The sequence below is a fragment of the Roseateles paludis genome (assembly GCF_039872745.1).
GTDB lineage: Bacteria > Pseudomonadota > Gammaproteobacteria > Burkholderiales > Burkholderiaceae_C > Pelomonas > Pelomonas paludis.
Window position 1 is genome coordinate 1 of sequence record NZ_JBDPZD010000004.1, and the last position, 53793, is coordinate 53793.

Below are 53793 nucleotides of genomic sequence, written 5' to 3' on the forward strand. Positions count from 1 at the left end.
ACCGTTCGACTTGCATGTGTAAGGCATGCCGCCAGCGTTCAATCTGAGCCAGGATCAAACTCTACAGTTCGATCTTGATTACTCAACGGAATCGAACAAAGACTATTTACATAGCTTCATTCTGTTTCCGTGAGCGTTTAAAGTCCGAAGACTTGATACCAATCACTTGGCATCAACACTTCGCCTCAAACGCCCACGCTTATCGGCTGTGAATTCTTAAAGAACATCGCAAACTAGCTTTTGCTTTGCAGCTTTTTCGCTATCGGCTTTCGCCTTGTTTGCGCGCTGATCAGTGATCAGCAAAGAAGCGAGATTCTGTCAGAACTTCTAGCTTGTCGTCAAGTGATTTTGAAAAAATCTTCAAACCACCGAACTCGCTAGACACCACCTACTCAACCAACCAAAACCAAGCATCAGCTTGAGTTTGAGAGGCCTTCAGCAGCGTCGCCCAGCGCTTGCGCACCAGGACCAGCTCCAACGAAAGCGCACATCGTGCGCCTCTCGCTTGCCCCGCTACAAACCGGCTTGGCCGTCTGCAGCAGAGCCATAGACTGTAGCACAGGTTTTATGGGCTTGGGAAGTGTGGCCTCAAGGGGCGCTAACACTCGTGCCCAAATGCTCGCCTCGCACGCTGCCGTAGGGGTCGCAGCCACGCAGGCGGCCCGTCCGGGCGCGCGACAGCGGACTGCGTTGCCTCAGTGCGCGATCTGCATGTAGCCGCCGAGCAATCGGTCGGCGGCTTCCTTGGGATCTTCGCTCTTGAGAATCTCTTGAACGAGGGGTTCCAGTCGCTGCGTGTCGGCTCTCAGAAGTCGCTGTTTGACGGCGGGAATCTGGGTGGGGTGCATGGAGAAGCTTCTCAACCCCATGCCGACCAGCAAATCGGTAAACGCGGGATCACCCGCCATTTCGCCGCAGACGCTCACGTCCTTGCCGGCGCGGCGGGCGAGATCGATGGACTGGAACAGCAGTTGGAGGACGGCTGGATGCCAGGGGTCGTACAAGTGGGCAACGGCCTCATCGGCACGGTCGATCGCGAGTGTGTATTGAATGAGGTCGTTGGTGCCGATGGAGATGAAGTCCACGTGCTTGAGCAGCAGCGGCAGGACGACCACCGCAGCGGGGATCTCGACCATCACGCCGATCTGGACGTCGGTGTGACCGATACCCGCATCCAGCAGTTGCTGCTTGACGCGCCGCGTCATTTCCAGCGTTGCTCGGACCTCGTTCAGGTGCGCGACCATGGGGATCAGCAGTTTGACCTTGCCGAAGGCGCTGGCCCGATAGATGGCGCGCAACTGCTGACGGAACATGGTGGGCTCGGACAGGCACCAGCGGATGGCGCGCAGCCCCATCGCCGGGTTGAGCACGTGCTCATGCCGCAATTCGGCAGCGCTGAGCCGATCCAGCGGCTTGTCGGCGCCGACATCCACCGTTCGGATGGTCACCGGAAGACCTTTCATGCCCTCCACGGCGGCCTTGTACGCCTCGAACTGCTCGTCTTCGCTCGGTAGGTCACCCTGCCGATTCATGAAGAGGAACTCTGAGCGGAACAAGCCGACGCCGACCGCCCCCGCGTCGATGGCGGCGGCCGCATCGCTGGGCTGCTCGATGTTCGCGTGGAGCTCGACCTTTTGGCCATCCAGCGTAACGGCAGGCGTGAAGCGAAGCCGCGCCAGCCGGGCACGCTCCAACTCGCTCTGGCGCTGGCGGAAGCGGTACTCCTCCAACACGATGGGGGAAGGATTGACGATCACCGCACCGGCATCGCCGTCGACGATGACCCAGTCGTCCTGCAGGATCAGACGCGAAGCCTCGCGCGTACCGACGACGGCGGGGATGTCCATGCTGCGCGCCACGATGGCGGTATGCGAGGTCTTGCCACCGATGTCGGTGATGAAGCCGCAAAAGACACTGCGCTTGAACTGGATCAGGTCCGCCGGGGAGATATCCGCCGCAACCAGCAGCAGAGGATCTTCGCCTGCGAAATCACGCTGGGCCACCGCGTCGGCCGCACTGACCTCGCCGGCCAGCACGCTGAGCACGCGCCCCACCACCTGCTCGACGTCAGCCTTGCGTTCGCGCAGGTAGTCGTCCTCCATCTCGTCGAACTGGCGCGCCAACACTTCCAGCTGCGCCGACAGCGCCCACTCGGCGTTGTAGTGGCGCTCGCGGATCCACTGCGCCACGGCGGCGGAGAAGTCTTCGTCCTTGAGCAGCAGCAGGTGCACGTCCACCAGAGCACCCAGCTCATGGGGTGCGTCATCGGTGATGTCGTCCTTCAGGGACTCCAGTTGGCTGACCGCCGCATCCCGCGCATGCAGCATGCGCCGCACTTCCTGCTCGACCTGCGCTTGCGGCACGAAATAGTGCGCGACGTCGATGCGACTCGACGCCACCAACACAGCACGCCCGATGGCTACGCCCCGGGAAACCGGAATCCCGAAAACCTGAAAACTCATGTCAGCCCCCGCACCGGGCGAATGTAGCAGCGCGTGCCAGAGACAAGCGCCCTGTCACCGCTTCGCCATCACGGGGTCACGGGCCCGTCACGCTCTGCAGCAAGCATGAGCGGCATGAACTTGAACGACCTGCCTCAAGCCCTCTTGCAGCACCCTGCGCCCGTGCGCCCGGTCGCATCGCCACCGGACCTGCTGGTCGAGTGGGCCGCCTCGGACGCCGACGTGCGCGAGGCACAGTCGCTCAGGTACCAGGTCTTCGGGCTGGAGATGGGCGCGAGGCTGGGGCCACAGGCCGCCCAGGGCCTCGATGTGGACGTGTTCGACGCCTACTGCGAGCACCTGCTGGTGCGCAACGCCAAGGACCGCCAAGTCATCGGGACCTACCGCGTGCTCACGCCCGCCAGCGCCAAGCGCGCTGGCGGCTACTACACCGAGACCGAGTTCGACTTGACCCGCTTGCGCGCACTACGCCCGGGCTTGTTGGAGGTCGGGCGCTCCTGCGTCCATCCTGATCACCGTCAAGGCGGCGTCATCCTCGCCCTCTGGGGCGCTCTGGCCGAGTTCATGGGGGCCAATGGCTTTGAGTCCATGGTGGGCTGCGCCAGCGTCGGCATGCGTGATGGCGGCCACTACGCCGCCAGTCTATGGCTGCAGCTCGCAGCCGAGCATCAAGCCCCGATTGAGCATCGCGTGCGCGCGCGCCTGCCCCTGCCGATGCACGCCTTGCGCCAAGACTTGCGGGTCGAGCCACCAGCACTGCTGCGTGGCTATCTGCGCTGTGGCGCCAAGCTCTTGAGCGAACCCGCGTGGGACCCGGACTTCGGGGTGGCGGACTTTCCGCTGCTGCTGCGCGCGGCCGACATGCCAAGCCGCTTCCGTCGCCTGGCCCTTACTGGCCCTCACCAAACTTGTCGTTGACCAAGGCGGTGATCGCGTCCTGCGCCGCCTGTTCGTCCTCGCCGTCGATCTCCAGCTCCACCGCCGCGCCCAGGCCGGCGGCCAGCATCATCACGCCCATGATGCTCTTGGCATTCACACGGCGCCCATTGCGGCTGAGGTAGATCTCGGACTTGAAGCCGCCAGCGAGCTTGGTCAGCTTGGCCGATGCGCGGGCGTGCAGGCCGAGCTTGTTGCTGATCGTGAGGGTGGACTTAATCATGCGCGGTCGAAGTCGGAACAATGCCGGAGTTACCGCCCTGCAGGGCGCGGTCGGCCAGGGAATCCAGCGGCTGGCTGGCATAGCACAGGCTACGCCACAGCATGGGCACGTTCACACCCGACAGCACCCGTACGTGGTCGCCCGCCAGGCGCTGTGCGGCATTGCTGGGGGTGGCACCGAAAACATCGGTCAGCACCAGCCACTCCAGCGTTCCAACCATGCGCGTGCGCGCAGCGGCTTCGACGTCGTCAGCGGACATTTCGGGCGTCACATCCAGCGCGGCCAGATTTCGTTGGCAATCCGGAAAGGTGTGCTCCGCCACAGACCTCAGGGCAGAGGCCAACGGGGCGTGAGCAATCACCAGCAGTCCTGCCATGAACGCAAATTATCAGGGTGTGACTCGCAGGCCTTCGACGAAAGTGCGCCACACCTCCGTGTCGTCCTGCACACCTTGGAGTATCAGTTGGTAGACCCGCAGGCCCTTGGCAAACACCGCCAGGCGTGTGGCACCACCGCTCGGGCCCGGGGCGAAGCGATAGACGCCGGACTGCGGCATGGGCGTCGCACCTGGCACGGCCAGCGGCTCCAACGGTGCCAGCGCCTGCCCCAACTTGGCGGCCAGGGTCCGCGGCATCTCCGTCAGGGCGGGCGACAGCCGTTCGGGCCCATCCATGTCGGCCCAGGCGACAGAGAACCGATAGCCGGCAGCCTCACACACAGCCATCCCCATCGCGGGCCCGGTGGCGCTGGCCGGGCGCACCTGCTGGGCCGGCTTGCAGGGGATGCGCAGCACCAGACCTGAGCCGGACGGTGACATCTCGCGCCAGTCCAGCGCGGGCGAACAGGCACTGAGCCACGCCGACAAGGCGAGGGCGATCAACAAGGTGGCGAGGCGGCGCATGCCCCATTGTCCGGCGCCCCGACCCCGGCAAGCCCCGTACAGTCGTGCCTTGCACACTGCTGCTGGGCAGCCCGCCGTTCGGTGCTCCAGCTCTCAGAATCCGGCCTGACGCGCCCACGGCGCCCGGGCAGGTGCCTTGGGAGCCAGACCCGGAAGACCCCCCCAACCTAGGGTTGACCCCCGGGAGGGGGGATGGTCGCCACGGCCTGGACCCGGAGAGCATGGCGCCCCACTCGGGAGTGGCCTGAAAGCGCCGCCAATCGACCCGCGTGGCTACCTTTTCCGCATGTCCAATTCGCCCGTCACGCCGCCGCCGAACACTGCCCCTGGCGCCCCAAGCCGGGCGGCCAATGACCTTGGGTCGTCACCGACACCCACGCAGTGGGCCGACATCGTCGTGCAATTGGGCAATGAAGTGGCCGACCCGCTGGCCGTCGCGCTCAGCTACATCCAGAACCTGACCGACACCGGCAAGATCGACCGCCGTGGGCTGCTGCAATTGCGCCGCTGCATCGAAGGGGCGCGCAGTGCCGGCATGCTGGGCCAGCAGCTGGGCCAGCTCGCCGCCAAGCGCAGCGCCACCAGCAGTGGCCGCCAGAACCTCACGCAGATGCTGCGCCAGTTGCTCAACCAGCGCAGCCGCGACACGCAGGCCCGGGGCCTCCAGATTCGCCAGGTGCTGGAGCCGGTCGAGGTCTGGGCCGACGGCGTGCTGCTGTTCAGCCTGCTGACCTCGCTGATCGACTGGGCGCTGAGCAGCACGGACTCCAGCATCGAGCTGCGCCTGCACCTGACACGCTGGCCGCTCAAGGCCCGCCTGGCCTGCCGCTTCGTTCACGGCGACCTGCACAGCGTTGGCCGCGATCCTGCTGACCGCAGCTCGCACGCCGACTCCCTGGCTTGGCGCCTGGTTGAGCAGTCGGCCATGACGCTCGGCGTGTTGCCGCTGCGCGAGCGGGCGGACGACGTCACCGAATTGATCCTGGAGTTCCCCAACGTCGTGGCCGACGAGGGCCCGCGCGCGCCTGGGGCCACCGGCGCCCCGGGAGCCGAGTTGGACCCCGACCCGAACTACGCCGTGCCCTGGACCATGCCCGCCCCGCCGCCACCGCCCGCGCCGGCCCCGGCGCTGCACGTGGCTCCGAACCAGCGTGCCCAGGCCTTGGCGGGTTACCACGTGCTGCTGCTCACGTCCGACCGCGCGCTGCGCGACGAAGCCTTGCACGCCATGCTCTACCTGGGCGTGGTGGTCGATGTGGTCACCAGCGTCGGCGAGGCCGAGGAGTTCTGCCAGGACGGCCTGCCCCATGCCTTCATGTTCGACGCCAATGGTCGCAACCCGGCGCTTGGCGACCTGATCGCCGAGCTGCTGCGCCAGGCGCCGGCCATGGCCGTGGTGGAGCTGCTGGCGGGCGATGCCCCCACGCGCCTCTCGACGGCCACCCCCGATGGCCTGGCCCGCATCGGCCGCGACAACCTTGGCGACTCGCTGCCAGGGCTTTTGATGTTCGAGCTCTCGCGCCACCGATAATCCGGCGCATGCCTGCGTCCACCCTGCCCCGCCGCCTGCTGCTGGTTGCTGCTCTGTGCACCGGCCTCGCCGCGTGCGATGGCATCAGCCTTGAGCGCGCTCCTGCGGTGGACTACGTGTTGCTGGACGGCGCCCAAGCCGCCTCCAGCCAGTGGGCAGGCAAGGTCATGCTGGTCAACTTCTGGGCCACCAGCTGCGCCACCTGCGTCAAGGAGATGCCGCAGATCGTCGCCACGCACGAGAAGTTCAAGGCACGCGGCTTCGACACCCTGGCCGTTGCCATGAGCTACGACCCGCCAGCCTTTGTGGCTCGCTTTGCCGAGACCCGCAAGCTGCCCTTTGGCGTGGCCATCGACAACACCGGCGTGGTCGCTGACCGCTTCGGCAAGGTGGCGATGACGCCGACCACCTTCCTGATCAACAAGCGCGGCGAGATCGTCAAGCGCTATGTGGGCGAGCCGGACTTCCCGGCCCTGCACAAACTGATCGAACAGCTGATCGCCGAAGGCTGATCAGGCCGCCGTGCCTGCGCCAGCCTCGAAGGCGGCGTGTGCCTGCTGGTCGGCGTGGTAGCTGGAGCGCACCATCGCGCCCACGGCGGCGTGCGTGAAACCCAGCGCATAGGCCTCGGCCTCGAAGGCCTTGAAGGTGTCCGGGTGCACGTAGCGGCGCACCGGCAGGTGGTGGCCTGAGGGGGCCAGGTACTGGCCGATGGTGATCATGTCGATGCCGTGGGCACGCATGTCGCGCATCACCTGGCGGATCTCGTCATCGGTCTCGCCCAGGCCGACCATGATGCCGCTCTTGGTCGGCACGCCCGGCACGGCGTCCTTGAAGCGCTTGAGCAGGTTGAGGCTGAACTCGTAGTCGGAGCCCGGGCGCGCTTCCTTGTAGAGGCGCGGCGCGGTCTCGAGGTTGTGGTTCATCACATCGGGCGGCGCGGCCTTGAGGATGTCGAGCGCGCGGTCCATACGGCCACGGAAGTCGGGCGTCAGGATCTCGATCTGGGTCTGTGGCGACAACTCACGCGTCTTGCGGATGCACTCGACGAAGTGCGCCGCGCCGCCGTCCTTGAGGTCGTCGCGGTCCACGCTGGTGATGACCACGTACTTGAGCTTGAGCGCTGCGATAGTCTGGGCCAGCTTGACGGGCTCATCCGCATCAAGCGGATCCGGCCGACCGTGGCCGACGTCGCAGAACGGGCAGCGGCGCGTGCACTTGTCGCCCATGATCATGAAGGTGGCCGTGCCCTTGCCGAAGCACTCACCAATGTTGGGGCAGGAGGCCTCCTCGCACACGGTGTGGAGCTTTTGCTCGCGCAGGATCTGCTTGATCTCGTAGAAGCGAGTGGTCGGGCTGCCGGCCTTGACGCGGATCCACTCCGGCTTCTTCAGCACCTCGGCGGGCACCACCTTGATGGGGATGCGCGAGGTCTTGGCTTGCGCCTTTTGCTTTTCGGAGGGGTCGTAGGGGGTGCTGGACATGGGCGGCGGACTTCAGGAGGAGAGCTGGGCGACCAGGCGGTCCACCAGCACGTCGGCCACGGCAGCGGTCTCGACGCGAAGGCCCAGATTATCGAGGGAGGTGGTCTCCAGCCCCGCATACCCACACGGGTTGATGCGACGGTAGGGCTCAAGGTCCACGTTCACGTTCAGCGCGAGGCCGTGGAAGCTGCAGTGCCGGCTGACCTTGATGCCGAGCGCGGCCACCTTGGCCAGGCCCTTGAACGGCTGGCTCGGGTCCACGGGGCCGGTGTGGGCCGCGTGCGCGCCCGGCTCGTCGGGCCGCACATAGATGCCCGGCGCCCCGGCGACGCGAAAGCCCGTCACGCCAAAGCGCTCTAGGGTCTGGATCAATGCCGCCTCGAGCCGGAACACGTACTCCTTGACGAAGATGTTCAGGCGCCGCAGGTCGATGAGCGGGTAGGCCACGATCTGCCCCGGCCCATGGAAGGTGACCTGCCCGCCACGCTCGGTCTGCACCACGGGGATCGCGCCGGGGTTGAGCAGATGCTCGGTCTTGCCGGCGATGCCTTGGGTGAAGGTGGCCGGGTGCTCGCAGACCCAAAGCTCGTCGGGCGTGTCGGCGTCCCGCGCCGCCGTGAAGGTGCGCATGGCTTCAAGGGTGGGCAGGTAGTCGACCTCCCCAAGCCTTTTGACAATCACAGCACGACCTTGACCATCGGGTGCGTGGTCAAGGTGCGGTAGAGCTCGTCGAGCTGCTCGCGGCTGGTGGCTGTCACGGTGATGGTGATGCCCAGGTAGTTGCCGCCCTTGCTGGGGCGACGCTCGACGGTGCTGTGGTCAAACTCGGGGTCGAACTGCCGCGCCACCATGACGATGGCCTCGACGAAGCCGTCCACATGCGCACCCATCACCTTGATGGGGAACTTGGAGGGGTATTCGATCAGTGACTTTTCTTCAGCCATGGCGGCCTCGCTCATTTGATCCAGAGGCGCAGGGAGTCCCACGCGCGCCCCATCAGGCCCGATTGGGGCACGGCGTCCAGCACCACCAGGGGCACTTCGGCGACCGGCGCGCCAGCCGTGGTCATCACCTTGATCGTGCCGACGCGCTGGCCCTTGGTCAGTGGTGCGACCAGCGGGTCGGTGCGCTCGACTTGAGTCTGCAGCTTGCCGGCATCGCCCTTGGCCACGGTCACGTAGACGGCATCGCCAGCGCCGAGCTTGGCCTCGCGCTGCTCGCCCTTCCAGACGGGCACGGTCGAGATGACCTTGTCGGCATCAAACACCTTGACTGCATCGAAGGCCGTGTAGCCCCAGTTCAGCAGCTTCTGGCTCTCCGACGCACGCGCCTCCTTGGAGGCGGTGCCCATCACGACGGACAGCAAGCGGCGCTTGCCGTTCGGGAAGTCGCGCTGGCTGCTGGCGATCAGCCCGTAGCCGGCCGCTTCGCCGTAGCCGGTCTGCATGCCGTCCACCGTCGGGTCGCGGCGCAGCAGCAGGTTGCGGTTGTCCTGGCGGATCTTGTTGTAGGTGTAGTCGCGCTGCGAGTAGTAACCGTAGTACTCGGGGAAGTCGCGAATGATGCGCGTGGCGATGACGGACAAGTCCCGTGCGCTGCTCTTGTGGCCGGGCTCCGCGGTGCCGGTCACGTTCTTGAACTCGGTGTTCTTCAAGCCCCAGGCCAGGGCCTGGCGGTTCATCAGCTGCACGAAGTTCTCGACCGTGCCGGCCACGCCCTCGGCCAGGGCCACCGAGGCGTCATTGCCGCTCTGGATGATCATGCCGCGCAGCAACTCGTCCACCTTGGGTGTCATGGTGGTGTCGAGAAACATCAGCGAGGGCTCGCCCTTGCGCTCGTCCCAGGCGCGCTTGGAGACGGGCAGTGTCTGCTCCAGGTTCAGCTTCTTCTCGCGCAGCGCCGAAAAGACGACGTAGGCCGTCATCAGCTTGGTCAACGCGGCAGGGTCCTGGGCCGTGTCGGCATCGCGCTCGGCCAGCACCTGGCGGGCGGTCACGTCAATCAGCAGGTAGTTGCGCGCCGCGATTTCGGGCGGCTGCGGCGCTTGGGCCTGGGCCACCAGGGAGAGGGCGGCAGCGAGGAAGGCGACCAGGAGTCGATTCATCAGGTCAGGGAAGGATAGAAAGCGGAGACGACCAGGCGCTTGAGCAGCGGCAACTGGCCATGGAAGAAGTGGCCCACGCCGGGCACGACGACGACGGGCAGGCTTTGCGGCCGCGCCCAATCGAGCACGCTCGTGAGCGGCACGACGTCATCCTGCTCGCCATGGATGACGAGGGTGTCGGCCGGCACGGTGGTGGTGTCAAAACGGCTGGTGGCGGGCCCGACCAGCACCAGGCGCCTCGCCGGCTCGCTCAGGCGCTGAGCCGCGTGCGTGGCCACGTAGGCGCCGAAAGAGAAGCCAGCCAGCAGCAGGGGCTCACCCGCCGTGCGCTCGGCCGCAATCACGGCGAGTGCATCGTCGATCTCGCCCCGGCCCTCGTCCCAGCCACCTTCAGACTTGCCGATGCCACGGAAGTTGAAACGCACCGCCCGCCAGCCCAACTGCACGAAGGCGCGCGCCAGGGTCTGTACGACCTTGTTGTCGAGCGTGCCGCCTTGCGTGGGGTTGGGGTGGCAGATCACGGCCGTGCCTTGCATGGCCACGCCCTCGGGCGGCAGGTCGATGGCGCATTCCAGGGCGCCCGCCGGGCCGGCGATCAGCCGGCGTTGCGTTTGCGAGTTCATCGGCCGACGTTGTCGGGCAGCACCAGGCGCTCCACCACGCGGCCCTGTTGCAGGTGGCTGGTGATGATTTCGTCCAGGTCGGCTTGGTCCACAAAGGTGTACCAAACGGCCTCGGGGTAGACCACGGCCACCGGCCCGCCGGCGCAGCGGTCCAGGCAACCGGCCTTGTTGATGCGCACACCTCCCTTGCCAGCCAGGCCCAGGCGCTTGACCTCGGCCTTGCAGTGGTCGAAGCCTTGCTTTGCGTTGTGGTCGGCGCAGCAGGCCTCACCGTTGTCGCGCTGGTTGAGGCAGAAGAAAACGTGCCGCTGGTAGTAGCTCATAGCCCGGAATTGTAGAAGTCGCCCCTCGGGCGCGCCCTGCGCGCCAGGCGATTCAGCAGCCACAGCAGGGTCACGAAGGGCCAGGTCCAGGCCAGCCAGCGCGTGAGGCCATAGAGGTTGACGAAACGGCCCTGCTCCCAGGCCTGCACATTGAGCGCCAGATAGGGGTCGGACGGCGCCTGGCTGATGAGCGCGATCTGTGCACACAGCACCGGCAGTGCCAGCACCGCGCACCAGGCATTGGGCATCAGGCTGCTCAGCGCCGCCAGGAACATGGCCAGGCCCATGCCGGCCATCGACACATCGCTCACCCAGGCCCAGGCATGCTCGGGGCCGTGATAGAGGCCGGCCGACAGTGCGGTGGTCAGCCCGCCCACCAGCAAGCCCAGCGCCACCAGCGGCACGCGCCGCCATCCGCTTTGCGCCACCGACAGCGCCACCAGCTGCGGCGCCCACAGCCCCAGCGCAATGGCCAGCGCCTCCAGGCCAGGCGGCATCGCGGCCGCAAGGTCCAGCGCCTCGTCACCCCATTGCAGGGCCCAGGGCGTGCCGTCGAGAGCGTCCACCAGCACTTCGCGCAGCTTGGGCAGCCATTGGCCCAATCCAAAGGGCAAGGGCGTGGGGTAGAGCAGCGCCAGCGGCCACAGCGCCAGCAAAGCCAGCGCCTGCGAGCTGCGCCGCACGAACCAACGCTCACGCAACTCCTGCCAGCGCGATAGCAGCGCCAAGCCGTTCAAGGCCGCCGCCAGCAGCACCCCCAGCAAGGCCCCCAACGAATTCAGCCACAGGTCGGCCAGCGAAGGCACACGGCCCGGCAGGAAGAACTGCAGGCTCTCCATCGACCAGGAGAGCAGTGGCCAGGGCAGCAGGCCCAGCCACCAGGCCCGCGCCCGCCCCAGCCCCGATCGCAGGGCGGCTGCGTAGGCCAGAAAGCCAAGCGGCGCATAGCCGACGATGTTGATGACCACGTCGAAGCGCAACAGCCGCTTGGGCCAGGGCGGCAACCACGGCCACTCCAGCCCCGGTGGCCAGCGCCAGGGCCCGAACGGGTAGAGGCTGGCGTACAGCGCCAGCAGGGCGTAGGCCAGCAGCAGCCAGGACGCGAAGCTCTGGCGCCGCTTCACGGTCAGAACGGCTTGACCGTCACCAACACCACGATGGCCGCGAACAGCAGGACCGACACCTCGTTGAACACGCGGAACCACCGATGGCTGCGCCGGTTGGCCATGGCCTCGAAGTCGCGCAGCAGCTTGCGACAGACGTGCTGGTAGCCCACCGCCCCGACCACCAAGGCCAGCTTGGCGTGCAGCCAGTAGCTGCCACTGAAGCGATCCGCCCCCCAGCCCAGCCAGACCCAGAAGCCCAGCCCCAGCGCCACCAGCATCAGCCCGTTGGCAAAGCGGTAGAGCTTGCGCGCCATCAGCAGCAGTCGCTCGCGCTCGGCGTGGCTGTCAGCCGGCACCATGGCCAGGTTCACCAGGATGCGAGGCAGGTAGAAAAGGCCTGCGAACCAGCTGGCGACGAAGACGATGTGGAAGGCTTTGACCCAGAGCATGGGGTCAGTGTAGGACGGCACAACGAGGCGTTTGCCTTCTCGCCACAAGCCCGATCGTGTGTGAGCCCGCAGGGCTCCATCGGGCTTGGCGGTTCGATGCCGAAGGCATCCGGCGCGCAAGCGCCGAGCGGGTCGCGCAGCGAGACGCGAAACGCTTGACCGATAAAAAAGCCCCGGCCATGGGCCGGGGCGCTAAAGCCTTTCGCTGTCATCACGAGAAGGCTCCTGCTCAGGGAGGAAAAGCAGGGAACGACCGCCTTGCGGCTATCATTCACTGACCATTTTATCGCGCCCCACACGGCTCGTCACGAGGTCGTCCGAGAAAACGGTCACGGGGTTAGCACGGGTGCCGCGAAGCCCTTCTTGGCCACGCCGTTTTGTGAGCTGTCGTGACACGTTCAAGCACCCTCCCCGCCCCCTTTCCATCGAGCAGGCCGCGCCGTCTGCGCCGTGACGCCTTCTCGCGCAACCTGGTGCGCGAAAACCTGCTGACGCCGAGCGATCTGATCCTGCCGGTGTTCGTTCATGAGGGCACAGACCTTGTCACCCCGGTGACATCCATGCCCGGCGTTGCACGCCAATCGCTCGACCATTTGCTGCGCACCGCCGAGCAGTGCGTGGCGCTCGGCATCCCGGTGCTGGCGCTCTTCCCCGTCATCGACGCGAGCCTCAAAACACCCGATGGCCGCGAGGCCCTGAACCCCGACGGCCTGGTGCCGCGCGTGGTGCGGGCGCTCAAGGGCCGCTTCCCTGAACTCGGCGTGATGACAGACGTCGCGCTCGACCCCTTCACCAGCCATGGCCAAGATGGCGTGATCGACGAGACCGGCTACATCCTCAACGACCCCACCGTCGAGATCCTCTGCAAGCAGGCGCTGACGCAGGCCGACGCGGGCGTGGACATCGTGGCGCCGTCGGACATGATGGATGGCCGCATTGGCGCCATCCGCCAAGCGCTGGAGAGCGCCGGCCACATCCACACGCGCATCATGGCCTACAGCGCCAAGTACGCGAGCAGCTTCTACGGCCCCTTCCGCGACGCCGTCGGCTCGGCCGCCAACCTGGGCAAGGCCGACAAGAAGACCTACCAGATGGACCCCGGCAACTCCGATGAAGCGCTGCGCGAAGTGGCGCTCGACATCGCCGAGGGCGCCGACATGGTGATGGTCAAACCCGGCATGCCCTACCTCGACATCGTGCGCCGCGTGAAGGATGAGTTCCGCGTGCCGACCTTTGCCTACCAGGTGAGCGGCGAGTACGCGATGCTCAAGGCCGCTGCGGCCAATGGCTGGCTGGACCACGACGCGGTGATGATGGAGTCGCTGCTGGCCTTCAAGCGCGCGGGGGCCGACGGCATCCTGACCTACTTCGCGCTCGACGCGGCCCGGCTGCTGCAACGCTGATGCGGATCTTTCACCTCGAAGGCGAACGCTTCACCGAGCTCGACGCCCTGCCCGAGGCCTTGCCGGCCAACGGCTTCTTGTGGGTGGGCTTTGGCCGGCGCGAGTTCGAGGTCAGCGACCAGCAGACCCAGGCTGCGCTGCAACGCTGGGGCTGTGGCGGCATCGTCGACCTGCATGTCTCGGACCTGCTGAACAACCAGCTGCCCTCGCACTTCGACTACACGTCCTGGTACGACCTGCTGGTCTTCCGCCGCCTGGCTGCCGCACCGGGCAGCGCCGACCTGTTCGTGGACGACGAGCACGGGACCCTGGCCTCGGCACAGAAGGCCATGCGCGCGATCGACACCAGCCCGGTCGGCTTTGCGGTGTTCGACCGCGTGCTGCTGACCGTGCACCCGGCCGACTGCCTGGTGCGCGACTTCTTTGCCAACAAGCTGCTGCGCCAGACCGATGCGCGCGTCGATGCGCGCGGCGCCAACGCGCGCCTGCCGAGCAGCCCGGCTGACCTGATGCTGCGCATGGTCAACCACATGGTGGACAGCTACCTGGAGCTGCGCCGCCTGCTGACGCGCCAGCTCACCACGCTGCAACGTGCCTTGCTGGACCCCAAGAGCCAGTTCGATGACTGGCCGCTGCTGCTGGAGAGTCGGGACCTGCTGCACCGGCTGGAAGACGTCTGCGAAGACCAGCGCAGCGCGGTGCAGGAGTGGATCGACGCGCTGGGCGACTGGCCCGACGACGGCGACGCCAACGCGGCCCGCGAGCGCGAGCTGCTGCGCGTGCGCTCACGCGATGTGCTGGAGCACGTGGAGCGCGTGCTCACGCATGTGCGGCGGCTGGAGTCGTCGGCCGAGTCCGCAGTGCAGATGCACTTCTCGGCGCTGGGGCACCGCACCAACAGCATCATGCGCACGCTGACGGTGTTGACGGCCATCTTCATGCCGCTGAACCTGATCACCGGCTTCTTCGGCATGAACTTCGATGCCCTGCCGCTGATCCACTCGGCGCGTGGCTTTTGGATCGCGGCCGGGATCATGCTGGTCCTAGGCGGCGCCTTTGCCGCCTACTTCTGGCGCAAGCGCTACCTCAGCGGGCAGTAGCCGCGTACGGGTCGGGCAGACCCAGCGCCAGCATCACCTCGGTCTCACGCGCTTCCATCGCCTCGGCCTCGTCGTCCACTTCGTGGTCGTAGCCTTGGGCGTGCAGGGTGCCATGCACCAGCATGTGGGCGTAGTGGGCGGCGATGTCGATGCCGGCCTCGCGGGCCTCGCGCTCAACGACCTCGGCACAGATGACCAGGTCGGCCTGCACCACGGGCTCATCCGCATAGTCAAAGGTCAGCACATTGGTCGCGTAGTCCTTGCTCCGGAAGTCGCGGTTCAAGGCCTGGCCTTCCTCGGCGTCAACGATGCGCACCGTGATCTCGCCGGGCAGTTCCAGCGCCGCGCGGATCCAGCGCTGCACCTTGTGTCGCGGCAGCAGGGCGCGGTGGCGCGGGTCGGCAAACTGCAGGGAGAGGCTGAGCTCGGGCTTCATGAGGTTTTGGCCTGCTTGACCGCCTGTTTGGCCGTCTTCTTGGCCTGTGCCTCATAGGCCTCGACGATGCGCGCCACCAGCGGGTGGCGCACCACGTCGGCGCTGGTGAAGCGCGTCATGGCAATGCCTTTGACCCGGGCCAGCACCTGCTCGGCCTCCACCAGGCCCGAGGTCATGCCGCGCGGCAGGTCGATCTGGCTGGTGTCGCCGGTCACCACACAGCGGCTGCCAAAGCCGATGCGGGTCAGGAACATCTTCATCTGCTCGGGCGTGGTGTTCTGCGCTTCGTCGAGGATGACAAAGGCATGGTTGAGCGTGCGGCCGCGCATGAAGGCCAGCGGCGCGACTTCGAGCTGGCCCTTCTCGAAGGCCTTGGTCACGCGGTCAAAACCCATCAGGTCGTAGAGCGCGTCGTAGAGCGGGCGCAGATAGGGATCGACCTTTTGGGTCAGGTCACCGGGCAGAAAGCCGAGCCGCTCGCCGGCCTCGACCGCCGGGCGCGTGAGCACGATGCGCTGCACGGCCGAGCGCTCCAGCGCATCGACCGCACAAGCCACGGCCAAAAAGGTCTTGCCCGTGCCGGCAGGGCCGAGCCCGAAGGTGATGTCGTGCGACAGGATCTGCTGCAGGTACTGCAGTTGGCGCGGCGTGCGGGCCGAGAGGTCGGCGCGGCGGGTGCGGAGCACCAGCGGGCCGTCGCCGCTGTGCCCGCCGTCAGCCTGCCGGGCGCGGGCGCCTGCGGCATCGGCACCGGCCTCGACCAGGGCGAGCTCCAGGGTCTCGGGCGAGAGCGGGCGGCGGGCGCGCTCGTACAGGCTCTCCAGCAGGCCGCGCGTGCGCTCGGCCGCCGGCTTGGGGCCTTCGACGCGGAACTGCGCCTCGCGCCGGCTGAGCTTGACGCCCAGGCGCGCCTCGATGTCGCGCAGATGCGCATCCAGGCTGCCGCAGACGCGGGCCAGTCGGGTGTTGTCGGCGGGCTCTAGGCTGAAACGGAGGATCACGGGCGGGCAAGCGTTGAGTGGGCCCGCATTGTCGTCGGCGCTGTCAAGCGGTCAGCCCGGGCCGCGCAAAACCCGCGTAGCGGGCGACAAAGCGCGCCATGGCGGCGCCTTCAAAGTCCTGGGGCAGCCAGGGCTCGGACAGCAGGCGGGACGCCATCTCGGCGCGGAAGCGGTAGGTCCAGGCCAGTACCCGGCTGCCGTCGGCCAGCAGCACCGGCACTGGGACACGCTCGTACTCGTCGCCCTCAAAGGCATCGAGCAGCGGCCATGCCGAGTCCGGCAGGGGCCGGTAGAGCCGCCCCTCGACCTGGGCACCGGGCTGCGGGCGCAGGCCTGGATAGTCCTCACCCCGCACGCGCAGGCGCACGTGGTCCAGAAGCAGCGCGGCCTCGGCAGCCGGGAGGCTGTCGAGGCCGTGAGGGTCAGGCCCCTTACAGACCCGCGCCAGGATGGCGGGCCACATCAGGCTGCCGTAGGCGAAGAGCCCCGTGGGCTCTTCGTCCATGGTCAGTTGACCTTCTGAGCCAACTCGCCGCGAGCGTAGGCGCCAGCGATGTCCACCAGGGTGCGCGGCTTGATCTTCGCGGCCTGGCCTTCGCAGTTGAACTCCAGGTAGCGCTGCTTGGCGACGGCCTTGGCGGCTTCACGCGCGGGCTTGAGCCACTCGCGGGCGTCGAACTTGTCGGGGTACTCGGCCAGGAACTTGCGCACCGCGCCGGTCATCGCGAGGCGGATGTCGGTGTCGATGTTGATCTTGCGCACGCCGTGCTTGATGGCTTCCTGGATCTCTTCGACGGGCACGCCGAAGGTCTCTTTGATCTTGCCGCCGTACTGGTTGATGATGGCCAGCAGGTCTTGGGGCACCGACGAGGAGCCGTGCATGACCAGGTGGGTGTTGGGGATGCGCGCGTGGATTTCCTTGACGCGGCTGATGGCCAGGATGTCGCCCGTGGGCTTGCGGCTGAACTTGTAGGCGCCATGGCTGGTGCCGATGGCGATGGCCAGGGCGTCCAGTTGCGTGGCCTTGACGAAGACGGCGGCTTCTTCCGGGTCGGTCAGCATCTGGCTGTGGTCCAGCTTGCCTTCGGCGCCGATGCCGTCTTCCTCGCCGGCTTCGCCGGTTTCCAGGTTGCCCAGGCAGCCCAGCTCGCCTTCCACGGTCACGCCGACGGCGTGGGCCAGATCGACGACCTTGCGGGTGACTTCGACGTTGTAGTCGAACGACGCCGGGCTCTTGCCGTCTTCCAACAGCGAGCCGTCCATCATCACGGAGCCGAAGCCCAGGTCGATGGCGCCCTGGCAGATCTTGGGCGAGGTGCCATGGTCCTGGTGCATGACCAGGGGGATGTGCGGGTAGGCCTCGGTGGCAGCCTGGATGAGGTGCTTGATGAAGGGCTCACCGGCGTACTTGCGGGCACCGGCCGAGGCTTGCAGGATGACGGGCGCGCCCACTTCGTCAGCGGCGGCCATGATGGCCTGCACCTGTTCCAGGTTGTTGACGTTGAAAGCCGGGATGCCATAGCTGTTCTCAGCAGCATGGTCCAGGAGTTGGCGCATCGAAACGAGAGGCATGGGAATTCCCCAAAAAGTGAGTGAAGGACAACGAAACGGACAAACCCCGACACCCTAAGCTGTAACCCGGGGGTAACTGGTCGGGGATTCTATGGATCTCTCGGGGATGCCCCGCCCCCTGCCTTTGCGCTGGAAAGACACAATGCCTGCCATGACCCGCCTGGTGTTTGACCACCTCACGCTCTGGATCACCCCGGCTGCCAGCGAGCATTCGCACGATCTGGTGCCCTACATCGAAGAGCGCACTGGCGCCAGCCGCCGCGCCGTGCTGGCCGCCCTGCGCAAGCTGCAGGACGCCGGCTGGCTGACGCGCTCGGGCACCAAGGCCCGCCCGGTGTTTGCGCCCGGCAGCATCCGCCAGGTGGCGCGCAACTACACGCTGCACGGCCTGCAGGAAGACCTGCCCTGGCAGCGCGACTTTGCGCCGCACTTTGCGCTGCCCAAGCATGTGGAGCGCATGATCCAGCACGGTTTCACCGAACTGGTGAACAACGCGGCCGACCACAGCGGCGGCACCAGCGTCACCGTGTCGCTGCGCCAGACACCCACCCATGTGCAGTTGCTGGTCAGTGACGACGGCATCGGCGTGTTCGACCGCATCTGCTCGGCCTTCTCCCTTGAAGACTCCGGCCACGCGATGCTGGAGCTGAGCAAGGGCCGGTTGACCAGCAGCCCCGAGGCCCACACCGGCCGGGGCCTGTTCTTCTGCAGCCAGTTGGCCGATGTGTTCGACATCCACGCCAACAACACCGCCTACCAGCGCCGCGCCTGGGAAACCGCCGGCTGGCGCAAGGGCAAGCCGCTGCCTCGTCAGGGCAGTTCCATCTACATGGCCATCGCGCTCAACACCACGCGCACCCTGGACGGGGTGATGGCGGCCTGGAGCACGGCCGGTGACGGCATCGCCTTTGACCAGACCGTGGTGCAACTGCGGCTGCTGGTCAGTGAGGGCCAGGCCCTCGATTCGCGGGCGCAGGGGCGGCGCGTGGGTTCGCGGCTTGCGGCCTTCAAGCGGGCCGAGATCAGCTTCGAGGGCGTTACCGACGTCGGGCATGGCTTTGCCGACGAACTCTTCCGCGTGTTTGCCCGTGCCAACCCCCAGGTGAACCTGGTGCCCACCCACACCACGCCGCGCATCGACGCCTTGATCAAGGCGGCCCAGGCCAGCTGAAGGGCTCAGCCCCAATTAGAAACGGCGGCCTGCGGGCCGCCGTTTTGCTTCAAGGCCAGGTCGGCTTACTTGCGCATCGCCGCCAGCGCATCACGCGTCTCGTTCCAGAGCGGCATGCCCACGGTCACGCCGATGCTGGCGTTGATGTGGGTCAGCTTGTCGCGCATGCGGGCCACCTCGGCGGCGGGCAGCTCATTGACCTGCATGCCCTTGGCCTTGAGGTCGGCCACGGCCTTGGCGGCCTCGGCACGGGTGTCCTTGCGTTCGAAGTCGCGGCTGGCCTTGGCGGCGTCGATCAGCACCTTCTGCTCGGCCTTGGAGAGCGTGTCCCACCACTTCTTGCTGGCCATCATGACCCAGGGGCTGTAGACGTGGTTGGTGACGGACAGGTACTTCTGCACCTCGTAGAACTTGCTGGACAGGATGGTGTTGAAGGGGTTCTCCTGGCCGTCCACGGCCTTGGTTTCCAGCGCGCCGAAGAGCTCAGAGAACGGCATCGGCACGGCATTGGCGCCCAGCAGCTTGAAGCTGTCCAGATAGACGTTGTTCTGCATCACGCGCAGCTTGATGCCGTCCAGGTCTTCAAACTTGGTGACCGGGCGCTTGCTGTTGGTGAGGTTGCGAAAGCCGTTCTCCCAGTAGACGAGGCCGACGAGGCCCTTCTCCGGCAGCTTGTCCAGCACCTTCTGGCCGATGGGGCCGTCCAGCACTGCGTCGGCTTCCTTGCCGGTGTTGAAGAGGAAGGGCGTGTCCCACAGCGCCATCTCCTTGGTGGTACCCACCAGCGTGGCGCTGGAGCCGACCATCATTTCCTGCGCACCGCCGATCAGGGCCTGCTGCATCTGCACGTCAGGGCCGAGCGCCGAGTTGCCGATGGCGCGCACCTTCATCTTGCCGCCCGAGAGCTTCTCGACCTGCTCGGCAAAGTAGCGCGAGGCACGGCCCTGGTTGCTCTGTTCGTTGAGGCCATAGCCAAAGCGGATCAGGCGCGGCTTGATGTCCTGGGCGACGACGGCAGAGGCCATCAGGGCGGCAGAGACGGCAATGAGAGTACGGCGCAGCATGGAAAGCTCCTGTTCAACGCAGCCAGTGCAGCGGTTGCGTCACGAGTTGAGGGAAGAGAGTGAACAACACGAGAACGATCACATAGGTCACGAGGAAAGGATTCACGCCTCGGATGACCGCGTGCATCGACAAACGCCCGACCCCGGCCACCACGTTCAGCACCGTGCCGACAGGCGGTGTGATCAGGCCGATGGCGCCGTTGAGCACGAACATCAGGCCAAAGTAGACGGGGTCGATGCCCGCCTTGACGGCGATGGGCAGCATCACCGGGGCAAAGATGAGGATGGTGGGCGTGAGGTCGAGCGCAGTGCCAATGACGACGAGCACGATCATCATCACGGCCATCAGCAAGCGCGGGCTGTCGATCAAACCGCCCAGCCAGCCGGTGAGCACGCCGGGCAGGTCGGCCAGCGTGATCATGTAGCTGGCCACTTGGGCCCCGGCGCACAGGAACATCACGATCGCCGTCGTGCGGGCTGCGCGGACGAGCACGCCGCCGAGTTCGCCCAGGTTCATCTCGCGGTGGATGAAGATCGAAACCATCAGTGCGTAGAACGCAGCAACCACCGCGGCTTCGGTGGGGGTGAAGACGCCCGTCTTCATGCCACCGATGATGATGAAGGGCATGAAAAGCGCCCACCCGGCCCGGGCGCTGGCGCGCAGGCGGTGAGCCAGGGGCTGACGCGGCTCTCCTGGCAGGTCCAGATCACGCAGCACCCACAGCCATGCCAACAGCAGGCCCACGCCCATCACCAGCCCCGGCACGATGCCCGACACAAACAGCGCCGAGATCGAGGTGTTGGTCGTGACGCCGTAGATCACGAAGGGCATGGACGGCGGAATGATGGGGGCGATGATGCCGCCCGAGGCGATCAGGCCGGCCGAGGTCTCCATCGGGTAGCCGCGGTCGCGCATCATGGGTAGCAGGATGGTGGCCAGGGCCGCCGTGTCGGCCAGGGCCGAGCCACTCATGCTGGCCATCAGCACCGCGGCACCAATGGCCACAAAGCCCAGGCCACCCCGGATATGCCCGACCCAAGCCTGGGCCATGTCGATGATGCGGCGGCTGATGCCCCCGGCGTTCATCAACTCGCCCGCCAGCACAAAGAAGGGCACCGCCAGCAGCGGAAAGCTGTCCACGCCCGCCACCAGGTTCTGCGCCAGCAACTGCGTGTCCCAGAACCCCAGCACCCAGGCCATGGCGGCGCCGGTCAGCACCAGGGCCAGCGCCATGTTCATGCCCACGCCCATCAGCGCCAGCATGCCGATGCAGAAGATGGTGAATGCTTGACCTTCGGGACTCATTCGACCTCCACACCGTGGCCGAGGTCGAGCGGCTCGCCCCGGACCAGCTCCAGCACCGCCATCACCGCAATGCCCGCGCCGCAGAGGAGCGCAGGCAGTGGCAACAAGGCGGCCGGATAGCCCAGCACCACCGAGTGCGTGTCCCAGCTCACACTGACCTGCTGCCACGCCCCCCAGGCCAGCATCACCGCCGCAGTGAGCACCAGCAGGCGCACGAGCACGGTGACGGCGGCAAAGGCACGGGGCTTTGCGCGCAAGGGAATCAGCAGGCTGGTGAAGGCCATGTGCTCACCCGCTGGGTAGGCCGCCGTGGCGCCGATGAACACCATCCAGACGAAGAGCAGCCGGGAGACCTCCTCGCTGGCGGCGATGCCACTGCCAAAGCCGTAGCGAAGCACCACGTTGACGAAGACCGCCAGCGCCATCAGCGCCAGGCAGCTCGCCATCGCCATATTGGCCGCACGCCGGACAGCCAACTTCATGGGAAGCCCCTCAAGCAACGGGCAGGAAAAGCGGGCGGCACGGGGGCACAGGTGTGGGGCACAGGCGACTTTGCGGAACCAAAGATAGCGCTAGCCTAGAGAGCGCCGCCCCAGTCTCCCAGCGGTAGTTTCCCGTGCCTGGTGCAGGCGACGCACCGGCCTGGCGTGCGCTTTCGTAGCGCGTGATCCCAGGCTTTGCCAGCCACGCAGCGCCGGGGCGCCTGACGCGAAATTCACGGGAAAGCCCGAGCAACACCGGCCGCCGTACTCGCATAATCCCGCGTCCCTGTTATCCAGTTACGCCATGACCCGTGCTACCAAGATCGTCGCCACCCTGGGCCCCGCTTCCAACACCCCGGAGGTGCTGCAGCGCCTCATCCAGGCCGGTGTGGACGTTGTCCGCCTGAACTTTTCGCACGGTAAGGCGCAGGATCACATCGACCGCGCCCGCATGGTGCGTGAGGCCGCTGCCGCCGCCGGCAAGGAAGTGGCCATCATGGCCGACCTGCAGGGCCCCAAGATCCGCGTCGGCAAGTTCGAGGGCGGCAAGATCGAACTGGTGCCCGGCGCCAAGTTCATCCTCGACGCCGACCGCACCGAACTGGGCAACCAGGAGATCTGCGGCCTCGACTACAAGGAACTGCCGCGCGACGTGAAGCCCGGCGACCTGCTGCTGCTGAATGACGGCCTGCTCAAGCTCGTTGTCGACGAAGTGCGCGGCCAGCAGGTGCACACCACCGTCAAGCTCGGCGGTGAGCTGTCCAACAACAAAGGCATCAACAAGCAAGGTGGCGGCCTTACCGCCCCGGCGCTGACCGGCAAGGACATGGACGACATCAAGACCGCGATGTCCTTCCAGTGTGAATACCTGGCCGTCAGCTTCCCCAAGAACGCGACCGACATGGAAATGGCGCGCCAACTGGCCAATGTGGCCGGCGAGCCCTACCGCCACAAGCCCGCGATGATCGCCAAGATCGAGCGCTACGAGGCCATCCCCCACCTCGAGGAAATCCTCAAGGCCTCGGACGGCATCATGGTGGCCCGCGGCGACCTGGCCGTGGAAGTCGGCAACGCCGCCGTGCCGGCGCTGCAAAAGCGCATGATCAAGATGGCACGTGACCTGGACAAGGTCGCCATCACCGCCACGCAGATGATGGAGTCCATGATCGTCAACCCGGTGCCCACCCGCGCCGAGGTGTCCGACGTGGCCAATGCCGTGCTCGACGGCACCGATGCCGTCATGCTCTCGGCCGAGACCGCTGCTGGCAAGTTCCCCATCGAGACGGTCGAGCAGATGGCCGCCATCGCCCTCGAAGCCGAGCGCGCCGAGTTCATCACCCTGGACACCGACTTCGCCGGCCGCCAGTTCGGCCGCATCGACCAGTCCATCGCCATGGGCGCCCTGTTCACCGCCCACCACCTGGGCTGCAAGGCCATCCTGGCGCTGACCGAGTCGGGCTCCACCGCGCTGTGGATGAGCCGCCACCGCATCAATGTGCCCATCTTTGCGCTCACCACGCAGAAGCAAAGCCAGCGCCGCATGTGCCTCTACCGCAATGTGCGCCCGCTGATGATGCCGGTCTTCGAAGACCGCGACACCGCCCTGGCCGCCGCCGAGAAGCTGCTCGTCAGCGCCGGCGTGCTGATGCCCGGCGACACCTATGCCATCACCTGCGGCGAGCCCATGGGCTACCCCGGTGGCACCAATATGCTCAAGGTCTGCCGGGTGGCCTGACCGCCGCTGACGGACCACCCTGCCGCGTCAGTGCGGCATAACACCGCCGCCCCCGCGTTAGCTTGCTAGGAGCCGTCCAAGGACGGCTCCTGACCCCCCGCAAGCTAGGGCAGCAAGGACCCGAAGCCGTTTCGCGGGACTTGCGGTAGCGCTATCCGAGCCTCTATCGTGCGGGCCTCAATATCGAGGGGTTCTTCATGCTGAAGCTCGTACGCGCACTGTGTCTGACCGCCTGCTCCCTGGGCAGCCTCACGGCCTGGGCGGCGCCCGACGTTTGGGTCGGCGGCGTTGCGCCGACACCTGATCCCATCTTTGCTACCTCGTCTGGCGTCCTGGAGGCCTACTACACGGCCGCCATGCCGGGTGGACTCACGGTGCTGGTCGGCGTGAGCGTGAATGGCGTTGACCTCCCCACCCTGGGTTTAAACAACCACGCCTCCGCCTACGGCGACATGCTGCAGCTTGGCTCGGTCAATGCTGGCGACAAGCTGGAGTTCTTCATCCAGGTCGTAGATGGCGCGCGCTACTACACCAACCCGGCGCGCAACCCGGATTCGTTCAACCACGCTTGGGTCTCGACCTATGCGGGAGACATCAAGGTCCCTGCAGGCACCAATATCGCCTTTGAAGATTTGTCCGGCGGCGGTGATCTGAACTACCGCGACCACGGCATCACCTTCCGCATCGCTGGCGCCGTGCCGGAACCAGCATCGGCACTGATGATGCTGCTTGGCGTCGCCGGCATCGCTGGCCTGCGCCGCTCCAAGCGCCGCTGATCGGCTCGCTGCCAGACACGTTGGATCCACGCCCGGTTTGAGGCTTTCAGCCTCAGGCCGGGCGATTTTGTTTCCGGGCACTCCAGTCGCTGCCAGCAGAGCGGCACCTAGAATCTCGGCCCAATGCGGCTCACTCCCTTGCTCAGCGCCCAGCCCCGACGTCGTTTTGGCGCCTGGTTGCTGGTGCTGTTTGTCTGGAGCTTGCTGTCGCCGGGTCTCAGCGTCGCGCTAGCGGCCGCTCAGGGCGACTACGCGCTGTTCCAAGAGGTCTGCCGGAGCAGCTCCGCCGTCAAGCGTTCGGATGCCGAGCAAGCGCCTGGGGGCGATGCCCTGGCGATGCTGACCACCGGCCACTGCGCCAGTTGCCACAGTGTCGTGCCCGACCTGGCCCCCCCGCCAGCCGCCATCACGCTGCTGGCCCGCACCGAACTCAGCCAGGAAGCGCCCCGGCTCTTCTGGCAAGCGCCGCACACCCTGTTCGCGTGGCGACAGGCCCCGGCCCGCGCCCCTCCCGCCCAGCACTGAAGCCTTGAAACGCCCACCCGCAATCCGGGTGGACCTGGTGGCCTACGCGCCGCCGTTTCCGTGTTGAGTGTCCATGTTTCCTTCTCGTTTTGCCCACGGCGCCATCGTGCGCGCCTGCCTGCTGCTTGGCAGCGTCCCCTTGTTCAATCCCGCCGCCCTGGCTTGCGATGACTGCGACCCTGAGTTGCACGCCTCCGCAGCGTCAGACGCAAGCGCCAGCACGCCGCAACGCCTTGCGCCCGTGCAAGTCGATGGCCTTGCGCCAAGCTCCCTGCCGGCCACCCTGCCCACCACGCACGAGAGTCTGACCCGCGCCGAGATGGAGCGCAGCATCAATGCGACGGACTCGGAGGACGCGCTCAAGTACTTCCCTAGCCTGTTGGTGCGCAAGCGCTACATCGGCGACTACAACCACGCCATCCTCTCCAGCCGCGCCTCGGGCACCGGCAACAGCGCCCGCTCGGCCGTGTATGCCGACGGCATCCTGCTGTCCAACTACCTGGGCAATGGCGTGGGCGGGCTGTCCTTCCCGCCGCGCTGGGGCATGGTCACGCCCGAAGAGATCGAGCGCGTGGACGTCATCTACGGCCCCTTCTCGGCCGCCTACCCCGGCAACGCCGTGGGCGCGGTGGTGGACTATGTGACGCGCATGCCCACCAAGTTCGAAGCGCACGCCAAGCTCAGCCTCACCACCCAGCCCTTCGAGCTCTACAACACCCGCGCCACGTACCGCGCCTGGCAAGCCAGTGCCGCCGTCGGCAGCCGCGAGGGCGCCTTCAGCTGGTGGCTGGGCGTCAACCGCACGGACAGCGACGGCCAGCCACTGACCTTCGCCACGCGCCTGGTCTCGTCCGGCACTGCGGTGACCACGGGCACGCCCGTCACCGGCGCCGTGCTGGGCCTGAACAACGCCAACCAGCCCTGGTACCTGATCGGTGCGGCCACCCAGTACCGCACCCAGCAAGACCACATCAAGCTCAAGCTGGCCTACGACCTCAGCCCGCAGCTGCGCGCGACCTATCTCTTCGGCACCTGGCTCAATGCGGCGGACGGCAACTCGCAGTCCTACCTGACCGGCGCCAGCGGCCAAGCTGTGACCAGTGGCGCCATCGTCATCGACGGCAAGCAATACGCCGCCCTCACCGGCGCCGATTTCTCGCTGACCCGCGAGAAGCTGCGCCACGCCATGCATGGCCTCACCCTCAAGAGCCGCACTGGCGGCGAGTGGGACTGGGAGCTGGCGGCCAGCCTCTACGACTACGCTCGCGACGACAAGCGCCAGAACGCCGCCAACAACCCGCAGCCAGGTGCCTGGACGGGCGGTGCCGGCACCCTGGCCGACGGCAGTGGCACGGGCTGGAACACCCTGTCGGCGCGGACCATCTGGCGCCCTGCAGGCGCCCGCCATGTGGTGGACCTGGGCCTGCAGCAGGACAGCTACGCCCTGCGCTACCGGACCTCCAACATCACCGGCAACTACCTCGTCGATGACCCTGGCAGCCTGGCCAGCAACGTGCAAGGCCACACGCGCACGCAAGCCGCCTTTGTGCAGGACGCCTGGGGCCTCAGTGAAGACTGGAAGCTGGTGCTGGGCCTGCGCGCCGAGCACTGGCGTGCCTCCGAGGGCCGCACCGAGTTCTCGGCCAGCAGCCGGATCGACCACGCCGCCCGCACAGAGAACTACCTGTCGCCCAAGGCAGCGCTCTCCTGGCAGGCCAGCAACGAGACCCTGCTCAAAGCCTCGGTCGGCCGGGCCGTGCGCCTGCCCACCGTGGCCGAGCTCTATGGCGCCACGTCCACCACCAACTCCCAGTACATCAACGACCCCGGCCTCAAGCCCGAGAAGTCCTGGACCGCCGAGTGGAGCGCCGAGCAAGTTTGGGGCGACGCCAACAACCCGCTGCAAAGCCGCATCACCCTGTTCGCCGAAAGCACGCGCGACGCCATCTACTCGCAGACCCTGTTCGACGCTGCCGCCAACCGCAACATCAGCCGCGTGCAGAACGTGGATCGCATCGGCACCACCGGCATCGAGACCAGCGTGGGCGCCAATGACTTCGGCTTGAAAGGCCTCGACGTCTCGGCCAGCGTCACCTATGCCGACTCCAAGATCAAGCGCAATGCCGGCTTCGTCGCCGCCGCCGGCGACACCGTCGGCAAATGGCAGCCCAATGTCGCGCGCTGGCGCGGCACCCTGCAGGCCAGCTACCGCTTCAATGCCGCCTGGACGGCCAGCCTCGCCGCGCGCTACAGCGGCCGCCAGTTCCGCACGCTCAACAATGCCGACGTGAATGGCTATGCCTACCAGGGTGTGAGCGCCTTCAAGACGCTCGATGCGCGCATGCTCTGGCGCATCGACCCGCGCTGGACGGCCGCCCTCGGCGTCGACAACCTCAACAACAACCGCTACTGGAACTTCCACCCCTACCCCCAGCGCAGCGTCAGCGCCGAGCTCAAGGTCGACCTTTGAAAGCCCCCACGATGAAACTCCTCGCCCTCCCCCTGCTGCTGGCAGCCCTTGGCGCCCAGGCCCACGTCGTGCTCGACGCCCCCGAGGCCGAGGCCGGCAAGTCCTTCCGCGCCGCGCTGCGCGTGAGCCACGGCTGCGACGGCGCGCCCACCCGGCAAGTCATCGTCACCGTCCCCGAGGGCCTGCGCGGCGCCAAGCCCCAGCCCAAGCCGGGCTGGACCCTGCAGGTCACCAAGGCGCCGCTCAAAGCGCCCTACGAGTCCCACGGCAAGCCCGTCCTTGAAGATACCGTCGAAGTCCGCTGGACCGCCAACACCGAGGCCGACCAGCTGCAAGACGCCTGGTTCGACGAGTTCGTCCTGCGCGCCACGGCACCAGCTCAGGCTGGCGTCTACTGGTTCAAGGTCCGGCAGCTCTGCACACAGGGGGAGTGGAACTGGGCCGAGATCCCCAGCAGCGAATCCCCTGCGCCGCGCGCGCCGGCTGTCAAACTCACCATCAAACCCGGCGCCCCAGCGGCGCACGTGCACTGAGAGCGCCCATGAAGACCTTGCTTAGCTTCCTCACCTTGGCCGCATTGACCGGTCTTGCCGGCAACGCCGCCCTGGCCCAAACCACCGCCACCGACCCCTGGGTCCGCGCCGCCGTGCCCGGGCAGAAGGCCACCGGCATGTTTGTCCAGTTGCAGTCCAAGACGGCGACGCGCCTGGTCAGCGTCAGCACACCCATTGCCGGCGTGGCCGAGATCCACGAGATGAGCATGGACGGCGGTGTGATGCGCATGCGCGCCATGCCCGGCCTTGACCTGCCGGCGGGCCAGCCCGTGGCCCTGAAGCCCGGCGGCTTTCACCTGATGTTCATGGACCTCAAGCAGCCGCTCAAGGCCGGTGACACCGTGCCCGTGACCCTCACCCTGGAGAACGCCGCCAAGCAGCGCGAGACCTTGGAGCTGAAGGTGCCGGTGCGGCAACTGCAAGCACCGATGCAGCACTGAGGCGGCCGGCACCTTTCAGCGCGGCTGCACGCGGCGCCGCGACCAGGCCAGCAGACCGACAAGCCCGCCGCCCATCAAGGCCAGGCTCGCGGACTCAGGCACGGCGCCGGCCATCAGCGCGGTGTTGGCCGTCGTCTCATAGGCATAGTCCACCAAGGTGCCGGCGCCAGCGGCGGGCACGCTGACGCGAAACCAGCCGTAGTGCAGGGTGTCGTCGTCGCTGTCCCACATCAATGCACCTTCGTTGCGGAAGCGAAAGCCAACCAGCAGCTCGGTCTGGTCTGCAGGGATCAGCGTGTTCTGTGCCACGGTGAAGGTGCTGCCAGGCCCTACCCACACGCCGGGCAACTGGTTCAACGACCCTGCCGGATCGACCACAAAGCCCCGGGCCTCCTCGCGCACGATTTTCGGCTGCCCGCTCAAGCCGGACGACAAGGCGATCCAGCCCGGATCCTTGTAGACGTTGAAGTCGAAGCCGAAGGCAGGATCCCACGGTGCTGGAAAACCGTGCGGGCCGCTGTAGAGCTCGTCCCGAACCACGTTCACATAGAGCCCGATGGGCGTGTCCGGGATGGGCGCGTTGAGCACGCCGCTGTAGTGAACCTCGGCCTGCGCGGCCGGGCTGACGCAGGCCATGGCCGCCAACATGGCGCAGCCTGCCAGCAGGCGAGATGGGTGTGAGTGTGTGGGCATGCAGTCCTCCGGAGGGTGGTGACCAGGACCCCTTGGCCCAGCCATGCCCACACCAACGGAGAGAACAACCACACCCGGACATCACCCCCCCGAACCGTGGTGCGCACCAAGCGCCAAAAAGCCTCCCACCGCCCCGCCTCATCGGGCCAATGGCCCTGGCAGGGTCGCGGCAACATGCGTCTCGCTCCTTCCCACATCTCCACGCCACACGCTCAGGTTCATCACCTCCGCGACGGGTGTCCAGGTGGCTGGCGCCGGGTCTGCGTTGCGACGGCAACGCAGACCCTCTTTCCTTCAGGCCGCTAGCAGCTGCTCCAAGCGCTGCTCCCGCAGCCCATAAAAGCGCTTGATTTCGGCGATCTGGGCCAGCAACTCGTCGCGGCGCGCGGCCAGGGCGGCAGCGGCCGGGCCGTGGGCTTTGACGGCCAGGATCATCTTGTTCTTGCTGGTGTGCTCCAGCGCAATGAACTCGAACACCTGGGTGGTGTAGCCCTGGGCCTCCAGCAGCAGCGCACGCAGCGAGTCGGTCACCATCTCGGCCTCTTGCCCGAGGTGGATGCCGTGCTTGAGCATGGGCCTCAAGGCACTGGGCAGTTGCATCTGCGGGCGCAGCTCCTTGTGGCAGCAGGGTGAGCTGAGCAGGATCTGGGCGCCGGCCTGGATGCCAAGGTGCAGCGCATGGTCGGTCGCGATGTCGCAGGCGTGCAGGGCCACCATCACGTCGAGCTGGCTGGCCGCGACCGAGCGCAGGTCGCCCTCGTCAAAGCGCAGGCCCTGCAGGGCGTTGTCGGCCACCACGGCATTGCACAGCTCGACCATGTCGCGCCGCAGCTCCAGGCCCGTCACGCGCGGCTGCAAGCCTTGGCGTTGCAGCCAGTCGTGCAGGGCAAAGGTCAGGTAGCCCTTGCCGGAGCCAAAGTCGGCCACGCGCACCGGTTGGGTGGTGCCAGCGAGTGCCGAGTCGGCCACCGCTGCCGAGAAGATCTCGACGAAGCGGTTGATCTGCTTCCACTTGCGCGCCATGGCAGGCACCAGGGCGGGCTCGCCCTTGACGAGGTGAGTGAGCCCCAGGCCCGCCCACACGGGGTTCTTCAGGTCCAGTGGGCGCTGCTTGGCTTTGTCGTGGCTGGCGGCTTCGGGTTCGGCCACGGTGCGGCTGCTGCGCAAGCTCGCACGGCCTTTGCGGCTGAGGGCGAACTGCAGCTCCTCGGTGTCGGTGTGCAGGTGGGCATTGCGAAAGCCACTGCCCAGCAGCTCGGCCAGTTGCTGCAGGCTCTCTTCCAGCCCCAGGTTCTTGGTGACGTCACGCGTCTGGTAGCGCCACAGCCAGGAGAGCAGCGGCTGCCCTTTGAGCTCGATGCGCCGCACCGTCACGCGCTCCAGGCCCTCCTCATCACCGCAAGGGCTGGCCAGCAGTAGCTTGACGAAACGCCCAGCCGCAAGGGCCGTGCGCGTGCGCTGCACAAAGCGCTCGGCGGGTTCGGCCTCAACGGCAGGCGGCGGGGTCACGAGATGGGAAAACATGGGCCTGATTGTCGGGCTCCTAAAATCCCGGCTTTCGCACCGCTGCGGCTGCCTGCCGCGCGGATCCCCTCCACAGCCTCTGGACAAATACCATGACCCGCTGTGTCTTCACAGCCGCCGCTGCGGCTGTCGTCCTGGTGGCCGCCGCGCCCGCCCAAGCCCAAACCCACCGCCCATTCCCGGCCTACGCCCTGCGTGGCGAGCTTGTTGTGGTGCAGACGCCCGACGTGCTGCTCAACGACCAGCCCGCGCGCCTGGCGCCTGGCGCCCGCATCAAAGGGGATACCAACCTGCTGCTGCAGCCCGCCAGCCTCATCGGCCAGAAGCTCACCGTGCACTACACGGTGGAGCGCGGCGGTTTGATCATGGACGTCTGGGTGCTCAACCCCGCCGAGCTGGCCAACAAGGTCTGGCCGCGCACGCCGCAGGAGGCCGCCACCTGGCAGTTCTCGCCGGCTGACCAGCTTTGGTTCAAGCCATGAGCGAGTCGAGCATGAAGAAGGTCTACATCAAGACCTACGGCTGCCAGATGAACGAGTACGACTCGAACAAGATGGCCGACGTGCTGGGCGCCGCCCAGGGCTTCGAGAAGACCGACGACCCCGAGAGCGCCGACCTCATCCTCTTCAACACCTGCTCGGTGCGCGAGAAGGCGCAGGAGAAGGTGTTCAGCGACCTGGGCCGCGTCAAGCACCTCAAGGAGCGCGGCGTGATGATCGGCGTGGGTGGCTGTGTGGCCAGCCAGGAGGGCGCGGCCATCGTCGAGCGCGCGCCCTATGTGGACGTGGTCTTCGGCCCGCAGACCCTGCACCGCCTGCCGCAAATGCTGGCGGCGCGTCGTGACCAGCGCCGCCCGCAGGTGGACATCTCCTTCCCCGAGATCGAGAAGTTCGACCACCTGCCGCCCGCCAAGGTGGAAGGCGCCTCGGCCTTTGTCTCCATCATGGAAGGCTGCTCCAAGTACTGCAGCTACTGCGTCGTGCCCTACACACGCGGCGAAGAGGTCTCGCGCCCCTTCGACGACGTGCTGACCGAGATCGCCGGCCTGGCCGACCAGGGGGTGATGGAGATCAACCTGCTGGGCCAGAACGTCAATGCCTACCGAGGCAAGATGGGCGACACGAGTGAGATGGCCGACCTGGCCCTGCTGCTGGAGTACGCGGCCGAGATCCCCGGCATTCGCCGCCTGCGCTTCACCACCAGCCACCCCAACGAGTTCAGCCCTCGCCTCATCGAGGCCTACGGCAAGATCCCCCAGCTGGTGAACCACCTGCACCTGCCCGTGCAGCACGGCAGCGACCGCATCCTGATGGCCATGAAGCGCGGCTACACGGCGCTGGAGTTCAAGAGCATCGTGCGCAAGCTGCGGGCCATCCGCCCCGACCTGCGCCTGGCCAGCGACTTCATCGTCGGCTTCCCCGGCGAGACCGAGGAAGACCACGCCAAGCTCATGAAGCTGGTCGACGACATCGGCTTTGACCAGAGCTTCAGCTTCATCTTCAGCCCCCGCCCCGGCACGCCGGCTGCGGCGCTGGAAGACACCACGCCCTACGAGACCAAGGTCCGCCGTCTGCAGGAGCTGCAAGCCGCCGTCGAGGCGCACTCGGTGTCCATCAGCGAGAAGATGGTCGGCAGCGTGGAGCAAGTGCTCGTCACCGGCACCTCCAAGAAGGACCCGAACGAGCTGACAGGCCGCACCGAGTGCAACCGCATCGTCAACTTCAAGGGCCACCCCCGGCTCATCCACCAGATGGTGCCCATGGAGATCACCATCGCCTATGCGCACTCGCTGCGCGGCGAGGTGGTGACGACAGAAACGGTGGCCTGAGGCGCTACCGCCGGGTCAGCCACCACTGCGGCAGGCTGACCCCGGTGAGCAGCAGCGCATAGCCGGCCATCTTGCCGTCTCGGCCCAGCAGCACGAGGGCCAGGCCAATGGCCAGCATGCCGCCCAAGCCGCCCCAGACGACCATCTTGCGCAGGTCCATGCGCTGGCCGCGCCAGACCAGGCGCATCAGCAAGGCCAGCAGCACCGACACACCCCAAGCCGGCGCCAGCAAATTGGTCACATGCCAGAAGGCATCAAACGCGCTCATTGATCCAGGGCAAGGGTGTCCGAAGGGGCCCGAATCCTACAATCCATACTGACATGTCAGTCTTTGCCCTCGGCCTGAACCACCAGTCGGCCCCGCTTGATCTGCGGGGCCGGTTTGCGTTCACGCTGGAGCAACTGGCGCCCTCGCTAGCCGGCCTGCGCGACAAGCTGGCCGGCACGCCAGAGGCTGCCATCCTCTCCACCTGCAACCGCACCGAGGTCTATGTGGCTGCGCCACAAGCCCAGGTGCAGCCCGCGCTGGACTGGCTCGCCAGCCATGGCGGCATCGGCCGCGATGCGCTCAGCCCGCACGCCTACATCCTGCAGGGCAGCGCCGCCGCGCGGCACGCCTTCCGGGTGGCCAGCGGGCTTGATTCGATGGTGCTGGGCGAGCCGCAGATCCTCGGCCAGATGAAGCAGGCCGTGCGCGAGGCCGACGCGGCCGGCGCCCTGGGCACCACGCTGCACCAGCTCTTCCAACGCAGCTTTGCCGTGGCGAAGGAGGTGCGCACCTCGACCGAGATCGGCGCCCACTCCATCAGCATGGCCGCCGCCGCCGTGCGCCTGGCCAGCCAGCTGTTTGAAGACCTGGCGCAGACGCGCGTGCTCTTCGTCGGCGCGGGCGAGATGATCGAGCTCGTCGCCACCCACTTTGCAGCGCGCACGCCGCGCCACATGGCCGTGGCCAACCGCACGCTGGAGCGCGGCGAGAAGCTGGCCGCGCACTTCGGCGCCGAGGCCATGCGCCTGACCGACCTGACCGAGCGCCTGCACGAGTTCGACATCGTCGTCTCCTGCACCGCGTCCAGCCTGCCCTTGATCGGCAAGGGCGCCGTGGAGCGCGCGCTCAAGCGCCGCAAGCACCGCCCGGTCTTCATGGTCGACCTGGCCGTGCCGCGCGACATCGAGCCCGAGGTCGCCGCCCTGTCCGACGTCTACCTCTACACCGTGGACGAGCTCGCCACCCAGGTGCAGACCGCCGGCGAAAAGCGCCAGGCCGCCGTGGCCCAGGCCGAGGCCATCGTCGAGACCGGCGTGCAGAGCTTCATGCACTGGCTGGACCAGCGCCACACGGTGCCCCTGATCCAGGCCCTGCACGCCCAGGCCGACGACTGGCGCGCCCACGAACTCGCCCGCGCCCGCAAGCTGCTGGCCAAGGGCGCCGACGTGGAAGAAGTGATGGACGCCCTCTCCCGCGGCCTCACGCAAAAGCTGCTGCACGGCACCCTGGCCGAGCTCGGCAGCGCCGATGGCGAACAGCGCCTGCACCTGGCCCAAACCGTGTCGCGCCTCTTCCTGCGCGGCAAGCATTAGCTGCACTGTCAGACGCTCCCCGGCGCCCGCAACCCTGCGCCCGCGCCTCAGATCCTCCGACACCCGCACCGCCCCGATGGGCACACCCCGATGAAAGACTCCCTGCGTCAGCAGTTCGAGCGCCTGGCCATGCGGCTGGCCGAACTGGACACCCTCCTCGCCGACGGCAGCATTGCCTCCGACATGAAGCGCTACCGCGCGCTGACCAAGGAGCAGTCCGAAGCGAGCAGCCTGGTGGGCGACTACCGCCGCTACCTGCAGGTGGAGGCCGACGTGGCCGCCGCGCGCGAGATGCTCTCGGACCCTGACATGGCCGAGATGGCGCGCGAGGAAATCACCTCCGGCGAGGCCGAACTGGAGCGCCTGGCGCAATCGCTGCAACTCGCCCTCATCCCCAAGGACCCCGACGACGAGCGCAACGCCTTCCTGGAAATCCGCGCCGGCACCGGCGGCGATGAAAGCGCGCTCTTCGCGGCGGACCTCGCCCGCATGTACCTGCGCTATGCCGAACGCCAGGGCTGGAAGAGCGAGGTGCTGTCGAGCAATGAATCCGATCTCGGCGGCTACAAGGAGCTGGTGGTGCGCATTGAGGGTGATGGGGTCTACGGCCGGCTCAAGTTCGAGTCCGGCGGCCACCGCGTGCAACGCGTGCCCGCGACCGAGGCGCAAGGCCGCATCCACACCAGTGCCTGCACGGTGGCCGTGATGCCCGAGCCCGACGAGGCCGAGGCCATCACGCTCAACCCCGCCGACTTGCGCATCGACACCTTCCGCGCCAGCGGCGCCGGCGGCCAGCACATCAACAAGACCGACTCCGCCGTGCGCGTCGTCCACCTGCCCACTGGCATCGTGGCCGAGTGCCAGGACGGCCGCAGCCAGCACAGCAACAAGGCCAAGGCGCTGCAGGTGCTGCAGGCGCGCATCCAGGAAAAGGAGCGCAGTGAGCGCGCCGCCAAGGAGGCCGCCACCCGCAAGGGCCTGATCGGCAGCGGCGACCGCAGCGACCGCATCCGCACCTACAACTTCCCCCAGGGCCGGCTGACGGACCACCGCATCAACCTCACCCTCTACAAGCTCGGCCAGATCATGGACGGCGACCTCGACGACATCGCCGCCGGCCTGCAAGCCGCCCAGGCGGCCGAGCAGCTCGCCCAGCTCGAAGAAGGCCGTACGTGACGAGCCCCGTCGCCAGCATCGACGAGCTGCTGGCCCAAGCCCGGCGTCTGGGCGTCGAGCGCCAGGACGCCCTGGCCTGGCTGGCCCACGCCTGCGGCCGCGACCGGGCCTGGTTGTTTGCCCACGGCGACGAGCCCGCCCCGCCCCACGCGCACGCCGGCCTGGAGCGCCTGGCCGCCGGCGAGCCCCTGGCCCACCTGACCGGCTGGCAGCCCTTCCACGGCCTGGTGCTGGCCGTGACGCCCGACGTACTCATCCCCCGGCCCGATACCGAGGCACTGGTGGACTGGGCCCTGGAGCTGGCCCCAGCGGGCGGGCGCGTTGCTGACCTCGGCACCGGCTCCGGCGCCATCGCCCTGGCCTTGAAGGCCGCCCGGCCCGACCTGGCCGTGACGGCCACCGACCTCAGCCCCGCCGCCCTGGCCGTGGCCCGCGCCAACGGCGTGCGCCTGGGCCTCACCGTGGATTGGCGCCTGGGCTCCTGGCTCGCGCCCTTGGGCGGCGAGCGCTTCGACCTCATCGTCAGCAACCCGCCCTACATCGCCGGCCACGACCCCCACCTCGCCGCGCTGACGCACGAACCCCTGGGCGCCCTCACCCCCGGTGGCGACGGCCTGGCCGACCTGGCACACCTGGCCGCCACGTCCCCGATGCACCTACGCCCGGGTGGCTGGCTGCTGCTGGAACACGGCTGGGACCAGGCCCAAGCCGTGCAGCACCTGCTGACGCAAGCCGGCTTTGCCGACGTCAGCAGCCAGCCGGACCGCGCCGGCCGGCCCCGCTGCACCGGCGGGCGCTGGCAGGGTTGACGGCGCCGTCGGATCCGTACCACAGCCGCCGCCCTGCACGAACCGGGTAACCGGTTACCCGCAAATTGCTTGGCATGTACCAGCTGTTTCCCAAAGTTTCTGCCCCCCCTAGGAAGCGCTTGCAGACGTAGCATCAAGTCCCGGTGCACCGCTGCATCGGTAGGAGATGACCATGAACAGCCGCTACTGCGTCTCCGCTGCGCTCGCCGTCTCGACCCTTTGGATGGCCGCCGCGCACGCGGCCGACCGCGCTCCCGACACCCGCTGGCAGGCCCGCGTCCAGCTGTCCACGACCGAGCCGGGCCTGGCTCGCAGCTCCCAATTGCTCAGCGCCAATCTGCTGGGGGACTACTACTTCAACGGCACCCGCCTCGGAGGCCTGCGCGCCACCGGCGGCATGCTGCTGGGCCCCAACTCCCTGACCCTCACGTCGCAGGGCGCGAGCCTGGGCACGGCCAGCCGCATGACGATCGGCAACCGCCGGATCGGCCTGGGCGAAACCCAGTGGCTGGAGCCTGTCAGCACCCATACCTATCTGGGCCTGGGCTATTCGCGCCACTTCCCCAGCAGCGGCTTTTCCTTCAGCGCCGATCTGGGCCTGACCTACGGTCTGGGCACCACGATGCGGCTGGGCCAAAGCACGGCCCAGGCGCTGGAAGACGCCGCGCGCGACCTGCGCTTCAAGCCCCTGCTGCAGATCGGCCTGTCCTACAGCTACTGAGCTGCCGGCCGCAGGGGTCCGGGATAATCCCGCATCCCCTCTCTACACAGCAGCACCATGAGCGACGTTCAGCAACGCATCGACGACCTCGTCAAGTCCAACCGGGTCGTGCTCTTCATGAAGGGCACCGCCCAGTTCCCGATGTGCGGCTTCTCCGGCCGCGCCATCCAGATCCTCAAGGCCGCCGGCCTGAGCCCCGCCGACATCAAGACCTTCAACGTCCTCGAAGACGAGGCCGTGCGCCAGGGCATCAAGGACTACGCCAACTGGCCCACCATCCCCCAGCTCTACATCAACGGCGAATTCGTCGGCGGCTCGGACATCATGATGGAGATGTACGAGTCGGGTGAGTTGCAGCAAGCCCTGAACCCGGCGTGACCACACGCTTGGTCGTCGGGCTAACGGGCGCCACCGGCGCCTGCTACGCCCTGCGGCTGCTGCGCCGCGCGCGTGAGCTGGGCGTCGAGACCCACCTGATCGCCACGCCGGCCGGCATCCTCAACGCCCACCACGAGCTGGGCCTCGACCGCTCCGCGCTGGAAGCCGAGGCCAGCCACGCCTATGCCCCGGGCGACGTCGGCGCCTGTATCGCCAGCGGCAGCTTTGCCACCAGCGCGATGGTGGTGGCGCCCTGCTCGATGAAGTCGCTGGCGGCCATTGCCCACGGCCTCGGAGACAACCTCCTCACCCGTGCGGCCGACGTGACGCTCAAGGAGCGCCGCCGCCTCATCCTGATGGTGCGCGAGACGCCGCTCAACCTCGCCCACCTGCGCAATATGGTGGCCGTGACCGAGATGGGCGGCATCGTCTTCCCGCCGCTGCCGGCCTTCTATCACCACCCCAAAAACATCGACGAGCTGGTGGCCGAGACGGTGGAGCGCGTGCTGGAGCTGTCCGGCATCACGGCCGCCCAGCCCAAGATCTGGGCAGGCCTCTAAGCCACGATCAAGCAGCGGATTCCGCTTCCGCTGCGCGCTTTGGCGTTGGCCTGGCACCCGCAAGATGGCGGCTCAGTTCCGCACTGGGGATCGCCCGTGGTGAGCAGCGTCAACAGCAGCTTGATCAACTACCTGTCCGCAAAAGGCCTCGACGGCAACGTGGCAAACGCGCTCGCCTCGAAATCCTCGGGATCAACGGGCACGCTGCAAGCCCAACGGCAGCAGGCGCTGCAACGCGCCGCCGGCACCGCCAAGGGAGTGAATGCCGCTCAGGCGCTCGACACCGCGCAGAAAGCCCTGGCCAAGGACCTGCGCGCTGCGATGAGCCAGGCCGGCGTCAAGCTGACCGGGGCCATCGAGTTCACCGTGAAGTCCGACGGCAGTGTGGACATGAAGGGCAGTGACGCCGACAAGGCTGCAGTGAAAGCCTTCCTCAAGGCCGACACCAGCCAGCCCAGCTTTGCCACGCGGATTGCCACCCAGGCGCGGGACGCCATGAAGCAGTCAACAACCGTCCAGCAAAGCGCCGCCATGGCCCAGGCCGCCAAACTCTCCCGCACACCAGGCGGCGTGATGGCGCTCTACGCGTCCCTGATGCAGCAGACCAGCACCACCAGCGTGGTCTTCTCGTTCTCCGCCACCTCCAGCGCCCTTACCTACCCCGGCTCGCTCACGACGGCGGCTTGAGGCATCGGGCTCGCCAGCCCGTGGGTGTGGCAGCCTCCTAGGACTCCCCCGGCAGCAACCACTGCCGGCGCGCACCCATGACCATGCGCGGGTACTCGGGCTTGCCCCGGCTGCCGTTGTAGCGCCCTAGGGCGAGGAAGAGGTCGCCCTTCTCGATGTCGAGGTAGTGGCGCAGGATCACGCAGCCAAAGCGCAGATTGCTCTGCATGTGGAAGAGCCGGGAGGCATCGCCATCGCCGATGACGCGCGTCCAGAACGGCATCACCTGCATATAGCCACGCGCACCGACGGAGCTGATCGCGTATTTGCGAAAGCCGCTCTCGACCTGGATCAGCCCCAGCACCAGACTGGGCTCCAGCCCGGCACGCTTGGCCTCGTACCAGACGGTCTGCAGGAACTCGATGCGCAACTGCGCCTCGGACTTGCGGGACTTGAGCCGCTCGCTCATGGTCCCCAGCCACTTCAGGTAGGCCAGCCGGTCGTCGATCTTGTCGAACTGCGGCTTGGGCGGGGCGCTGGCCGCAATGGCAGCGCCCAAGGCCGAGCGCACGGCGTCGGCCAAGGGCTCCTCAAGCTGGGCGCCGGCCCGTGCCAGCAGCGGCACCGCCAGCAGGATGCAGGCAAAGGCGCGCTTCAAGCTTTGAGGCGCGCCTTGAGGTGGGCGACGACGTCGGCCAGCGCCAGCTTGGTGGCCGCTTCGTCGCGGCGGCCCTGGTACTCGACCTGGCCTTCCTTGAGCCCACGATCCGACAGCACGACGCGGTGCGGCACACCGATCAACTCCCAATCGGCAAACATCGCGCCGGGGCGCTCGCCGCGGTCGTCGAGCAGCACGTCCACGCCCAGGGCCTGAAGCTCGGCGTAGAGCGTCTCCGCCGCCGTCTTCACCTCGGCGCTGCGATCCATGCCAATCGGGCAAAGCACGACGGTGAAGGGCGCGATCGCGTCGGGCCAGATGATGCCGCGTGCGTCATGCCCCTGCTCGATGGCGGCGGCCACGGTACGCGTGACGCCAATGCCAAAGCAGCCCATCTCCATGAGCGCAGGCTTACCGTTCTCGTCGAGGAACGTGGCGTTCATCGCCTTGCTGTATTTGGTGCCAAGGTAGAACACATGCCCGACCTCGATGCCGCGCTGAATGGCGAGCACGCCCTTGCCGTCGGGGCTGAGGTCGCCGGCGACCACGTTGCGGATATCGGCCACCAGGTCAGGCTCGGGCAGGTCGCAGCCCCAGTTGACGCCGCTGAGGTGGAAGTCGGCCTCGTTGGCACCGCAGACGAAGTCGGCCATCTGGGCCACGGTGCGGTCGGCGACGATCTTGACGCCCTTCAATCCGATGGGGCCCAGGTAGCCAGGCTTGCAGCCGAAGTGCTCGACGATCTCACCAGCCGTGGCAAAGCGCCAGCCGTTCTTGAGGCCTTCGATCTTGCCGGCCTTGACCTCATTGAGGTCGTGGTCGCCGCGCACCAGCAACAGCCAGATCTGGGACTTGATGACAGCACCGCTGTCGTCGGTCTCGTCGGCGGCCAGCACCAGGGACTTGACGGTCTGCGTGAGCGGCAGACCGAGCAGGGCGGCCACGTCCTCGCAGGTACTCTTGCCGGGCGTAGGCACCTTGGCCATCGACTGCGTGGCAGACGGGCGCGCGCCTTGCGGCGCCAAGGCCTCGGCCAACTCGATATTGGCCGCGTAGTCGCTGGTGGGGCAGTAGATGATGGCGTCCTCGCCGGTGTCGGCGATGACCTGGAACTCGTGCGAGCGGTCGCCCCCGATGGCGCCGGTGTCAGCGGCCACGGCGCGGTACTGCAGGCCCATGCGGTCAAAGATGCGGCAATAGGCCTGGAACATGGCGTCGTAGCTGCGCCCTGCGCTCTCGGCGTCACGGTCGAAGGAGTAAGCGTCCTTCATCGTGAACTCGCGCCCGCGCATCACACCAAAGCGCGGCCGGCGTTCGTCGCGGAACTTGGTCTGGATGTGATAGAAATTTTTCGGCAGCTGGCGGTAGCTGCGCAGCTCCTGCCGGGCGATGTCGGTGACGACTTCTTCGCTGGTCGGCTGGATGATGAAGTCGCGGCCATGACGGTCCTTCACGCGCAGCAGCTCGGGGCCCATCTTCTCGAAACGGCCTGTCTCCTGCCACAGCTCAGCGGGCTGCACCACGGGCATCAGCAGCTCGACGGCGCCAGCGCGGTTCATCTCCTCGCGGATGATGTTCTCGACCTTGCGAATGACGCGCAGGCCCATCGGCATGTAGTTGTAGATGCCGGCGCCCAGGCGCTTGATGAAACCGGCCCGCATCATCAGCTTGTGGCTGACAACCTCGGCGTCGGCAGGGGCGTCCTTGAGCGTGGAGATGAAGAACTGGGTGGCTTTCATGGAACGGCAGAACAAACAAAAACGGCCGGGAATCGGCCGGCCAACGTGAAATCCTGGGGTCTTGCAGAGGCTGCGGAGGGCGCAACCCCAATGCAATAATCAATCCAACTAAAGATTCGAGGTTGATTATGCTCGACCGTGAAGGCTTTCGGCCCAACGTCGGCATCATCCTGCTGAACCAGCGCAATGAGGTTTTCTGGGGCAAGCGCATCCGGACCCATTCCTGGCAGTTCCCGCAAGGGGGCATCAAGCATGGTGAAACGCCCGAGCAGGCCATGTTCCGCGAGCTGCACGAAGAAGTGGGGCTGCACCCGGAGCACGTGAAGATCGTCGCGCGCACGCGCGACTGGTTGCGCTATGAGGTGCCCGAGCACTACATCCGGCGCGACGCACGCGGCCACTACAAGGGCCAAAAGCAGATCTGGTTTCTTCTGCAGCTGTTGGGCCGCGACTCAGACATGAACCTGCGCGCGACCGACCACCCTGAGTTCGACGCCTGGCGTTGGAACGAATATTGGGTGCCGCTGGAATCGGTGATCGAGTTCAAGCGCGGCGTCTATGAGATGGCACTGACGGAGCTGGCGCGCTTCCTGCCCCGCTCCAGTCACCACAACCGCTATCTGCGCGCCGGCATGCGCCCGGGGCCTCGCGGCCGCGCTGGGGGCCCGGAGCTCGCCCCGGACACGGAATCCCCGCCCGCCAGCTGAGTCAACCGTTCGCGTCAGGGCGACGCGGGCACCTGAACCTGGCTGACCAGGATCATGTTGTCGCGGTGGATCAACTCGGGCTCGGCCAGATAACCGAGCACCGCTTCAAAGGCCGACGAGGGCTTGCGCGCGATGAGGCGCGCCTCGGCGGCGGAGTAGTTGGTGAGCCCACGGGCCAGCTCGGTGCCATCGCTGGCGCACACTGCAATCACCTCGCCGCGATGGAAGTCGCCATGCACGGTGGTGACGCCGATGGGCAGCAGGCTCTTGCCCTCGTCGCGCAGCTTGGCCGCAGCGCCCTCATCGACACGTACCGACCCACGCAATTGGAGGTGATCGGCCATCCACTGCTTGCGGGCTGCCAGCTTCTGGGTGCGGGCTTTGAGGTGGGTGCCGATGGCCTCGCCGCGCGCCAGGCGCAGCAGCACATCGGGCTCGCGCCCCCAGGCAATCACGGTGCTGGCGCCGCTGCGGCAGGCGCGCTTGGCGGCCAGGATCTTGGTCAGCATGCCGCCACGGCCGATGCTCGATCCCGCCCCGCCGGCCATGGCCTCGAGTGACGGATCGCCGGCCTCTGCAAGCGAGATGAACTGGGCTTGTGGGTCCTTGCGTGGATCGGCCGAGTAGAGGCCGCGCTGGTCCGTCAAGATCACGAGCACGTCGGCTTCGACAAGGTTCGCCACCAGGGCGCCGAGCGTGTCGTTGTCACCGAACTTGATTTCGTCGGTCACGACCGTATCGTTCTCGTTGATGACGGGCAGCACGCGATGGGCCAGCAAAGTCAGCAGCGTGGAGCGCGCGTTGAGGTAACGCTCCCGATCGGCGAGGTCAGCGTGCGTCAGGAGCACCTGCGCACTGGCCAGCCCTTGGGCGCTGAGTTGCGTCTCGTACATCTGGGCCAGGCCCATCTGGCCCACGGCGGCTGCGGCCTGCAGCTCATGCAGCTCCTTGGGTCGGCTGCTCCAACCCAGCCGCTTCATGCCCTCGGCGATCGCGCCGCTGGACACCATCACGACCTCGTACCCATCCTGTGCCAGCGCGGCAAGCTGACGACACCAATTGCCGATGGCCTCGGCGTCCACCCCACGACCTTCGTTGGTCACCAGGCTGGAACCCACCTTGACGACGATGCGCCGGGCACCGTCAAGCACAGATGCTGTCGTCATTCGTTGGACGTGCTGTCAAACCGGACGTCGGGCTCATGCAACTGCCGCTGCTCGGCCGCCACGTGGTCGTAAATGGCATGCACCAACGGCTGGCAGCCCGAGCGCGTCAACGCCGAGATCTCGAACACAGGGCCCTTCCAGCGGAAGCGCTTGACGAAGTCCTTGACTCGCTCCGCACGCTCCTCATGCGGCACCATGTCCAGCTTGTTGAGCACCAGCCAGCGCGGCTTGGCGTGCAGGCCGGGGTCGTATTTCTTCAGCTCGGCCACGATGGCGCGAGCCTCCTTGACGGGATCGACGGCGGGGTCGAAGGGCGCCAAGTCGACCACGTGCAGCAACAGCCGCGTGCGCTGCAAGTGACGCAGGAACTGATGCCCCAGCCCCGCGCCCTCTGCAGCGCCCTCGATGAGGCCAGGGATGTCGGCAACGACAAAGCTCTTCTCGGGCGCCACGCGCACCACGCCGAGGTTCGGATGCAGCGTGGTGAACGGATAGTCCGCCACCTTGGGCCGGGCGTTGGAGATCGCGGTGATCAGCGTGGATTTGCCTGCGTTGGGCTGGCCAAGCAGACCGACATCGGCCAGCACGCGCAGCTCCAGCCGCAGCTTCTTGGCCTCGCCGGGCCAACCCGGCGTCTTCTGCCGAGGCGCACGGTTGGTGCTGGTCTTGAAGTGCAGATTGCCGAAGCCGCCATCGCCACCCTTTGCCAGCAGGATGCGGTCATCCGGCTCCAGCAGCTCGCCGATGACGGTCTCGGTTTCGAGGTCGGTGATGATGGTGCCCACAGGCATGCGCAGCAGGATGTCATCAGCGGCCGCGCCGAATTGATCCGAACCACGACCCGCTTCGCCGTTGCGGGCTTCGTGCCGTCGCGCGTAGCGGAAATCGATGAGCGTGTTCAGGTTCCGGTCGGCCACCGCCCAGACGCTGCCACCGCGCCCGCCGTCGCCGCCATCCGGACCGCCAAAGGGAATGAACTTCTCGCGCCGGAAGCTGGCGCAGCCTGCGCCGCCGTTGCCGGCGGCGACATCAATGGTGGCTTCGTCAACAAACTTCATGGCTGGTTTTGCATCCTAAGGCCTGAGGCCCCTGAGAAGCGCGAGGCGATCTGAAAAGCAAAAGCCCCGGCTCTGCCGGGGCTCGTCATGGGCGCAAGCCCGACCGGTCAGACCGGAGTCACAACCACCGTGGCGCGATTGGCTTCGCCCTTGGTGGTGAAGGACACCTGACCGTCCACGAGGGCGAACAGGGTGTGGTCCTTGCCCGTACCGACATTGGTGCCGGCGTGGAAGCGAGTGCCGCGTTGGCGGACGATGATGGAACCGGCGGACACGACTTGACCACCGTATGCCTTGACGCCCAGCATCTTGGGCTTGGAATCACGGCCGTTCCGCGTGGAACCGCCGCCTTTTTTCTGTGCCATGGATCAGCTCCTAAGGTAAGACGAGAGTGACGGCGATCAGCCGTTGACCGAGTTGATTTGCAGCTCGGTGAAATTCTGGCGATGGCCTTGGCTCTTCTTGTAGTGCTTGCGGCGGCGCATCTTGAAGATGCGAACCTTGTCATGCTTGCCATGCGACACGACGGTCGCCTTGACCGAAGCGCCAGCCACCAGCGGCGCTCCCACCTTCAGTTCAGCGCCGTTCCCGAGCGCCAGAACCTGATCCAGCACGACCTCGGCGCCCACATCGGCACTGAGAAGCTCAACCTTGATCGTTTCGCCGGCGGCAACCTTGTACTGTTTGCCACCGGTCTTGATGACCGCGTACATGTAAATCCTTTCCTACACCCTGCTCAAAGCTGCTCGTGCCGGCTGCGCCTTGCAGGGCTCACCGCCGCGACGCAACCATGCCGGGCCTTTTTGTGGTGTATTGAATCCCCCCGCAAACCATGAAGTGCAGTTTACGGGGAGCCCGTGAGTGTAGCCTGTTCGCCCCGATGCTGGCAAGCCAGCGGTGGCATCGCTCAAGATGGCACAGCAAGCTGCCAGCCAGCTTCGAGCAAGGCGGAGCGCTTTCTATAATGGGTAAGCCCCTCCAGGAAACCCATAGCGTGTCCGTTGCCTCCATCCTTCCCCGCGAGACGATAGCTGGGGTGTTGCAGCTCCTTGCAGGAGAAATGCAGGAGGTCGACAAGGTCATCGCCCGCAGCCTGAGCTCCGACGTAGCGCTGATCGACCAGATCGCCCACTACATCGTGCACGCCGGCGGCAAGCGGATGCGGCCCAAGCTGGTGCTGCTATTTGCCAACGCGCTGAGCGCCACGACGCCAGCACGATTCGAACTCGCGGCCGTGGTGGAGTTCATCCACACCGCGACGCTGCTGCACGACGATGTCGTTGACGAGTCGTCCTTGCGGCGGGGCAAGCCCACGGCCAATGCGCTGTTCGGCAATGCCGCCAGCGTGCTGGTGGGCGACTTCCTCTACTCGCGCGCCTTCCAGATGATGGTGTCCGTCGACCGGATGCGTGTGCTTGAGGTGCTGGCGGAGGCAACCAATGTCATCGCCGAGGGTGAAGTGCTGCAGTTGATGAACATGCACGACCCGGACGTGACCGTCGAAAGCTACTTGAAGGTCATCCGATTCAAGACCGCCAAGCTGTTCGAAGCCAGCGCGCGCCTCGGCGCCGTGTTGGCCGATGCAGACCGCGAGCTTGAAGAAGCCTGCGCTGGTTATGGCCGCGCACTCGGGACCGCGTTCCAGCTCATTGACGACGTGCTCGACTACGAGGGCGAGACGCAACAACTGGGCAAGAACGTGGGCGATGACCTGCGCGAAGGCAAGCCCACGCTGCCACTGCTGATCGCCATGGAGCGTGGCACCGAGGCGGAGCGGGCACTGATTCGCGAGGCGATCGAGAAGGGCGAAGTCAGCCGCTTGCAGGAGATTGTTGACGTCGTTCGCCGCACTGGAGCACTGGATGCCACGCGAGAGGCCGCGCGGGCCGAGGCGCGTCACGCCAGTGAGTGCTTGAGCCGCCTGCCTCGAAATCAGTGGACTGAATCTTTGCTAGAATTCTCGGTTCAGTCAGTGGAGCGGCACTCGTAGCGCTGCGATCGCTGACAAACATCGGGGTGTAGCTTAGCCTGGTAGAGCGCTACGTTCGGGACGTAGAGGCCGGAGGTTCGAATCCTCTCACCCCGACCAAACCATTGAAAAGCCCAAGCGGTTCGCGTCGCTTGGGCTTTTTGTTGTTCGGTTCAGCCCGGGCAGAGCCCCGAGGCAGTCGCTGTAGCGCCCTCGCCCGCGAGCCGATCTCGCGGCTGCCCAACCCAAATATTGCCGGACAGGGCCCCTAGGGTGCAGTTTGATAGGCCCCGCACTTGCCAAGAGAGCACAGGCGGGCTGGCACAATGATCTGATCTACTTTCCAGGCCCGCTCCAGGGCCACCAGGAGCCCGTGGACGCCACCCTTGCCGAGTCGCCCCAGTCCGCGTTGTCCGGTGTTGCCCGGATGCTTGTGCACGCCGGGAAACTCACGACCAAGGCGGCCGAAGACCTCGTCAAACAGGCGCGCGAGAAGAAGACTAGCTTCGTCAACGTCCTCATCGCCAGCGGCCAGGTGGCGCCCAAGGACCTCGCCCACACGCTCTCCAGCGCCCTGGCGCTGCCGCTGCTGGACCTGGAAGCGATGGACCCGCAGCGCCTGCCGACTGGTGTGATCGACGGCAAGCTGGCCCAGCAATACCAAGTGGTCGCACTGGCCAAGCGTGGCAGCCGGCTCTTCATTGGCGGCGCTGACCCGACCGATCTGGAGGTCATCGAGCGCATCAAGTTCGCGACCCAGCTGCAGCCAGAGTGGGTGATCGTTGAGCACGACAAGCTGGTCAAGATGCTGGCCAATGCCGGAGCCAACGCAACTGAGACCCTGGAGTCGATTGCCGGGGGCGATTTCGACTTCGACATTGCGGAAGAAGACGCGACACCGCAGGAAGACTCGGCCGATGCCTCCGACGTCGAGGACGCACCAGTCGTCCGCTTCCTGCAGAAGATGCTGGTGGACGCGATCAATCTGCGTGCCTCTGACCTGCACTTCGAGCCCTACGAATTCCACTATCGCGTTCGCTTCCGGGTCGACGGTGAACTGCGCGAAATCACCCAGCCACCTATCGCGATCAAGGACAAGCTGTCCTCTCGCATCAAGGTGATCTCGCGCCTCGACATTGCCGAGCGCCGCGTGCCGCAGGACGGCCGGATGAAGCTCAAGTTCGGCAGCAAGTCGATCGACTTCCGCATCAGCACCCTGCCCACGCTCTTCGGCGAGAAGATCGTGATCCGGATCCTCGACTCCTCGTCAGCCAAGCTCGGCATCGAGGCCCTGGGCTACGAAAAGATCGAGCGCGACCGGCTCATCCAGGCCATTCACCGGCCCTACGGCATGGTGCTGGTGACGGGGCCCACAGGCTCGGGCAAGACAGTGTCGCTCTACACCTGCCTGAACATCCTGAACCAGCCGGGCGTCAACATCTCGACCGTTGAAGACCCAGCGGAAATCAACTTGCCCGGCATCAACCAGGTCAACGTCAACGACAAGGCCGGCCTCAATTTCGCGGCTGCGCTCAAGTCCTTCCTGCGCCAGGATCCCGACATCATCATGGTCGGTGAAATCCGTGACCTGGAAACCGCCGACATCGCCATCAAGGCCGCGCAAACGGGCCACATGGTGATGTCCACCCTGCACACCAACGACGCGCCCAAGACGCTGACTCGCCTGATCAATATGGGCGTGGCGCCATTCAATATCGCGTCAAGCGTGCTCTTGATCACGGCGCAGCGCCTGGTGCGCCGCCTGTGCGAGCACTGCAAGACGGCTGCCGAATATCCTCGTGACGCCATGCTCAAGGCAGGCTACGTCGAGGAGGACTTCGACGGTAGCTGGAAGCCTTACCGCGCAGTGGGTTGCTCCAACTGCACGAATGGTTACCGTGGGCGCGTCGGCCTTTACCAAGTGATGCCCATCACCGAAGAGATTCAACGCATCATCCTGGCGGAAGGTACGGCCATGGACATCGCCGTGCAAGCTCAAAAAGATGGCGTGCGGGACCTGCGTCAGTCTGGCCTCGTCAAGGTCAAGGCCGGGGTGACGACGCTGGAAGAAGTACTCTCCGCCACCAACGAATAAACCAAAGCGCGAGGACGCTACATGGCCACTGCCGCCGCCGCGAAAGGCGCCAAGGACTTCATCTTCGAATGGGAAGGCAAAGACCGCAACGGCAAGCCGGTCAAGGGCGAGTTGCGTGCCGGCGGCGAGGCCATGGTCAGCGCCACGCTGCGGCGCCAAGGCATTCTCGTCAACAAGGTCAAGAAGCGCCGCTCCGGTGGCGGCACGGCGATCAAGCAGAAGGACATTGCCGTCTTCACCCGCCAGCTCGCCACCATGATGCGAGCTGGCGTGCCCCTGCTGCAGGCCTTCGACATCGTGGCTCGCGGCTCCACCAACCCGCGGCTGACTCGGCTGCTGAGCGAGATCCGGCAGGATGTCGAAACGGGTACAAGCCTGTCATCGGCCTTCCGCAAGCATCCGATGTACTTCGACGCGCTGTACTGCAACCTGGTTGAAGCCGGCGAAGCAGGCGGCATCTTGGAGGCCCTGCTGGACCGGCTGGCGATCTATCAGGAGAAGACGGTTGCCATCAAGAACAAGATCAAGTCCGCGCTCACCTACCCGGTCGCGGTGATGGTGGTGGCCTTCATCGTGGTTGCCGTCATCATGATCTGGGTGGTGCCGGCCTTCAAGGACGTGTTCTCCAGCTTTGGCGCTGACCTGCCCACACCCACACTCGTCGTCATCGCGATGTCGGAGTTCTTCGTCAAGTTCTGGTGGGCCATCTTTGGCGGGATCGGTGGCGGCCTCTACTTCTTCTTCCAGACCTGGAAGCGCTCGGTCACCATGCAAAGGCGCATGGACCGCATCCTGCTCAAAATCCCCGTCTTCGGCGACCTGCTGTTCAAGTCCGCCGTCGCGCGTTGGACACGCACCTTGTCCACCATGTTTGCGGCCGGCGTGCCGCTGGTCGAGTCGCTCGACTCGGTGGGCGGTGCCTCAGGCAATGCGGTGTTTGCCGAGGCCACGGAGGCCATCCAGCGGGATGTCTCGACCGGCTCCGCGTTGACCACCGCGATGACCACGACGGGCATCTTCCCGACCATGGTGTTGCAGATGGCTTCCATTGGTGAGGAGTCGGGCTCGCTAGACCACATGCTGGGCAAGGCAGCCGAGTTCTACGAGGACGAGGTGGACGAGGCCGTCAAGGCGCTTTCCAGCCTCATGGAGCCCTTCATCATCGTGATCCTCGGCGGCTTGATCGGTGGCATCGTGGTTTCGATGTACATGCCCATCTTCAAGCTCGGCCAGGTCGTCTGATGCTGGGCTTGAGCGAGGCCGAACTGGCCTTTTGGTTGTCTCCCTGGGTGCTCGGCCTCCTCGGCCTGTGCATCGGCAGCTTCCTCAACGTCGTGGCGTACCGCTTGCCCCAGATGATGGAGCGGCAGTGGCTGGCCGACTGCGCCGACCACCTCAGCGACCCCGAATCGGTGGCCAAGGTATCCGGGGCCGACAAGCCGGTGGCCGAAAAGCTCGCCGCAGCAGCCAAGCCGATCACCGAACTGCTTGAGAAGCTGCCCCCGCTGGGCATTGCAACGCCGCGCTCGCGTTGCCCGCATTGCGGCCACCAACTGCGCTGGCACGAGAACCTGCCCCTTGTCGGCTGGCTGCGCCTGGGTGGCAAGTGCGCCGCCTGCAAGGCACCCATCTCGCTGCGCTATCCGGTCGTCGAGGCCGCCACCGGCGCCGCCTTTGCGGCCCTGGCCTGGCAGATGGGACCGCAACCCACGGTCCTGCTCTGGTGCGGTTTCGTTGCCGCCCTGCTGGCGCTGTCCTTGATCGACTGGGACACCACGCTGCTGCCCGACGTCATCAACCAGCCGCTGCTCTGGGCCGGGCTGCTCAGCGCGCTGCTGGGCTGGACCATCCCGCTGCAGCAGTCCCTGATCGGCGCGCTAGCCGGCTACCTGTCCTTGTGGTCGGTGTACTGGGTCTTCAAACTCGTCACCGGCAAGGAAGGCATGGGCTTTGGTGACTTCAAGTTGCTGGCGGCCCTGGGGGCCTGGCTGGGTTGGCAGATGCTGCTGCCCATCGTGCTCGGGGCCTCGGCCATCGGCGCCCTGGTGGGCATCATCATGAAGCTCAATGCCAAGTTGCGCGAGGGGCGCTATGTGCCATTCGGGCCCTTCCTGGCGGGCGGCGGCCTGGTCGTCCTGTATGCGGGGGCGCCACGCGTCCTCGGCTGGATGGGCTGGGCCTGATGCGCATTGGCCTCACCGGAGGCATCGGCAGCGGCAAAAGCACCGTCGCCCGCATCCTGGTTGAAGCTGGTGCCCACCTGATCGACACCGATGCCATCGCCCACGCGCTCACGGCGCCGGGCGGGGCGGCCATCCCAGCCATTCGCGCGGCCTTTGGCGATGAATTCATCGACCCCGGTGGCGCGCTGGACCGCCGCCGCATGCGCGAACGCGTGTTTACCGAGCCTGCGGCCCGCGAGCGGCTCCAAGCCCTGCTGCACCCGCTGATCACCCAGATCGCGCTGGCCGACGCCGCCACCGCAGAGACTGCCTCACCGCCACCTCCATGTGTCGTGTTTGATGTGCCCTTGCTGGTCGAATCCGGCCATTGGCGCGAGCGGGTGGACAAGGTGTTGGTGGTGGACTGCGAGGAAACGACCCAGGTCGAACGCGTCAGCCAGCGCCCGGGCTGGTCGGCCGAGCGCGCACGCGCCGTCATCGCCGCGCAGGCCAGCCGTGCCGCACGCCACGCCGCCGCCGACGCGGTGATCTACAACGACGGCATCTCCGTGGCCGCGCTGCGCACCCAGGTGCTCGACTTGCTCAGATCCTGGGGCGCTCTATGAAACAATGCCGGCCAACCCGCTGGCGTCGCTGACCTTGATCCTCTACGAGTACCCGTTCAACGAGAGCATTCGCACCATGCTGCGGCTCGAACACCTGTTCGACCGCCTGGGCACGCTGATGGGCCGCGATGCGGCGCTGGACCATCACTTCGCGCTGGTGACGCTGTTCGAGATCATGGATGTCGCTTCGCGCGCCGATCTCAAGTCCGACCTGCTCAAGGAGCTTGAGCGCCACAAGGCCCAATTGCAAAGCTACCGGGGCCTGCCAGGCGTTGAAGACCAGCGCCTGGACCAGATCATTCAGCACATCGAAGGCGCCTTCCAGCGCCTCAACGCCCTGGCAGGCAAGGCCGGCGCCGCGCTGACGTCCAACGAGTGGCTGATGAGCATTCGCAGCCGCATCAGCATCCCCGGCGGCACCTGCGAGTTTGACCTGCCGGCCTACTTCAACTGGCAGCAGCACGCACCGGCGCAGCGCCGCAAGGACCTGATGAACTGGGCTCAAAGTCTGATGCCCTTGGCCGAAGCGCTGAAGGTGCTGCTCTCGCTCTTGCGCGACGCAGGTGCCCCGCACAAGGTGGCCGCCACCGCCGGCCAGTTCCAGCAGAGCCTGCCGGCCAACAAGGTCTACCACCTGCTGCGCGTGCGCTTGGACCCGGCGCTGGGCCTGATCCCCGAGATCTCCGGCCACCGGCTGATGGTGTCCATCCGCCTGATGCGGCAGGACGACGAAGGCCGGCTGCGCCAGATCAGTGAGGACTCGGCTTTCGAGCTCACGCTCTGCTCGTGATGAGTGAGGGCCCGAGCTTCGCGCGCAAGGTGCGCTGCCCCCACTGCGGTGGCGAGAGCCTGTACGCGCCTGAGAACCGCTATCGTCCGTTCTGCTCAGAGCGCTGCCGCGCCATCGACCTGGGCGCATGGTCGACCGAGCAGTTCCGTGTCGAGGCGCATCCCGAGCCCGACGACGACCTCGACGAGCCCAGCCTCAAGCACTGAGCAGGCCGCGCACCACCAGGGCCTCGCGTGCCGCACCCGCCTGGGTGAACTGCACCGCCTGCCAGCCGCGCGCTTCGGCTGCCCGCACATTGGCCGGCATGTCGTCCAGGAAGACCAGCTGATCGGGCGACACGCCAAAGCGTCGCTCGGCCACCTCGAAGATCTCAGCGTGCGGCTTGCGCCACTTCACGCGGCCCGAGAACACGCCCGACTCGAACCATTCGTGCAGCGGGTAGGTCCGCTCCAGGTGGTCGGCAAAGGGCGCCGGCATGTTGGACAGGTAATGCAGCTCATGGCCCGCCGCGCGCAGTTCGCGGATCAGCACCACCGTGGCAGGGATGGGTAGCAGCTCGGTAGGCACAGCCTCGGCCACGGCCGCCACCTCGCCCAGCGGCCAGCCTGTGCGCGCTGCGATGCGGCGCACCACCTCGCTCTGGCTGATCAAGCCTTGGTCGAACAGGCCCCAGTCGCCCTCATAGCCCTGAAAGTACCGGGCCGCGCCCTCGGCACCTGCCTCCAGGGTTTCAAAGCGATGCGGCAGCACGCGCGCCAGCAAGGCAGCAGGCTGCCAGCGGAACAGCACCGCCCCAAAGTCGAAGACGACCTTCACGCCAGCAACCGTGCCAGCAGGCCGGCGGTGGAGGCGTCCAGGCCCGTCGCGTCCCCTGACTCCAGGCGCGGCAGCAGGCGGTTGCACAGCGCCTTGCCGAGCTCCACACCCCACTGGTCAAAGCTGTTGATGCCCCAGAGCGCACCCATCACGAAGACGCGGTGCTCGTAGAGCGCGATCAAAGCGCCCAGGGACCGCGGCGTCAGCGCCTCAAGCAGCAGCGTCGTGCTGGGGCGATTGCCCGGGAAACTGCGGTGGCGGGCCAGCACGTCGGGGTCCAGCGAGGCGGAGGCGGTGGGGGCCTTCTCGGCGCGGGCCTCGGCGGCTGACTTGCCCTGCATCAGGGCCTGCGACTGGGCCAGGCAGTTGGCCAGCAGCTTGCGGTGCTGATCCAGCAGCAGCGCCCCGACCTCGCCGCCGTGGCCGTGGTTGGGTCGCTTGACGGCGATGAACTCCACCGGGATCACGTCCGTGCCCTGGTGCAGCATCTGGAAGTAAGCATGCTGGCCATTGGTGCCGGCCTCGCCCCACACCACGGGTGAGGTGCCGTAGCCAAGCGCCTGGCCCTCGCGGTCCACGCCCTTGCCATTGCTCTCCATCTCCAGTTGCTGGAGATAGGCCGGCAGGCGGCGCAGACCCTGGTGATAGGGCGCGACGCTACGGCTGGTGAAGCCATGGAAGTTGCGGTACCAGACGTCGATCAAGGCCAGCAGCACCGGCACATTGCGCGCCAGCGGCGTGGCGGCAAAGTGCTCGTCCATCGCGTGGGCACCAGCCAGCAGAGCCCTGAAGTTGTCGGCGCCGATGGCGATGGCAATCGGCAGGCCGATCACCGACCACAGCGAGTAGCGGCCACCAACCCAATCCCAGAAGCCGAAGGCGGTGTCGATACCGAAGGCCGCCGCCGCCGTGGTGTTGCTGCTGGTGGCCACGAAGTGGCGCGCCACGTCGGTGCCGCCGGCCGCCAGGAACCAAGCCTTGGCGGTCTGCGCGTTGGCCAGGGTCTCTTGCGTCGTGAAGGTCTTGGAGGCGACGACGAACAGCGTGTGCCGGTGGTCCAGGCCCTTGAGCACCGGGGCGATGTCGTGGCCGTCCACGTTGGAGACAAAGTGCAGGCGCAAGCCCGGCTTGCCAAAGGCCTGCAGCGCCTGCACGACCATGGCCGGTCCCAGGTCGCTGCCGCCAATGCCGATGTGGACCACGTCGGTGATCTCGCCGCGCGCACCGCCGCGCACGCCTTCGGCAAAGGCCAGCATGGCGTCGAGCGAGGCATGCACATCGGCATTGAAGGGGCTCGTGGCGCCCTTGGGCGCCCGCAGCGCGGTGTGCAACACGGCGCGGCCTTCGGTGTGGTTGACCGGCTCGCCCGCCAGCAAGGCGTCACGCTGCGCCTCGATGCCACAGTCCTGGGCCAGCTTGAGCAACAGCGCCAGGCTGGTGCTGTCGATGCGGTTCTTCGACAAGTCTGCAAAGACCTCGGGCGCCTCAAAGGACAGCGCCTGGAAGCGCCCCGCGTCGGCCGCAAAGGCCTGGCGGATGTCGAACGACTGCGCCTGGCTGGCGAAATGGGCCTTCAGTTCGGCCCAGACGGGACTGTGGTCGCAACGCTTCATGCTTGTTGAATCATCTGGTCGAGTTTCACGGCGTCGGCTGCAAAAAGGCGGATGCCTTCGGACAGCTTGTCGGAGGCCATGGCGTCCTCGTTGTGGAGGAAGCGGAAGGCCGCTTCGTCGAGGCTGAGCTTGGCGATTGTCGGCACTTGTGCGGGGTCCAGAACCCGCGCCAGCGGCGATTCGTCGGCTTGCAACTGCGCCAGCAGGTCCGGGCTGATGGTGAGCAGGTCGCAGCCCGCCAGCGCACGGATCTGCCCGACGTTGCGGAAGCTCGCGCCCAT

Annotated in this window: 60 protein-coding genes, 1 tRNA gene and 1 rRNA gene (1 of these 62 only partly in view); 30 read left to right on the plus strand and 32 right to left on the minus strand. The window is 66.7% G+C overall.

Annotation, left to right across the window (positions count from 1 at the left end; translation table 11 throughout):
* A 16S ribosomal RNA gene (locus ABDJ85_RS13880) occupies positions 1-70 on the minus strand; the annotation flags it as partial.
* A 625-nt stretch (positions 71-695) separates the two neighbouring features.
* Positions 696-2462, minus strand: a complete 1767-nt coding sequence (gene ptsP / locus ABDJ85_RS13885) for a phosphoenolpyruvate--protein phosphotransferase (RefSeq protein ID WP_347705385.1) — start codon at positions 2460-2462, stop codon at positions 696-698.
* A gap of 105 nt (positions 2463-2567) precedes the next feature.
* Here ptsP and ABDJ85_RS13890 point away from each other — a divergent pair, with 105 nt between their 5' ends.
* Positions 2568-3380 (plus strand): GNAT family N-acetyltransferase, encoded by an 813-nt coding sequence (locus tag ABDJ85_RS13890; protein ID WP_430765550.1) that lies wholly within the window; start codon positions 2568-2570, stop codon positions 3378-3380.
* Here ABDJ85_RS13890 and ABDJ85_RS13895 read toward each other — a convergent pair.
* Genes ABDJ85_RS13895 through ABDJ85_RS13905 form a run of 3 tightly spaced genes read right to left on the minus strand, consistent with a single transcriptional unit; the run spans position 3352 to position 4522 of the window.
* Positions 3352-3621 (minus strand): HPr family phosphocarrier protein, encoded by a 270-nt coding sequence (locus ABDJ85_RS13895; protein WP_347705387.1) that lies wholly within the window; start codon positions 3619-3621, stop codon positions 3352-3354. The genes ABDJ85_RS13890 and ABDJ85_RS13895 overlap by 29 nt on opposite strands.
* A complete protein-coding gene (locus ABDJ85_RS13900) occupies positions 3614-3997 on the minus strand; it encodes a PTS sugar transporter subunit IIA (RefSeq protein ID WP_347705388.1) in 384 nt (127 codons plus the stop codon). The genes ABDJ85_RS13895 and ABDJ85_RS13900 overlap by 8 nt, the downstream gene beginning before the upstream one ends.
* Before the next feature lie 12 nt (positions 3998-4009).
* A complete protein-coding gene (locus ABDJ85_RS13905; protein ID WP_347705389.1) occupies positions 4010-4522 on the minus strand; it encodes a hypothetical protein in 513 nt (170 codons plus the stop codon).
* Between the two features lie 286 nt (positions 4523-4808).
* Between ABDJ85_RS13905 and ABDJ85_RS13910 the strand changes: the two genes are divergently transcribed.
* Both ABDJ85_RS13910 and ABDJ85_RS13915 read left to right on the plus strand, forming a co-directional pair.
* The gene (locus ABDJ85_RS13910) at positions 4809-6053 is read left to right on the plus strand and encodes a protein kinase family protein (protein WP_347705390.1); all 1245 of its coding nucleotides are present in this window, start codon (positions 4809-4811) and stop codon (positions 6051-6053) included.
* Between the two features lie 8 nt (positions 6054-6061).
* Positions 6062-6565: a TlpA family protein disulfide reductase gene (locus tag ABDJ85_RS13915; protein WP_347705391.1), complete on the plus strand. Its 504-nt coding sequence runs from the start codon at positions 6062-6064 to the stop codon at positions 6563-6565.
* On the opposite strand, the gene lipA is transcribed toward ABDJ85_RS13915, so the two are convergent.
* From lipA to ABDJ85_RS13955, 8 genes are read right to left on the minus strand one after another with little or no spacing between them, the layout of a single operon-like run.
* Positions 6566-7537 carry a lipoyl synthase gene (lipA, locus tag ABDJ85_RS13920; RefSeq protein WP_347705392.1) on the minus strand — a complete coding sequence of 324 codons (972 nt, stop codon included), beginning with the start codon at positions 7535-7537 and terminating at the stop codon, positions 6566-6568. It lies immediately after the preceding gene.
* Positions 7538-7549: 12 nt separating this feature from the next.
* Positions 7550-8167 carry a lipoyl(octanoyl) transferase LipB gene (lipB, locus tag ABDJ85_RS13925; protein ID WP_347705393.1) on the minus strand — a complete coding sequence of 206 codons (618 nt, stop codon included), beginning with the start codon at positions 8165-8167 and terminating at the stop codon, positions 7550-7552.
* A 47-nt stretch (positions 8168-8214) separates the two neighbouring features.
* Complete coding sequence (locus ABDJ85_RS13930) at positions 8215-8481, minus strand: DUF493 family protein (protein ID WP_347705394.1); 267 nt, start codon at positions 8479-8481, stop codon at positions 8215-8217.
* 11 nt (positions 8482-8492) lie between these two features.
* On the minus strand, positions 8493-9641 hold the full coding sequence (locus ABDJ85_RS13935) for a D-alanyl-D-alanine carboxypeptidase family protein (protein ID WP_347705395.1): 1149 nt from the start codon (positions 9639-9641) through the stop codon (positions 8493-8495).
* On the minus strand, positions 9641-10264 hold the full coding sequence (locus ABDJ85_RS13940) for an alpha/beta hydrolase (RefSeq protein ID WP_347705396.1): 624 nt from the start codon (positions 10262-10264) through the stop codon (positions 9641-9643). The genes ABDJ85_RS13935 and ABDJ85_RS13940 overlap by 1 nt, the downstream gene beginning before the upstream one ends.
* Positions 10261-10587 (minus strand): (2Fe-2S) ferredoxin domain-containing protein, encoded by a 327-nt coding sequence (locus tag ABDJ85_RS13945; RefSeq protein ID WP_347705397.1) that lies wholly within the window; start codon positions 10585-10587, stop codon positions 10261-10263. The genes ABDJ85_RS13940 and ABDJ85_RS13945 overlap by 4 nt, the downstream gene beginning before the upstream one ends.
* Positions 10584-11711, minus strand: a complete 1128-nt coding sequence (locus ABDJ85_RS13950; RefSeq protein ID WP_347705398.1) for a VanZ family protein — start codon at positions 11709-11711, stop codon at positions 10584-10586. The genes ABDJ85_RS13945 and ABDJ85_RS13950 overlap by 4 nt, the downstream gene beginning before the upstream one ends.
* 2 nt (positions 11712-11713) lie before the next feature.
* A complete protein-coding gene (locus ABDJ85_RS13955) occupies positions 11714-12142 on the minus strand; it encodes a CopD family protein (RefSeq protein WP_347705399.1) in 429 nt (142 codons plus the stop codon).
* Positions 12143-12531: 389 nt separating this feature from the next.
* Here ABDJ85_RS13955 and hemB point away from each other — a divergent pair, with 389 nt between their 5' ends.
* Together hemB and ABDJ85_RS13965 are read left to right on the plus strand one after the other, a co-directional pair.
* Positions 12532-13545: a porphobilinogen synthase gene (hemB, locus tag ABDJ85_RS13960; RefSeq protein ID WP_347705400.1), complete on the plus strand. Its 1014-nt coding sequence runs from the start codon at positions 12532-12534 to the stop codon at positions 13543-13545.
* The gene (locus ABDJ85_RS13965) at positions 13545-14645 is read left to right on the plus strand and encodes a magnesium transporter CorA family protein (RefSeq protein ID WP_347705401.1); all 1101 of its coding nucleotides are present in this window, start codon (positions 13545-13547) and stop codon (positions 14643-14645) included. Before hemB ends, ABDJ85_RS13965 begins: the two co-directional genes overlap by 1 nt.
* Here ABDJ85_RS13965 and ybeY read toward each other — a convergent pair.
* From ybeY to fba, 4 genes are read right to left on the minus strand one after another with little or no spacing between them, the layout of a single operon-like run.
* Positions 14632-15081: an rRNA maturation RNase YbeY gene (gene ybeY, locus ABDJ85_RS13970; RefSeq protein ID WP_347705402.1), complete on the minus strand. Its 450-nt coding sequence runs from the start codon at positions 15079-15081 to the stop codon at positions 14632-14634. The genes ABDJ85_RS13965 and ybeY overlap by 14 nt on opposite strands.
* Entirely contained in the window at positions 15078-16082 is a 1005-nt protein-coding gene (locus tag ABDJ85_RS13975) for a PhoH family protein (RefSeq protein WP_347705403.1), read from the minus strand. Before ABDJ85_RS13975 ends, ybeY begins: the two co-directional genes overlap by 4 nt.
* A gap of 43 nt (positions 16083-16125) precedes the next feature.
* Positions 16126-16587: a gamma-glutamylcyclotransferase family protein gene (locus ABDJ85_RS13980; protein WP_347705404.1), complete on the minus strand. Its 462-nt coding sequence runs from the start codon at positions 16585-16587 to the stop codon at positions 16126-16128.
* A 2-nt stretch (positions 16588-16589) separates the two neighbouring features.
* The gene (gene fba, locus ABDJ85_RS13985) at positions 16590-17654 is read right to left on the minus strand and encodes a class II fructose-bisphosphate aldolase (protein ID WP_347705405.1); all 1065 of its coding nucleotides are present in this window, start codon (positions 17652-17654) and stop codon (positions 16590-16592) included.
* Between the two features lie 151 nt (positions 17655-17805).
* On the opposite strand from fba, the gene ABDJ85_RS13990 reads away from it, so the two are divergent.
* Positions 17806-18825 (plus strand): STAS-like domain-containing protein, encoded by a 1020-nt coding sequence (locus ABDJ85_RS13990; RefSeq protein ID WP_347705406.1) that lies wholly within the window; start codon positions 17806-17808, stop codon positions 18823-18825.
* A gap of 65 nt (positions 18826-18890) precedes the next feature.
* Here the strand turns inward: ABDJ85_RS13990 and ABDJ85_RS13995 are convergent, their stop codons facing one another.
* From ABDJ85_RS13995 to ABDJ85_RS14005, 3 genes are read right to left on the minus strand one after another with little or no spacing between them, the layout of a single operon-like run.
* Entirely contained in the window at positions 18891-19889 is a 999-nt protein-coding gene (locus ABDJ85_RS13995; protein WP_347705407.1) for a TRAP transporter substrate-binding protein, read from the minus strand.
* A gap of 13 nt (positions 19890-19902) precedes the next feature.
* Complete coding sequence (locus ABDJ85_RS14000) at positions 19903-21195, minus strand: TRAP transporter large permease (protein WP_347705408.1); 1293 nt, start codon at positions 21193-21195, stop codon at positions 19903-19905.
* A complete protein-coding gene (locus tag ABDJ85_RS14005; RefSeq protein ID WP_347705409.1) occupies positions 21192-21677 on the minus strand; it encodes a TRAP transporter small permease in 486 nt (161 codons plus the stop codon). The genes ABDJ85_RS14000 and ABDJ85_RS14005 overlap by 4 nt, the downstream gene beginning before the upstream one ends.
* A 304-nt stretch (positions 21678-21981) precedes the next feature.
* Between ABDJ85_RS14005 and pyk the strand changes: the two genes are divergently transcribed.
* The 6 genes from pyk to ABDJ85_RS14035 all read left to right on the plus strand — a co-directional run bounded on the left by pyk (position 21982) and on the right by ABDJ85_RS14035 (position 28177).
* Complete coding sequence (gene pyk / locus ABDJ85_RS14010) at positions 21982-23412, plus strand: pyruvate kinase (protein WP_347705410.1); 1431 nt, start codon at positions 21982-21984, stop codon at positions 23410-23412.
* Positions 23413-23609: 197 nt separating this feature from the next.
* Positions 23610-24188: a PEP-CTERM sorting domain-containing protein gene (locus tag ABDJ85_RS14015; RefSeq protein WP_347705411.1), complete on the plus strand. Its 579-nt coding sequence runs from the start codon at positions 23610-23612 to the stop codon at positions 24186-24188.
* A 123-nt stretch (positions 24189-24311) separates the two neighbouring features.
* Complete coding sequence (locus ABDJ85_RS14020; RefSeq protein ID WP_347705412.1) at positions 24312-24713, plus strand: DUF2946 family protein; 402 nt, start codon at positions 24312-24314, stop codon at positions 24711-24713.
* Between the two features lie 73 nt (positions 24714-24786).
* The gene (locus ABDJ85_RS14025; protein WP_347705413.1) at positions 24787-27183 is read left to right on the plus strand and encodes a TonB-dependent receptor; all 2397 of its coding nucleotides are present in this window, start codon (positions 24787-24789) and stop codon (positions 27181-27183) included.
* A gap of 11 nt (positions 27184-27194) precedes the next feature.
* Positions 27195-27716, plus strand: a complete 522-nt coding sequence (locus ABDJ85_RS14030; RefSeq protein ID WP_347705414.1) for a YcnI family copper-binding membrane protein — start codon at positions 27195-27197, stop codon at positions 27714-27716.
* 8 nt (positions 27717-27724) lie between these two features.
* Positions 27725-28177, plus strand: coding sequence for a copper chaperone PCu(A)C (locus ABDJ85_RS14035; protein WP_347705415.1), 453 nt, complete (start codon positions 27725-27727; stop codon positions 28175-28177).
* A 15-nt stretch (positions 28178-28192) separates the two neighbouring features.
* Here ABDJ85_RS14035 and ABDJ85_RS14040 read toward each other — a convergent pair whose 3' ends face one another.
* Positions 28193-28870, minus strand: a complete 678-nt coding sequence (locus ABDJ85_RS14040) for a PEP-CTERM sorting domain-containing protein (protein ID WP_347705416.1) — start codon at positions 28868-28870, stop codon at positions 28193-28195.
* Between the two features lie 294 nt (positions 28871-29164).
* Positions 29165-30394: a class I SAM-dependent methyltransferase gene (locus ABDJ85_RS14045; RefSeq protein WP_347705417.1), complete on the minus strand. Its 1230-nt coding sequence runs from the start codon at positions 30392-30394 to the stop codon at positions 29165-29167.
* A gap of 92 nt (positions 30395-30486) precedes the next feature.
* On the opposite strand from ABDJ85_RS14045, the gene ABDJ85_RS14050 reads away from it, so the two are divergent.
* Together ABDJ85_RS14050 and miaB are read left to right on the plus strand one after the other, a co-directional pair.
* Entirely contained in the window at positions 30487-30876 is a 390-nt protein-coding gene (locus tag ABDJ85_RS14050; RefSeq protein WP_347705418.1) for a hypothetical protein, read from the plus strand.
* On the plus strand, positions 30873-32222 hold the full coding sequence (gene miaB / locus ABDJ85_RS14055; protein ID WP_347705419.1) for a tRNA (N6-isopentenyl adenosine(37)-C2)-methylthiotransferase MiaB: 1350 nt from the start codon (positions 30873-30875) through the stop codon (positions 32220-32222). Before ABDJ85_RS14050 ends, miaB begins: the two co-directional genes overlap by 4 nt.
* Positions 32223-32226: 4 nt before the next feature.
* Here miaB and ABDJ85_RS14060 read toward each other — a convergent pair whose 3' ends face one another.
* The gene (locus ABDJ85_RS14060) at positions 32227-32490 is read right to left on the minus strand and encodes a hypothetical protein (RefSeq protein WP_347705420.1); all 264 of its coding nucleotides are present in this window, start codon (positions 32488-32490) and stop codon (positions 32227-32229) included.
* A 53-nt stretch (positions 32491-32543) separates the two neighbouring features.
* Here ABDJ85_RS14060 and hemA point away from each other — a divergent pair, with 53 nt between their 5' ends.
* The 7 genes from hemA to ABDJ85_RS14095 all read left to right on the plus strand — a co-directional run bounded on the left by hemA (position 32544) and on the right by ABDJ85_RS14095 (position 38134).
* Complete coding sequence (hemA, locus tag ABDJ85_RS14065; protein WP_347705421.1) at positions 32544-33803, plus strand: glutamyl-tRNA reductase; 1260 nt, start codon at positions 32544-32546, stop codon at positions 33801-33803.
* 90 nt (positions 33804-33893) lie between these two features.
* Entirely contained in the window at positions 33894-34979 is a 1086-nt protein-coding gene (prfA, locus tag ABDJ85_RS14070; RefSeq protein ID WP_347705422.1) for a peptide chain release factor 1, read from the plus strand.
* Positions 34976-35788, plus strand: a complete 813-nt coding sequence (prmC, locus tag ABDJ85_RS14075; RefSeq protein ID WP_347705423.1) for a peptide chain release factor N(5)-glutamine methyltransferase — start codon at positions 34976-34978, stop codon at positions 35786-35788. Before prfA ends, prmC begins: the two co-directional genes overlap by 4 nt.
* 172 nt (positions 35789-35960) lie before the next feature.
* A complete protein-coding gene (locus ABDJ85_RS14080; protein WP_347705424.1) occupies positions 35961-36509 on the plus strand; it encodes a hypothetical protein in 549 nt (182 codons plus the stop codon).
* 57 nt (positions 36510-36566) lie between these two features.
* Positions 36567-36887, plus strand: coding sequence for a Grx4 family monothiol glutaredoxin (gene grxD / locus ABDJ85_RS14085; protein WP_347705425.1), 321 nt, complete (start codon positions 36567-36569; stop codon positions 36885-36887).
* On the plus strand, positions 36884-37447 hold the full coding sequence (locus ABDJ85_RS14090; protein ID WP_347705426.1) for a UbiX family flavin prenyltransferase: 564 nt from the start codon (positions 36884-36886) through the stop codon (positions 37445-37447). The genes grxD and ABDJ85_RS14090 overlap by 4 nt, the downstream gene beginning before the upstream one ends.
* Before the next feature lie 99 nt (positions 37448-37546).
* The gene (locus tag ABDJ85_RS14095) at positions 37547-38134 is read left to right on the plus strand and encodes a hypothetical protein (RefSeq protein WP_347705427.1); all 588 of its coding nucleotides are present in this window, start codon (positions 37547-37549) and stop codon (positions 38132-38134) included.
* 37 nt (positions 38135-38171) lie between these two features.
* On the opposite strand, the gene ABDJ85_RS14100 is transcribed toward ABDJ85_RS14095, so the two are convergent.
* Both ABDJ85_RS14100 and ABDJ85_RS14105 read right to left on the minus strand, forming a co-directional pair.
* On the minus strand, positions 38172-38771 hold the full coding sequence (locus tag ABDJ85_RS14100; protein WP_347705428.1) for a lytic transglycosylase domain-containing protein: 600 nt from the start codon (positions 38769-38771) through the stop codon (positions 38172-38174).
* A complete protein-coding gene (locus ABDJ85_RS14105; RefSeq protein ID WP_347705429.1) occupies positions 38768-40510 on the minus strand; it encodes a proline--tRNA ligase in 1743 nt (580 codons plus the stop codon). Before ABDJ85_RS14105 ends, ABDJ85_RS14100 begins: the two co-directional genes overlap by 4 nt.
* Positions 40511-40638: 128 nt before the next feature.
* Between ABDJ85_RS14105 and ABDJ85_RS14110 the strand changes: the two genes are divergently transcribed.
* Positions 40639-41217, plus strand: coding sequence for an RNA pyrophosphohydrolase (locus ABDJ85_RS14110; RefSeq protein WP_347705430.1), 579 nt, complete (start codon positions 40639-40641; stop codon positions 41215-41217).
* A 14-nt stretch (positions 41218-41231) separates the two neighbouring features.
* On the opposite strand, the gene proB is transcribed toward ABDJ85_RS14110, so the two are convergent.
* From proB to rplU, 4 genes are all read right to left on the minus strand, one after another.
* Positions 41232-42383 (minus strand): glutamate 5-kinase, encoded by a 1152-nt coding sequence (gene proB / locus ABDJ85_RS14115; protein WP_347705431.1) that lies wholly within the window; start codon positions 42381-42383, stop codon positions 41232-41234.
* Positions 42380-43441 carry a GTPase ObgE gene (obgE, locus tag ABDJ85_RS14120; protein ID WP_347705432.1) on the minus strand — a complete coding sequence of 354 codons (1062 nt, stop codon included), beginning with the start codon at positions 43439-43441 and terminating at the stop codon, positions 42380-42382. Before obgE ends, proB begins: the two co-directional genes overlap by 4 nt.
* Before the next feature lie 107 nt (positions 43442-43548).
* Positions 43549-43806, minus strand: coding sequence for a 50S ribosomal protein L27 (gene rpmA / locus ABDJ85_RS14125; protein ID WP_347705433.1), 258 nt, complete (start codon positions 43804-43806; stop codon positions 43549-43551).
* Positions 43807-43842: 36 nt separating this feature from the next.
* On the minus strand, positions 43843-44154 hold the full coding sequence (gene rplU, locus ABDJ85_RS14130; protein ID WP_347705434.1) for a 50S ribosomal protein L21: 312 nt from the start codon (positions 44152-44154) through the stop codon (positions 43843-43845).
* A gap of 347 nt (positions 44155-44501) precedes the next feature.
* Between rplU and ABDJ85_RS14135 the strand changes: the two genes are divergently transcribed.
* From ABDJ85_RS14135 to ABDJ85_RS14170, 8 genes are all read left to right on the plus strand, one after another.
* Positions 44502-45431, plus strand: a complete 930-nt coding sequence (locus ABDJ85_RS14135) for a polyprenyl synthetase family protein (RefSeq protein ID WP_347705709.1) — start codon at positions 44502-44504, stop codon at positions 45429-45431.
* 22 nt (positions 45432-45453) lie between these two features.
* Positions 45454-45530, plus strand: a tRNA-Pro gene (locus tag ABDJ85_RS14140).
* A gap of 307 nt (positions 45531-45837) precedes the next feature.
* Positions 45838-47505, plus strand: coding sequence for a type IV-A pilus assembly ATPase PilB (gene pilB / locus ABDJ85_RS14145; protein WP_347705710.1), 1668 nt, complete (start codon positions 45838-45840; stop codon positions 47503-47505).
* Between the two features lie 21 nt (positions 47506-47526).
* Entirely contained in the window at positions 47527-48747 is a 1221-nt protein-coding gene (locus ABDJ85_RS14150; protein WP_347705435.1) for a type II secretion system F family protein, read from the plus strand.
* Entirely contained in the window at positions 48747-49688 is a 942-nt protein-coding gene (locus ABDJ85_RS14155) for a prepilin peptidase (protein ID WP_347705436.1), read from the plus strand. Before ABDJ85_RS14150 ends, ABDJ85_RS14155 begins: the two co-directional genes overlap by 1 nt.
* Positions 49688-50293 carry a dephospho-CoA kinase gene (gene coaE / locus ABDJ85_RS14160; protein WP_347705437.1) on the plus strand — a complete coding sequence of 202 codons (606 nt, stop codon included), beginning with the start codon at positions 49688-49690 and terminating at the stop codon, positions 50291-50293. Before ABDJ85_RS14155 ends, coaE begins: the two co-directional genes overlap by 1 nt.
* Positions 50294-50327: 34 nt before the next feature.
* Positions 50328-51083 carry a cell division protein ZapD gene (zapD, locus tag ABDJ85_RS14165; RefSeq protein WP_347705711.1) on the plus strand — a complete coding sequence of 252 codons (756 nt, stop codon included), beginning with the start codon at positions 50328-50330 and terminating at the stop codon, positions 51081-51083.
* Positions 51083-51289, plus strand: coding sequence for a DNA gyrase inhibitor YacG (locus ABDJ85_RS14170; RefSeq protein ID WP_347705438.1), 207 nt, complete (start codon positions 51083-51085; stop codon positions 51287-51289). The genes zapD and ABDJ85_RS14170 overlap by 1 nt, the downstream gene beginning before the upstream one ends.
* Here the strand turns inward: ABDJ85_RS14170 and ABDJ85_RS14175 are convergent.
* The 3 genes in view from ABDJ85_RS14175 to tal are tightly spaced (each overlapping or abutting the next) and all read right to left on the minus strand, a layout consistent with a single transcriptional unit that may run on beyond the window.
* On the minus strand, positions 51279-51899 hold the full coding sequence (locus ABDJ85_RS14175) for an HAD family hydrolase (RefSeq protein ID WP_347705439.1): 621 nt from the start codon (positions 51897-51899) through the stop codon (positions 51279-51281). The two genes, ABDJ85_RS14170 and ABDJ85_RS14175, sit on opposite strands and share 11 nt — an antisense overlap.
* Positions 51896-53512: a glucose-6-phosphate isomerase gene (gene pgi / locus ABDJ85_RS14180; protein WP_347705440.1), complete on the minus strand. Its 1617-nt coding sequence runs from the start codon at positions 53510-53512 to the stop codon at positions 51896-51898. Before pgi ends, ABDJ85_RS14175 begins: the two co-directional genes overlap by 4 nt.
* Positions 53509-53793: the end of a transaldolase gene (gene tal, locus ABDJ85_RS14185; protein ID WP_347705441.1), read on the minus strand. It continues 657 nt past the right edge of the window; only the last 285 of its 942 coding nucleotides appear in the window; the start codon falls outside the window, past its right edge; its stop codon occupies positions 53509-53511. Before tal ends, pgi begins: the two co-directional genes overlap by 4 nt.

Coding starts and splice junctions, on each gene's coding strand:
- ABDJ85_RS13890 (WP_430765550.1), top strand. CDS start 2,568: ATGAGCGGCATGAACTTGAACGACCTGCCTCAAGCCCTCTTGCAGCAC.
- ABDJ85_RS14080 (WP_347705424.1), top strand. CDS start 35,961: ATGAACAGCCGCTACTGCGTCTCCGCTGCGCTCGCCGTCTCGACCCTT.
- ABDJ85_RS14035 (WP_347705415.1), top strand. CDS start 27,725: ATGAAGACCTTGCTTAGCTTCCTCACCTTGGCCGCATTGACCGGTCTT.
- ABDJ85_RS14135 (WP_347705709.1), top strand. CDS start 44,502: ATGCAGGAGGTCGACAAGGTCATCGCCCGCAGCCTGAGCTCCGACGTA.
- ABDJ85_RS14155 (WP_347705436.1), top strand. CDS start 48,747: ATGCTGGGCTTGAGCGAGGCCGAACTGGCCTTTTGGTTGTCTCCCTGG.
- ABDJ85_RS14060 (WP_347705420.1), bottom strand. CDS start 32,490: ATGAGCGCGTTTGATGCCTTCTGGCATGTGACCAATTTGCTGGCGCCG.
- coaE (WP_347705437.1), top strand. CDS start 49,688: ATGCGCATTGGCCTCACCGGAGGCATCGGCAGCGGCAAAAGCACCGTC.
- ABDJ85_RS13900 (WP_347705388.1), bottom strand. CDS start 3,997: ATGGCAGGACTGCTGGTGATTGCTCACGCCCCGTTGGCCTCTGCCCTG.
- rplU (WP_347705434.1), bottom strand. CDS start 44,154: ATGTACGCGGTCATCAAGACCGGTGGCAAACAGTACAAGGTTGCCGCC.
- ABDJ85_RS13995 (WP_347705407.1), bottom strand. CDS start 19,889: ATGCTGCGCCGTACTCTCATTGCCGTCTCTGCCGCCCTGATGGCCTCT.
- ybeY (WP_347705402.1), bottom strand. CDS start 15,081: ATGAAGCCCGAGCTCAGCCTCTCCCTGCAGTTTGCCGACCCGCGCCAC.
- ABDJ85_RS13955 (WP_347705399.1), bottom strand. CDS start 12,142: ATGCTCTGGGTCAAAGCCTTCCACATCGTCTTCGTCGCCAGCTGGTTC.
- ptsP (WP_347705385.1), bottom strand. CDS start 2,462: ATGAGTTTTCAGGTTTTCGGGATTCCGGTTTCCCGGGGCGTAGCCATC.
- ABDJ85_RS14040 (WP_347705416.1), bottom strand. CDS start 28,870: ATGCCCACACACTCACACCCATCTCGCCTGCTGGCAGGCTGCGCCATG.
- ABDJ85_RS13945 (WP_347705397.1), bottom strand. CDS start 10,587: ATGAGCTACTACCAGCGGCACGTTTTCTTCTGCCTCAACCAGCGCGAC.
- ABDJ85_RS14000 (WP_347705408.1), bottom strand. CDS start 21,195: ATGAGTCCCGAAGGTCAAGCATTCACCATCTTCTGCATCGGCATGCTG.
- ABDJ85_RS13965 (WP_347705401.1), top strand. CDS start 13,545: ATGCGGATCTTTCACCTCGAAGGCGAACGCTTCACCGAGCTCGACGCC.
- ABDJ85_RS14050 (WP_347705418.1), top strand. CDS start 30,487: ATGACCCGCTGTGTCTTCACAGCCGCCGCTGCGGCTGTCGTCCTGGTG.
- ABDJ85_RS14110 (WP_347705430.1), top strand. CDS start 40,639: ATGCTCGACCGTGAAGGCTTTCGGCCCAACGTCGGCATCATCCTGCTG.
- fba (WP_347705405.1), bottom strand. CDS start 17,654: ATGCCTCTCGTTTCGATGCGCCAACTCCTGGACCATGCTGCTGAGAAC.
- ABDJ85_RS13910 (WP_347705390.1), top strand. CDS start 4,809: ATGTCCAATTCGCCCGTCACGCCGCCGCCGAACACTGCCCCTGGCGCC.
- hemA (WP_347705421.1), top strand. CDS start 32,544: ATGTCAGTCTTTGCCCTCGGCCTGAACCACCAGTCGGCCCCGCTTGAT.
- ABDJ85_RS14170 (WP_347705438.1), top strand. CDS start 51,083: ATGAGTGAGGGCCCGAGCTTCGCGCGCAAGGTGCGCTGCCCCCACTGC.
- ABDJ85_RS14150 (WP_347705435.1), top strand. CDS start 47,527: ATGGCCACTGCCGCCGCCGCGAAAGGCGCCAAGGACTTCATCTTCGAA.
- ABDJ85_RS13895 (WP_347705387.1), bottom strand. CDS start 3,621: ATGATTAAGTCCACCCTCACGATCAGCAACAAGCTCGGCCTGCACGCC.
- ABDJ85_RS14025 (WP_347705413.1), top strand. CDS start 24,787: ATGTTTCCTTCTCGTTTTGCCCACGGCGCCATCGTGCGCGCCTGCCTG.
- ABDJ85_RS14020 (WP_347705412.1), top strand. CDS start 24,312: ATGCGGCTCACTCCCTTGCTCAGCGCCCAGCCCCGACGTCGTTTTGGC.
- pyk (WP_347705410.1), top strand. CDS start 21,982: ATGACCCGTGCTACCAAGATCGTCGCCACCCTGGGCCCCGCTTCCAAC.
- rpmA (WP_347705433.1), bottom strand. CDS start 43,806: ATGGCACAGAAAAAAGGCGGCGGTTCCACGCGGAACGGCCGTGATTCC.
- ABDJ85_RS13980 (WP_347705404.1), bottom strand. CDS start 16,587: ATGGACGAAGAGCCCACGGGGCTCTTCGCCTACGGCAGCCTGATGTGG.
- lipA (WP_347705392.1), bottom strand. CDS start 7,537: ATGTCCAGCACCCCCTACGACCCCTCCGAAAAGCAAAAGGCGCAAGCC.
- ABDJ85_RS13915 (WP_347705391.1), top strand. CDS start 6,062: ATGCCTGCGTCCACCCTGCCCCGCCGCCTGCTGCTGGTTGCTGCTCTG.
- lipB (WP_347705393.1), bottom strand. CDS start 8,167: ATGCGCACCTTCACGGCGGCGCGGGACGCCGACACGCCCGACGAGCTT.
- pilB (WP_347705710.1), top strand. CDS start 45,838: ATGCTTGTGCACGCCGGGAAACTCACGACCAAGGCGGCCGAAGACCTC.
- ABDJ85_RS13930 (WP_347705394.1), bottom strand. CDS start 8,481: ATGGCTGAAGAAAAGTCACTGATCGAATACCCCTCCAAGTTCCCCATC.
- ABDJ85_RS14045 (WP_347705417.1), bottom strand. CDS start 30,394: ATGTTTTCCCATCTCGTGACCCCGCCGCCTGCCGTTGAGGCCGAACCC.
- ABDJ85_RS14015 (WP_347705411.1), top strand. CDS start 23,610: ATGCTGAAGCTCGTACGCGCACTGTGTCTGACCGCCTGCTCCCTGGGC.
- ABDJ85_RS14105 (WP_347705429.1), bottom strand. CDS start 40,510: ATGAAAGCCACCCAGTTCTTCATCTCCACGCTCAAGGACGCCCCTGCC.
- ABDJ85_RS13905 (WP_347705389.1), bottom strand. CDS start 4,522: ATGCGCCGCCTCGCCACCTTGTTGATCGCCCTCGCCTTGTCGGCGTGG.
- ABDJ85_RS13990 (WP_347705406.1), top strand. CDS start 17,806: ATGACCCGCCTGGTGTTTGACCACCTCACGCTCTGGATCACCCCGGCT.
- grxD (WP_347705425.1), top strand. CDS start 36,567: ATGAGCGACGTTCAGCAACGCATCGACGACCTCGTCAAGTCCAACCGG.
- ABDJ85_RS14030 (WP_347705414.1), top strand. CDS start 27,195: ATGAAACTCCTCGCCCTCCCCCTGCTGCTGGCAGCCCTTGGCGCCCAG.
- miaB (WP_347705419.1), top strand. CDS start 30,873: ATGAGCGAGTCGAGCATGAAGAAGGTCTACATCAAGACCTACGGCTGC.
- ABDJ85_RS13935 (WP_347705395.1), bottom strand. CDS start 9,641: ATGAATCGACTCCTGGTCGCCTTCCTCGCTGCCGCCCTCTCCCTGGTG.
- pgi (WP_347705440.1), bottom strand. CDS start 53,512: ATGAAGCGTTGCGACCACAGTCCCGTCTGGGCCGAACTGAAGGCCCAT.
- proB (WP_347705431.1), bottom strand. CDS start 42,383: ATGACGACAGCATCTGTGCTTGACGGTGCCCGGCGCATCGTCGTCAAG.
- obgE (WP_347705432.1), bottom strand. CDS start 43,441: ATGAAGTTTGTTGACGAAGCCACCATTGATGTCGCCGCCGGCAACGGC.
- ABDJ85_RS14005 (WP_347705409.1), bottom strand. CDS start 21,677: ATGAAGTTGGCTGTCCGGCGTGCGGCCAATATGGCGATGGCGAGCTGC.
- prfA (WP_347705422.1), top strand. CDS start 33,894: ATGAAAGACTCCCTGCGTCAGCAGTTCGAGCGCCTGGCCATGCGGCTG.
- ABDJ85_RS13940 (WP_347705396.1), bottom strand. CDS start 10,264: ATGAACTCGCAAACGCAACGCCGGCTGATCGCCGGCCCGGCGGGCGCC.